Here is a 55,712-nt window from a genome sequence, read left to right as displayed (position 1 = left end):
CACTCCTTGCGCGCAGGCAGCGCGGCGTGGTTCCCGCCGCCATGCAGAGTGCCCCTTGTCACATCGCCCGAGCAAAATGTCTCCAACGTTAAGATAGAGCAGGCAATACGCTTGGGTTGTGCCGGGGCCAGGCTGTTGTCAGTTTAGCGTAGGCGGATGGCGAGTGGCCGGTTTGTTTTCGGAACGCGTACGAGAAGGCACTGACACTGGAGTAGCCAAGGTCAAACGCAATGTCGGATACTGGCTGCCCTTGTTGCAGAGCATTGACAGCAAAGTTGATCTGGACCTGTTGTCGCCACTCACTGAAGGTCAGCCCCAGCTCCCGACGGAAGATCCGGCTTATCGTTCTGGAACTCGCACCAACCTGATCAGCAAGCACGTCCAGAGATGCGTGCGCAACGGGATCCGCGAGGACCTTTTCACAAACGAGCGCTGCCCGACGATCTTTGGGAATGCTGATACCAGGGACTCGACAGTCCTTGTTGTGTTGGCAGTTGTGCATCTCCTCAAATAGCAGCCCCAACAGATGGACGTTACGAGCAGGGCTGAAGGATGGCTGGGCGCTGCGATCAATCGCCGTCAGCAACAGTTGCTTTATCATCGGCGACACCATGACAGAGCAAACACCATCAAGCAGCGGGGAGTGTTCCAGATCTCCAACATACAAGCTGGCCATCTCGGTTTGGCCGCTCATGTGGATTTCATGCTCCAACCCCGGGGGAATAATGACCGCACGGAGGGGGTTAACGATGCTAGCCTGCCCCTGCGTCCTGACATGCATGGAGCCTGAGTTGGCATAGACAATCTGCAGCTCATCATGGGAATGTGGCTCAATCACGCTGCCGGCAGGATAACAACTGACCCATGGGGCAATCTGGCGTGTGTGGTGGCTCGATAGGCTGTCATTAATTGATGGCACGTTGTTCACTCCAGTGCTGGTCAACGATCATCTGCTCCTGGATCCGCAAATACATCTTCAGCGGAGATGACTTGCTCTTCACCACGAGGATAGGCTTGTAGTTGCAATAGTCTGGCTGATGCGTTCAGTGAAGCGCTTTATTGCCCGCTTTGATACTCTTCCACTCGATTGCGACCATTGCGTTTGGCACGATAGAGAGCTGAGTCTGCTTTTGCTATCAGTTGCTCTACACTGTCACCTGCCTCATGTAGCGCAACACCAAAACTGGCGGTTTTATGTTCTACCGCGGGGAAGGACTGGCCCTCAAGGGCTTTTCTGAGTTTCTCTGCCAATAGCAGCAGCCCATCCATATTGGTTTCTGCACAAAGAATCAGAAACTCCTCTCCTCCCCATCGTCCTGTCACGTCTGTAGCTCGTGTATTCTCTTTGAGTATAAAAGCTATAGCGACAAGAACCGCATCACCAACCTGATGTCCGTGAATATCATTGACGAGTTTGAACTCATCAATATCGAGCATGATTACCCCAAAAGGATGCGAGTAGCGCTCGGTTCTTTGCACCTCTTCTGCCAGCAAACTATCAAGTTTGTGACGATTAACAAGTCCTGTCAGTCTATCTGTTATATAGAGGCGTTCCAGCTCCTCATTTTTTATCGCCAGCTCTCTGGTGCGCTCAATCACCTTGTTTTCAAGCTCGGCATTCAGTTTCTCATACTGCACATTCAGAGACTCAGCACGCTCTTTCTCTTCGCGCATACGCCGTTCGGCCCACTTCAGGTCTTTGATACTCCTGGATACCCCGGCAATGTACTCAACCCTTCCGTCTTCCTCAACCAAGGGCACCAGCAAGGTGGACCAGTAGTCATCGTTAAAGCCCGGCTCCTCATAGCTCATGGGCAGGCGAGTGGCGATGCACTGCTCGTAGCGTGCCTTTATCTCACGGTACATTTCCGGTGGCAGGAGTTCATCAATCGCCTGGCGAAGATCCAACCCTCCCGGGAGCGCCCTTTCCTGGGTAGGATTATAGTTATCCAGATAATAACGGCCTGAGCGTGCCTGAATGATAAACATCGTATCTGGCGAGTGTTGCCAAAGTAGACGCAGACATTCCAATGAAGCTTTGGATAAAGGATAGGTCATAAAAACTATTTACCCAGCACAGTGAGTGCTGTTGGCTGATGATTGCCTAGTTGAGAAGCATGCTGCCAGCTTTTGATACACTCTATTATAGTCTCACTGACAAGTAACTCGATTTTTGAATAGGACAGTCGCGGTAAGGTTGCAGGTGGGTCACTCGATGTCTCAGGAGACGTGGTAGAAGCGCATTGTGTCGAAGATGCAAACTGCTGCACTTGTATGCGCATTATGATGCGCATAGACTGGTGCATAAGGTGACATCCCATTGGAGGCTATGATGACTGAACTTTACAACACTGCCGCACCTAAAAAAGCAGCAAATTTGTCAGTTAACAGTGACCTGCTCCGTAAATCCCGGGATCTGAATATCAACCTGTCAGCAACCCTGGAGCGAGCGTTGAAAGAGGAGCTTTCCAAGCGCGAAGCTGCTCAATGGGTCGAAGAAAACCGCGCTGCGATCAAAAGTTACAACGAGTTTGTAGAACAACATGGATGCTTCGGTGACGAATTCAGGGAGTTTTAATGGCGCAGTTCGATGTTTACCCCAACCCAAGCAAAACCAGTAATACTCAATATCCCTACCTCGTTGACATTCAAAGCAGCCTCTTGACGGACTTGGCAACTCGTATCGTTATTCCATTGGGTAAGTATTCAGCTTTTGGGGGGCAGTCGATGCGGGGCCTCACGCCTGAAATATCGTTTGACGATCAGCAATTGCTGTTAATGACTCCTCAAATTTCCTCGGTACCAGAAAAGCATCTCAAAAACCCCGTCGGTTCCCTTTCACATTTCAGGGATCAGATTGTTGCGGCGCTGGATCTCGCAGTCACTGGTATTTAACGCTTACAGCATGTGCTGCTCTTTCTTGGAATGGAGCCAGGCAAAACCGGTTGCTTTGCCGAAGTTGAAGCCATGAGTACAAAAACATCCCATCATATCCCAGCCACGGAATTTGCATTGTGATGCCACCTGAACCAAAATATACCAATTATTGGTACTTGTGAGATGGCATCATGCATAAGAATACTAGCATCACTCTAGGCCAACATTTTGATGCGTTCATTTCGGAACAGCTCAAAAATGGCCGATACAGCTCAACTAGCGAAGTCGTTCGTGCGGGATTGCGCCTACTTGAAGAGTCTGAGACACGCCTGACCACGCTTCGCAAACTGCTCAAGGAAGGCGAAGACAGTGGCTTTGAGGACTACTCCTACAACTCTTTCATTCGTGAACTGGACAATGAAGGGCACTGATGCCGAATTTCAAGCTTTCCAGGAAGGCCAAAGCTGACCTCAAATCTATTGCCCTTTATACGGAACATCAATGGGGCCGGGATCAACGAAACTACTACATCCTTCAGTTCGATCAGTGCTTCCACCTTCTGAGTGAAAACCCGAATTTGGGGCAAAGCTGCGACGAAATAAGTCCGGGCTACCGACAACAGCCTCAGGGCAGCCATATAATTTTTTATCGGCAGGACACTGAAGGTAGTGTTGAGATTATCCGCATCCTCCATAAGCGCATGTTGTTTGAAGGGCATCTACTTTAGTTTTGCCCGAGAAACGCGTGGACAACCCAAGCAGGTGCCAACAATAGTACAGTTTGACCACTTTGGATTTTTAGCAGGGTTAATGGCACTGCTGTACTTTACCGCGAAAAATCAATAATCGGCACCCAGTTTTCAGCCCAGGTGTGGTGGGTGCTCTCGCCCATAGCTTCTAATGATGATGTCATGAATTCAATAAACACTCTGACCTTGGCGGGCAGATAATCTCGCTTGGGATAGATGGCAAACACTCCGCTATCCGGTTGGGGCGGTCTGAAATAAGGGTACAGGGAAACCAGGGCTCCGCTCTTCAGGTCCTGTTTCGCAAGAAAGTGGGGTAATTGTGCAAAACCCAAGCCGTCGGCACACATATGTGCCATTGCCTCGCCATCATCGGTGATATGGCTGCGTTCCAGCTCATAAGGGAGATATTCCCCTTTATCATTGGGCAAAAAGATCGGCTGTAGTTGCTGTGTTTCCTTGATACGAAAGCCAATCCAACTGTGCTGTTTAAAGTCCTCGGCACAGCGTGGTGTTCCGTGTGTCTCTAAATAGTGAGGCGACACACACGTCAGAAAGTCCATTGGGCTGAGGCGCCTTGCCACCAGGCGACTGTCTTTGACGAAGCCGGTACGCAGCGCCACATCAATATCGTTTTCAATAATATCCACGTGGAAGTCGTTGATCTCTATCTCGAGCTTGATCTCTGGGTAGCGCTGACAGAAAGCCTGCAATAAGGGACGAAGGTAGAGATGGCCGTAGCAGACGGCAGAATTGATACGCAGGGTACCGCAGGGAGATTCATTTAAATGTCGCAACTCATCTTCGCAGGAGTCGAGATCCTGAAGCAGCTTGCGCACGGTGTCGGCATAGCGCTGACCGGCGGTGGTGATGCGCAGCTGTCGGGTGGATCGCTGAAAAAGCGTCAATCCCAGTTGCGCTTCCAGTCGGCTAATGGCCTTGCTGACGGTGGAGGGATCTGTGTTGCAGGTTCTCGCCGCAGCCGCAAAGTTACCACTATCACAAGTGGCTATAAATATTTCCAGTGAGCGCAGTTTATCCATCGGCTGAGTATAGTCGGTCGTTCCGCAGACTGTCTATAACACGAAACTCATGAATATCCTTCACGACTGATAGGGAAGTTAGCCTATTTTTCTGGATTATTCACGGCCATAGAATTCCTGACGATAGAACACAGATATCTAAGTGAGGAATCATGTTGAAGTACTCTCTTTCAAGAAAATTACCTGCAGATAATCCCTTTGCATACTTTTTCCTGGCATTTATCGCCATGGCTGGTCTTGCTTATATTAACTTTTTGCCAGGTGTTGTGAATGCGCTGGCGGGCGGTATTGGTTTCAATGAGGCCGAAGCCGGGCAGATTGTTGCACTTAACGGATATGGAAGCCTGCTGGGCAGTATTGTGGCTATTTTCCTGGTGCGACGCTTTCATTGGCAATCCGTCATGCTGATAGGTTTGTCTCTGCTGGCGCTGGTGGATATCGGCACTTTATGGGTTGAAGATTATGGCGTCATACTGGGTTGGCGTTTTCTGGCCGGGGCGCTGGGTGGGCTATGCGTCGGGATTGGCTTCTCGGTACTGGCCAGGCTGAATAACCCGGATCGTGCGTTTGGCACCTTGCTGTTCATACAGTTCAGTATTGGCTCTATCGTGATGTACGCCTTGCCAGCGCTCGAAACGCAGCTGAGCGCGCATGCTGTTTTCTACGTGATGGCAGGGTTTATATTGCTGAGCGTGGTGCTGATACCCTTTCTTCCCTCTCTTCCATTGAGCAGCCAGTCTATCCAGCAATCCATGCCTTTGGCTGAGCTGTTTGGAAAACCACTGCTATTGTTGTTGGCGATCATTTCCTATCTGACGGCTGCCAGTGCCATTTATGCTTACGTAGGGCTAATCGGCCTGGGTGCTGGCTTTGCTTCTGAAAGTGTCAGTACCTACATCGCAATAACCGGCCTGTCTGGGTTGCTGGGAGCGATGATTCCTGTGATTAGCGGTAAACGCCCTGGTCGCATATATCTGATTACTGCCGGTATCGCCATGTCGACAGCGGCTGCAGTGTTGCTCAATTTCTCACACCTTGCTTCGCTTTATATCATTGGCATGACTTTGCTGTTCTTCTCATGGCCAGCTGTCCAGTCATACCTGTTTGCTGTCACTGCCGAGATGGATAGCAGCGGAAGGCTTTCAACCATTGCGGTAGTCGTATCCTTTGTCGGACTCGCAACAGGACCCATGCTTGCATCCAGCCTGCTGGATAGCGGCAACTTCTCAGTGATGCTTTACACCTGCGCCATGATTTTCATATTGAGTTTTTCTCTCTTGTTGAAACCGGTAAAGGCACAGGGAAAGGCGCAAGCCCTGCAAGGTTGTTTGTAAAAGTTCGTTTTATATCTGGCCAGTTAGCCTGAGGAGACAAAATGATCCGTTATCTATTCAACAAAATGCTGCTGTCGATGAATAAGCGTTACGATTATGACGTGGGTTATATGCAGGATATCCTGCAAACAGATATGGCGGCTTTTTTAAAGTTTATGGGTTTTCAGACCATGTCAGCTCACTCGGGGAACTTGCCGCCGGGGCCTCTGTTCGCAGCCAGATTACGTGCGATTATCTGGGATGATTGCGGGCCCTGCACTCAGTTGGTGGTTAATATGGCTTTGGAGGCCAAAGTCAGCCCGGAGATTGTGCGTGCCATTATTGATAGAGATTTGAGCAAGCTGCCTGCGGATATCGCGCTGGTCGTGCAGTTTACTGAGCTTGTGTTGGCCCACAATCCTGAAGCCGATGATCTGCGTGAAGAGATACTGGCCTTATGGGGCAACAAAGGGCTCATCACCCTTAGCTTTTGCATCAGTTCCTCTAGGGTTTATCCCGCGCTGAAGTACACCCTGGGATACGGTAAAGCCTGCAGCAAAGTCGTCGTGAACGACTCATCTCTGGCACCAACGCGTCAGTCTGATCTGTCCGAGAGGCCGGGGAATGTTTAACTCTGGCTTCAACTCTTTTTTTAACTCTGGCTTTAAAGTCGTAACCACGGTGGCAGCTACCCTGTTGGTGGTGGCTGCGTTAATTAATGGCTTACTTATGACCTTCTCACCTGAGGCCTGGTATTGGTTAGTGCCTGGAGTGCCGGGTCGTGGGCCGTTTAACCAACATTTTGTGCGTGATATTGGTATCAATTACATGCTGATAGGGGTGGCCTTTATTGCTGGCGCCATGTTGGTTAAGCAGCGGCGGGTACTTTGGTTGATGCCTGCTGCCTGGCTGACAGGCCACGCCATCATTCATGTGTGGGAGGTCATTGTTGGTATATGCGGGACAATATCCCTGATTGAGGATTTTGCTGGCGTGACATTACCTGCTTTATTAGCGCTGAGTCTGGTCTTTGCCAGCTATAAGGATCACAGAGATTCATCACCGACGATATCGCGCAGCGATCCAATGATCCAGTGACACCCGACCCGGCCCTTGGGCCATCAGGTATAGCAGCGTCGCCGCCCATACGCCATGTGTGGGCCAGGCGCTTGGATAGACGAATATCTGGATAACGAGTGTCATCACCAACAGGGCCAGCGCCGAGAAACGTGTGGCCAATCCGAACAACAACAGGATCGGAAACAGATGCTCGGCGAAGGCAGCCATCGGTGCAGCCAGTTCGGGCGAAATCAGCGGCAACCGATACTCTTCCTGAAACAGATACACCGCGCTACCCGATAGGCTCGGCATCCCAAGGCTGAACTCGCCATTGATGATATCGATGGCCAGCCCTTCAATTTTGGTCTGGCCGGATTTCCAGAACACACCAGCAATCGAAAATCGTGCGAGCAGCGCAATCAGGGAGTTGGGGATCTGCCCGCACAGAGCGTTTGCCCGCTCGATCAATTGTGGCAGAGCGTATCCCGCGCCAGTGTCGGATGAAGTCTGTGGAGCGGTTTTAGAGGAGTTGTTCATGATGATCTCCGGGACGAAGGTTGGTTATGATCTGCCAGCGCAGCAGCAAGGTCAGCGCGGAGACGAGATCGAATTCGGGCTCGCTTGTTTGGGCGTCCTGTAGTACCTGTGCCAATGCCTGTTCCTGCGCCTGTTCCTGTGCCTGCGCCAATGCGGCTCCCTGTATGAGTCGTTCGATAAAAATGCCGGTTGCAGGCGCTACGTGAATGCACTGAACATCCAGACCGGCACGCACCACAAGCAGAGTTTGCGGCTGCTGGGGATCGACGCTAGCCAGTTCCGGATCGCCCTCCTCCTGATGTGCAGCCCACAGCGAAAACACTGCAAACCGCGATTGCAGTACCGCCGCCGACGGATGGGCCTCGATACACAACCCGGGTAGCTGGGCGGGATCTGACAGCACTCTGGCAATCTCATCCGCGCTCAGTGGTTCAACATCGGCGGCATGGAAAGCTTCAAGCCGTAACATTTCGAGCCGGGCGACATCGGCCAGATAAGGCACCGACGCGGCTGGGGTGAAGGTTTCGATAAAGGCTGGGAACTCGCGGCCGTAAAAGGTCAGGATGCGCGAGCGTGGTGGGTGTGCCGAAACGAACACTCGCGCCATGGAGCGGAAGAAGGTTTCGCCGACCAGCTCGCAGCACACAGGAAAAGTGACGGCCAGTGCATCGACCAGCGACACCACAATGTTGTTGCGATACACGGCAAAGCGCGGTGTTGGATCGGAATGATTCCACGTCTGCAGATCATCAGGGCAGGGTAGTGCCGGATCGAGCAGCGCTCGGGCGAAGTCTGTCTGGTCATTCATGCCGATACTCATACCGATACTCATGCCGAAATTCTGCCTGCCGCCAGCTCGACACCGACTCCCTGAGCCTGCGCGGCCTGAACAAGCAGCGCTTCGGAGAGATTGGCCTCGGCCAGCATCACGTCGAAGGGGGGAATGTCGTTATCGCGCTCGATCAACGTGGCGCAAGGCCCGATCAGCCCGAGTAGTTCGGTATAAAGCGCCCACACGCCTTGCGCGACTGGCGCGCCATGGCTGTCGATAAGCAGCGGGTCGCCGTTGGCATCAGCCTGAGTGGCGAAGCCAGCGAGATGGATCTGACCTACTTGATCGAGTGGTAAAGCGCGAATATAGGCCTGTGGATCGCGATGATGATTAACACACGACACATACGCGTTGCTCACATCCAGCAGCAGACCACAGCCAGTGCGACGCACCATTTCGCTGATGAAATCTGCCTCGGACAGAGTCGAGGTCGAGAATTCGACGTAGGTCGCTGGGTTCTCAATCAACATGCGGCAACCCAGATGCGACTGCACCTGATCGATATGATCACACACGCGGGCCAGCGTGGCGGCGGTATAGGGCAGAGGCAACAGATCATTGAGAAACATATCACCATGGCTCGACCACGCCAGATGCTCGGAGAAGGCGTGCAGTTCATAGCGATCGATCAACACCGCGAGCGCATCAAGATGAGCTTCGTCCAGCGGTGCATCGGCACCGATCGATAAGCCAACCCCATGCAGCGACAGCGGGTAACTTTCGCGAATACGCCCCAGATAATGGTGCAGCGGCCCGCCAGGCACCATGTAGTTTTCGGCATGGACTTCGAAAAACCCGACATCCGGGCCCTTGTCGAGAATGTCACGAAAGTGCATCGACTTCAGGCCCAGACCGGCCCTTGCGGGCAGGGATTTCATCCCTTCACTTCCTCGAAGGCTTCGAGCTGGCCGAAACCCGTTGGAGAGGTGGGGGAAGCGGTCTGCTCGCATGTACCTTCAGGGACCAGTGACCAGGCGTCGCCCTGATAGTCGCTCGTGGAGGTGCCAGCGCAGCTCGTTCCAGCTCCGGCAGCGCAATCGTTCTTGCCCTGAAGAGAAACGCCATAGCACTTTTCCATATCCGCCGCCTGAGCGACATCCGGAACAGCAGCGATGGTGAGTGCGGTACCCAGAGCAAGTGCCATGGCAGCAGCAGTCATAATGCGGGCGGTGTTGGCTTGTGTTGTAGATTGTGACATTTCAAACTCCTGGTAATAGATGGTCGGCAAGGGTAGGCCGACAAGGGTTATCGGGTAAGACACCGAACGCTGTGTTCTACGTCTTACTGGTAAGTCGAAGCGGAGCGCATTTTCCTTACAACTCCACTAAAAAAATTCAGAGCCTCACAGACGCATCATTCAAGCAGGTTCCAGCTCGATCGCCGACAACAGTTCGTCTGCCAGCCAACGCGCAAGCCAGGTACCGATCGATGTTTCGATGCCGGCATCCGGATACTTGTGGATAAGTTCATCGCACACACGGGCAAAACTGTAGCCCTCGATCAGCCCCTTGAGGGCCGCATACTCATCCTCCCCAAGTGAGCGAAAGTAGCCGCGCTGCTCACTGCGCCAGAACAGATGCCCGATCGGCATCTCCAGTCTTTGTGCGAGCGGTGGTGACTCACCCTGGTTAAGCACGTGCCAGATATCGAGCACGTTCCACTCGAACAGGGCGAGGGAAACAGACGGGTTGAACGCAAAGCCCAGCGATTCCCACTGTGTCTCGTCGACATTTGCCAGTTGATCGTTGTTGAGAATGTCTGCATTGGGTGCGTCGAAGGCGTTATGGAGCCGCCAGTCCATAGTCGCCAACTCGGCTACCTCTGGATCGGAACGCAAACTCTGGTGCAGAAAGCCTGGGAAGTCGCCGCCATAGTCGCGCAGGTTGGCAGAGTGCGACGCATGCGTCTCGATAAAGCGTGCGCAGAGTGTGTTGAAGGCTTCGTCGCCGAGATAGCTCCAGGTGTGTTCGAACGCCGTTCCGAGCACATCACGCAGCCGTGCACGATATGCGTAGTGGTAGATGTTCAGGCGCCGCTTGCCCTTCTCGGGAGCGCCGCCAGTCAGTAGGGGCAGGACGCCATCCACATCGCTGCCGTTACTGATGCCATGGTTACCCAGTACATAGTCTTGCAGTTGCGCTTGCAGCTCGGCAAGTGTGCTCGGGGCTGGATTTGTCATGCACATGCCTCCTCGCGAACCTGAACATTGGCATGAAGTGCTGCCACCTCGCGTACCCGGTCAAGCTCCGCAATCAGCTCTTCGAGCGGCGGAATCGCATCGTCGCGCTCGATCATTGTGCTCACCAGCCCAAAGCGCTGGCATGCATAGGCATAGAGATCGAACACCGCGTCGGGCACTGGCGCATCGTGGGTGTCGATGATCACATCGCCCATATTCGAGTGCCCCGCTACGTGGATCTGCTGTATGCGGTTCGCCGGGACACCATCCACGAATTCGCGTGGATCGAAGCCGTGGTTCATACCGCTCACGTATATGTTGTTCACGTCGAGTAACAGCAGGCAGTCGGCTTCCTCGGCCAGTGCCGACAGAAACGCCCATTCGCTCATCTCTGAACTCGCGTAATCGATGTAGCTCGACACATTTTCAAGCACCAGACGGCGCTCGAGCGTGTCCTGTACCTCGCGAACGCGCGTAACAACGTGTCGCAAGGCTTCTTCGGTATAGGGTAAGGGATAAAGATCGTGCAGGTTCGTGCCGTGCACGCCGGTCCAGCATAGGTGGTCGGATATCCACATAGGTTCGATGCGGTGCGCAAGCGCCTTGAGGCGTTGCAGGTAGTCACGATCAAGGGGTGATACTGAACCGATCGACATCGACACACCATGCATCGCTATCGGGTAGTCGGCGCGAATCGTGTCGAGCATCGCAAGTGGCTTGCCACCCTGGACCATGTAGTTCTCGGAGATGATCTCGAGCCAGTCCACCGCCTGACGCTGGGCGAGATAGCTGCTGTAGTGAGTCGGCCGCAAACCAAGTCCAAAACCCTGGAATGGCACGCAAAGATCGTCGCGCAGTGCAGTCGATCCGGCCTTCGCAGTATTTTTCATCATCCGTTTACACCTCTGACTGATTACCGGAAGCGTGCCGAAACACGCCTCCGGGCAAGAACAATTGACCGGGCGTACTCAGCTCAGGTCGCCGATCACACCGTCGGCCGACAGGCATTCGCTCGCCGCCATACCTTTGAAGCCATGGCCCTTGCATTCGTTCTGACCCTTGCATTCGTGTTGGGTAGTTTTGCAATCGGCCTGTCCCTTGCAGGAGTTCACGCCGTAACAATGTACTTTGTCGCCAGCCGAAATAGCCTTGCCAGTGGAGCCGGCGGGTGGCTCAGCAGCCAGAGCCATACCTGAAGTTGCAAAAGCTGCGGCAAGAGCGGCTATGCGTGCACCGTGAAGTAACGTTTTCATATCTATTTCCTTTTCTTCTATGGGTTGGGTACAGCAGGTGCATTCGAGTTGCGTTGCCTGCTTAGTGCTAATACTGCACCCGACCCACCGATCGAATCCTCACGAAATGATCACGAAACATTCAACATTGTGATCGAGGGTCAGCGCGCGCATGAAATCGCATCCTACCGACAGGCACGATCCATCCGATTGGATTATCCGTATCCCTTTGCTTATGCCGCCTGGCGGTGAGGCAGGGATGGAAATGGTCCGATGAAAACGAGGTTTCTCTATCTGATACTGGGTGATCAGCTCAGTCATGATTATCTGACATGGGCAGGTTTCGACCCCGAACAGGATCAGGTACTGATGGCCGAAGTGCTGGATGAATCCCGCTCCACGCTGTCCAGCAAGCAACGCACGGTGCTGTTTTTGTCTGCGATGCGCCATTTTGCGCAGGAGTTGCGAGCATCCGGTATCCGTCTGACCTATATCGATCTGACTCAGCAGTGTGACTCTTTCAGCAGTGCGCTGGAGATGGCTCTGAATATGGATCTGAATAGGGCTCACACCACGCCCGAAGTGCTGCGCTGTGTATTACCGGGGGATCATCGTGTGTTGCAACAGATCCGCTGGTGGTGCCAAGAGCATCAAGTTTCGCTTGAGCTACTGCCCGATAGCCACTTCATCACACAGCAGGGTGAGTTCACTCAGTGGATGGCACAGCGCAAACAGCCGCGCATGGAGTACTGGTATCGCCATCAGCGCAAAACCCGGCAGTGGTTGATGGATGCCGAAGGCAAGCCACAGGGCGGACAGTGGAACTACGACAAGGAAAACCGCGGTACTTTCACCAAGCAGGGGCCAGTTCCTCTACCGCCACTGCCTACCTTCTCAGCAGACAGCATCACACATGCGGTAATGGCTGATGTTGAGAAGTATCTGCTGGGGCTGCCGGGTGCTGTGGATAACTTTAACTGGCCTGTGACGCGCGAGCAGGCGTTAACGGCGCTTGATGATTTCATCACTCACCGCCTGCCCCGCTTCGGTGATTATCAGGACGCCATGTGGACAGATCAGCCGTGGCTGTATCACTCGCTGCTGTCATCCAGCCTGAATCTGAAGCTGCTTAACCCGGTTGAGGTGATAGAAGCGGCAGAGAAAGCCTGGCTTGAAGGCAGAGCCCCCCTGAATGCGGTGGAAGGTTTTATTCGCCAGATACTGGGTTGGCGGGAATATATCCGCGGCCTCTACTGGCATCACCGTGATCAGTGGGACAGCTTCAATTATCTGCAGTCTGTGCGCAGCCTGCCTGATCTCTACTGGACCGCCGATACGGATATGCAGTGCCTGAAGCAGTCTGTTTCGCAGGTGTTGCAGCATGGCTATGGTCATCATATCCAGCGCCTGATGGTCACCGGTTTGTTTGCACTGCTGTGGGAAACCAAGCCGCAGCTGGTACATGAGTGGTATCTGGCGATGTATGTTGATGCCGTCGCCTGGGTGGAGGTGCCCAACACCCTGGGCATGAGCCAGTATGCCGACGGCGGTATTGTCGGCTCCAAGCCTTATATCGCCAGCGGCGCTTATATCAAACGGATGTCGAACTACTGCCAGCATTGCCCCTACAAACCTGAACAAGCCAGCGGCGAGAAAGCCTGCCCTTTCACAACTCTCTACTGGCACTTCATTGCCAAACACCGCTCATGGCTGCAACACAACCCAAGGCTGGGGATGCAGGTGAAAAACTGGGACAGGAAAGATGTGCAGGAACAGCAGGCGATAGACCACAGGGCGCAGTGGTTGTTTGAGAATCTGGTGGGGGGCTGACATCGAATCAGTGCGCTGACATGTCTACATCAATCAATTACGAATACAAAGGTAGACACTAATGGTTCTTATTTTATATTATGTAAGCGCTTTGAGCACATGTGCCACTTATTAACCCGGCGACAATTTACATCAATTATGCTGCATAACGAATATGCTCCGCATTAAAATATTTCTTCACCCGCTCAGGGCGCCGTTGAAGTGTCAGCATGCAAGAGCGTGTACGCTTCTTCAACTCGTCCACCGTCCGGGGAGCTGGACCACTGTGCACCATGCCTTTCAAATCGCAGTTCAGATACTCATCCGGGTTCAGTTCTGGCGAATACGCCGGCAGAAAGAAGACTTCCAGATAGCGCTTAACCGCCTTACGTTCGAGCCAGCGTTTCACCACTTTCGCATGATGTACCCGCAGATTGTCCAGGATCAGAAAAACCTTACCGGGTGTCGACTCAATCAAGGCCCGCAGGAATTTCTTCAACACCTTGGCTGTCATCGTCGACTCATACAACATGAAGCGCACAGTGCCCTGATTGGTGATCGCCGAAATCATATTCAGCGACACCCGCTTGGCAGGCAGTGGCTGGACCGGAGTTTGGCCCACCGGTGCATAGCTCCGACCGTGCTGGGTGTTGTTCTTGATGCCCGTCTCATCACCCCAGAAAATCTGGGCATTCTCCGCTTCTGCACGCGCTTTGATCTGGGGATACTCCTCCTTCAGCCAGGCATCGACACGAGAGGGGTTCTGCTCCCATGCTTTCTTCAGCGGCTTCTGTGGTGTGAAGCCCCAGCGTTTGAGGTAATCCCCCATTGTACGGACAGGTATGTCGATGCCCCAGAGCTGCTTGATCAACTGAGCAATAGCGCGACGAGTCCACAGGGCGAAACCAAGCTTGTACTGGTCTGGCATCTGATCGCGAACAGCTTCTATGACCTGCTGCTCCTGTTGTTCACTCAATCGACGTGGCTTGTTTTTGGGGCCTCGTTTTTGAACCGCAATAGCGGCGGCACCGCCTGTCTCGTAGCGCTTGTACCAGCGCCCGACAGTATCGGGATGAATGTCGAGAAGTTGGCCGATTTCACGGAAGGTTTTGCCTCTCTTACGGAGGCGAATCGCTTTCTTCCTGAGAAGTTCCTGTTGCTCTGGGCTGAGCTTGCGTGCGTCTATATTCATGTACGCATTATATCAGATATAAATTGCCACCGGGTTAATAGTCAATCACCCCTGAATGGGGATCACCAGAGGTCAATCGTCCATGGATGGGACAAAAAACCCTTCTTCAAGAGTTCGTAAGTTTATTGCAAAAGAGTCCAGTATTGTTGCCATGTTGGCACTGGGGTCTTGTTTCATGCTAACGACCTCTATAATCAATATTTCTTCGGGCAACTACGCATATGGCTTATTATGCGCTGGATTCGCTTTAACTCTTATGGGTGGCATTAAAAAGCCAGAAATATTTAAAAAGAGTGCAAAACTATTACTGAGTGAAGAGCTGGAGAGGGACTGTAGAGGCAGTTTGTTTGAGCACTTAGGATTTCTGATTATCATTTTTTCAGCATTTACTTTCTTATTATAAATATAAAATAATGATGACCATATTATGAAATACATTCAATTCACATCAGCATTCTATGTGATTTTTCTCGGAACAGTTATTTTTGTAACTCGAGATAATTCGCTGACTCTAATTGAGAGATCTATTTTCGTTAGCATATTTTTTAGTCTTGGGGCCATACCAATAACTTTATTTTTCTACACAAACAAATCCAAGATACAAACGTATTCAAAAAAACCAGAACTCAATATTATCTGGTCAATAATTTTCGGGGGTGACAGACATATGAAAAATCGTTCGAAAAGGGATGGAAATGATTAAAAAACATGGTTTTACATATCTCTCGTAGTGCTATGGTTACTGATCGCTTCTACATATATGGCGCCCGTATAGAAGAACACAGCAGTGTTAAGATGAAAACCTGGGTACAAGAGTTATTGCAGATCAGCTGGCTACCTGAGTTGGCTATCTTTGCTGCCACGGCGATTGATGCCACTGGAGTTAACTTCCTTCTTTTCCAGTGCTGACTGACACGCAATACAAAGCCTGACTCCAGGAATTGCTTTGCGGCGTTTTTCTGGAATAACACAGTCACACTCGTCGCAATTGACGGCGCTCTCACCGTTGGCCAATTTACTTCGAGCGCGCTGCACAGCCTCTTCAACGCTCGCGTCAATTTGATCCTGAACGGCACCATCCCGTGACCAACCACCTGCCATTACGTTCTCCGATCTAAGCTATTGATGCTGAACAAACTACTTCAGCCATTTAATCATTTTATCCCTGGCCTCTCTTTGGCTGAAATTCTTCCTTCAAATACAGACTGCTCTCCCCGCGAGAGAACGTCAAGCAACTCAAGTCGGCACTGCACGCACTCGTAATCCAGCACATCAACAAGATAGGCGGATGGCTTGGCGCTTGAGGTTTGTAACAAGCTCAACGTTCATTAACTCAGCCCGAATTAGATCAAAAGAGGCACTATAGAATCACCTCTCAAATGCTCCAAACCACTTCACGAATACAGTACCTAATAGAATAGTAATAGCGAATAGCTGAAGTGAATGATTTAGTTTTTTTTATCGTTTTTATTTTCACCTTCAATTTTTGAGGATAGATACCATGCCAGCAACAATAAAACAGCGAAAGTTAGTATTGAAAGATAAATAGAGTTAGAATAAGCCCATACTAAAAAACTTAAAAACAATGCTAGATAATATAGTATCTGCTCAGATATGGAAGCGATAAATTTACGCAGTTTGTCCATAACAAACCTCACTTGCATATACTCTTCAGGGTGACATTTTCAGGCCGAGAGCAAAACTCTCTTATAGGCACTGGAGATGGTGAAATCTGTGAGAGTGCCATAACTTCAACTAAGGCCATTGCAGAACTGTTGAGCAATTTTTCTTCATCCACCGACAGTGCATCAGAAGACTGCTGAGGAAGCCTCTGTAATTTTTCTGACCTACCCGTGAGTATTGATTGTATAACAGACTCTAAATTATTCTGACCATTTGCTACGGACTTAATAGCAGCACCATAGCTGGAGAGTATGAAGTTGCTAAGATTTGCAGGGTACTTCAATCCTTTTGGTATTCGTTTTCCTGATCGCCCACCAGTGCTTGCGAAGTTTGTGAATTGAGCGCCAACTAGTCTACCTGAAATGTCAGACTTTCTATGTTTAAGGTTATACTTAACTACCGTAAGGATTGTGTCCTTACCTGTAGTGCTTGCCTCATCTCTAAGCGGTTTTGTGATTTGCCATAAGGTGCTTCCTACAGCATTGGCCGCTGCCTTTTTTTGATACCCCCAAACTCCCATTTGCATTTGTAGCTGAAATATACCAATCCACCATGTTACTGGATGATTGTAAGCCCCTTTGAGGAACCTATGCCATGCAGGCTCTGAAATAGCATATATTGAGGTAAACCTATTCAGTTCCTCTTGAGTCATAGATTGAAGAGATTCAATCAGATCTTGTGAGGCATTTTTTTGTTCTTTAGTCAAAGATAAATTATTCATGAAATTCCTTTTCTGTGATTCCTAGCTGTAAAACTACTTGGCTTTCTCATTGAGTATGCCAAGTTCAGCTTGCAACAGTATTTTCATTGACACCATAATCAACTGACACTAAATAAGTGATCCAGCAACAAAACGAAAAGAAGAACCAAGAGGAGAGAAGAAAGGCAACTGATCGCAATACATACGATGCCCAGTGGTGATCCATCACTCATGACTACATCCTGTTTGTGGCCTGAATCTAATGCATACATTTCGTGTATGCAACCCATTCAATGAACTTTACTCGTTTGTTGCTGCATGCAGGTCTTGAGAGCGAATCGGGGAAGGCAATGGTACATAGGTGTAGCAAACGAGTAGCGCGACTGGAAGCTGAACAACCACATTCCCTCGCGCCAACTGACCAAAACCGCTTTTCTTTAGCGCCTCAATCTGGCATCTTTGGCGCCGGTCAGCCACTTGTAGTTGCTTCTTTCATGCGCCTTTACCGGAGAGCATGTAACGAACCTACCGGAAACTGGCCATTTGTATAGCTCAGTTGAGTTATACACGTCGAAGTGTGCCCAAGGGCCTGGTTTACCTATCTTCGACTGGGATTTTTATTTTACATGGAGCATCTAATGCAAGGAGTAAAAGTATGCGATTAATGACTGCTATTGCCGCTGTCGGTCTTTCTATATCTGTTGCGCAGGCAGACCTTTCTGGTACTGATGCCTACGGGGTGTACCTGCAATCAACTGATGGTTACGTTGCTGCTGAAAATCTGGATTCATTTTATGGATTCGGCTTCGATGCCAGCGCTTCTATGATGACCATGCCCGTGGTAGAGCGCAGTGACGAAAAGCTGGAAATTGTAATACACCACCCTGACTTCTACCCAAGCCACTTCGAGATGGAAATACGTCCTGTAGACATGGCTGCAGCTCGTAACTCTCAAAAGCACTCTGTTACCCCACTGGGCGATGACCGTTACAAAATAACAGTCAATGAGTCTATCGCAGATGGTAATGTCGTTCTGCTTAATCTGAACTGCTGCTTTGGCGGTGTCCATGGCGCTATGTTGGGCGATCCCGTTGATGCCCTCAAAGTTGCTTTTGCTCAAGGGAGTGATCAAAACCCAGCTGGCGCTGAGCAGTCTCTGGGCCGCATTACTCGTGCAGTACCTGATAATGCAGAGCTTGCTGAGTTGCACGCTTACTGGGAAACCCGTCTTGCACAGCGTGAAGCCACTCGTCATTTCGAGTTTGTTGAGAGCATATGGGCCAGATATGAGAGCGCAGAGGGTTCCGAAGCCCGTATTGATGCCTTGCGTCATGTACTTGCAGTCACCGAAGCCTTTCTGAACGACCACCCTCTTGCACTCGATAAAGAGAAAGAGCAAGTACAGTCAATGCACAAGCAGGCAGAGGAGCGCCTGAACATTTAACCCGACAGGCCTTTCGGATAAACGTGAAAAAGCCGCTTGGCCTCAAAAGAAGTCAAGCGGCCTTAACCCGGATTACATCCCCAGGTAGGCTTCGCGCACCTTTTCGTTGCTCAGCAGTTCGCGACCTGTTCCCTGCAGTACCACTTCGCCGGTTTCCAGCACATAGCCACGATCGGCCAGTGCCAGTGCCTGGGAGGCGTTCTGCTCGACCAGAAAGATGGTGATTCCCTCTTTCTTCAGTTCGCGCACGATATTGAAGATCTCTTCAACAATCAGAGGAGCCAGACCCATGCTGGGCTCATCCAGCAACAGCAGGCGCGGTTTGGCCATCAGGGCTCGTCCCATCGCCAGCATCTGCTGCTGACCACCCGAGAGGGCGCCAGCCAGATCGTGATGTTTCTGACGCAGGATCGGGAAGCGATCGTAGATCTTCTCCAGATCCTGCTTCACTTCAGGACCACTGCCACGGGTGTAGGCACCCAGCAGCAGGTTGTCCTGCACAGTCATATCCTTGAACACCTGTCGCCCTTCCGGCACCTGCACGATGCCGTTGGAAACACGCTTGTCTGAAGACATCTTGCGCATATCCTTGCCTTCAAACAACATCTCGCCACGGTCAATCGGCTGCAGGCCCGACAGCGTCATCAGCAGAGTGCTCTTGCCCGCGCCATTGGCGCCCACCAGTGAGACGATCTCACCGGCGTTGATGCTGATATCCACGTTGTGCAGCACTTCGATCTGGCCATAGGAGCTGTAGAGTCCCTTGATGCTGAGCATCTCGCGCCCGGTATTGGCGCTGGCACTGGTTTTCTCAGTGTGCAGCAAGCCAAGCCCACCGAGGCGTTCAGGCGTCAGGCTGACGATCTTGTGGCGCAGTTCGCGGAACTCATCCCGCACCATCTCGCCGAACAGCGGATCATTGTGCTGATCCTTGGCGTCGATGATCTGATTCCAGTCGTCGGCCGACAGCACTTCGCGTGCACGGGGAATTACGACCCCTTCCTCTTTCTTGATGTGCTTGCGCAGCGCCTGTGTGAAGCGGGTCAGGGCATGACTGAACGCCTCGCGCCCATCCGGCCATTGCTGCATGCAGTTGGTCAACAACTCTCGCAGCTCGGCCAGCGCTCTGTGCCCAACGACATAGCCTTTTTCCAGCTTGTCGATCAGCGGCCCTGATTCAGGTGATTTCTCGCGCAGCAGTTTGTACAGCAGCACCTCTTCCGGCTGGCTGTGTACGCGGTGCGAGAAGTGTTCTATATAGTCAAATATCGTGGTCAGCAGCAGCTCATCCGGCTTGTTGCCACGCAGGTTCATGTCCTGCTGCAGGCTGTCGAGCAGGTCGATGATGCGCCACAGTCCCAGATGTTCCTGAACGATAATACTGACTGCCTGTTCGGCGCGATTCTGAGCTGAGGGGCTCGTTGTATTGGTTGTTGTCATTCCGGTTCTCCTCGCTCAACCGCCCAGATAGGCAGCGATAACATCAGGGTTGTTGCGGATCTGTTCCGGAGTACCTTCCGCCAGTTTACGGCCATAGTTGAGCACCAGCAGGTAATCGGAGATCCCCATCACCAGCTTCATATCATGCTCCACCAGCACCACTGTAATACCCTGCTGTGCCACTTTACGGATCAGATCTTCCAGTGCTGCGGTTTCTGTGCCGTTAAGGCCAGCCGCAGGCTCATCCAGCAGGATCACCTTGGGATCTGCCGCCAGTGCACGCGCAATCTCAAGGCGCTTCAGTGCACCGTAGGACATGGCTGAAGCTTCGGTGTTCACATACTGTCCACAGCCGACAAACTCCATCAGCTCGATGGCGCGTTCACGGCAGGCTGCTTCGTCACGCAGCATCGATGGCAGGCGAAACAGTGTCGACAGGAAGTTGCTCTTGAGCTGCAGATGCCGCCCCAGCATGACGTTTTCCAGTGCAGACATATTCATGCAGATCTGCAGGTTCTGAAAGGTTCTGCACATGCCACGCTCGGCCAGCTGGTTAGGCTCCAGCCCGACGACAGACTCGCCGCGCAGCTTGATTTCACCCTTGGTCGGCGTGTAGATACCGGTGATCAGGTTGAACAGGGTGGTTTTGCCAGCGCCGTTCGGACCGATTACTGAGTAAACCTGGCCTGCATTAACGCTGAAGCTCAGACCCTCTACGGCATTCACACCACCGAAGGCTTTATCCAGGCCGATGACTTCGATCAGTGCACTCATACGCCCTCCTCCGGCTTCTTGCGCAGATATTTACGCCCCAGCCCTACAAAGGTTGGCAGCAGCCCTTTCGGCATGAAGATCATGGTCAGCATCAGGATCAGACCGAACATCATCATCTCCATCTCCTGAAAGTCTGCCAGTACCTGAGGCAGCAGCTTCAGCACCACCACGCCGAGAATAACCCCCAGTGTGGAGGCCATGCCACCCAGTACTACCATGGTGATCAGCACGATGGAGTGCTCGAAGGAGGCGATCTGTGGTGTGATGAATCCAGTGTAGTGGGCATAGAAGCTACCCATGATGCTGGCATACACAGCGGATATTACGAACACCATGCTTTTGAAACGGGCGGTATCAACACCTACCACGCGCGCCGCCACTTCGGAGCCATGCACCGAGCGCAGAGCACGACCGATCGGGGAGTCGATGATGTTCTGGGCAATCCAGACCGCCAACAGCAGCAATACACCGGCCAGCACATACCACAGGAAAGTGCCGCTCAGGGTCATGCCGAGAATCTGGTACTCATTGAACACATTCAGCTCGGCACCGAACAGCGACAGAGAGGGCACAACGATGCCGTCGGGGCCACCGGTGATCCAGCGCTCGTTATTGATGATGATGTAGATGATGAAGCCTACCGCCAGCGTCGCCATGGACAGATAATGTCCCTTAAGACGCAGGATCGGACGACCGACCACAAAGGCGATGATTCCAACCACCACTGCAGCAAGCAGCAGCACGGGAATCGGTGACCAGCCATACACACCAGTCATGATCGCACTCAGATAGGCGCCTACACCAAAGAAGGCGGCGTGACCGAGACTGATCTGGCCAGCAAAGCCTACCAGCAGGTTAAGACCCACAACGGTGGCGGCAATCAGCCCCATCTGGATCGCGATATCATAGTGAAAGTCGTTCTGCAGTCCGAAGGGGAGCACAATGATGATCAGTGCCAGCACCAGCAACCCGAACTGTCGTGACTGAAAAAGTGAATTCAACATCAGACACGCTCCACGACACGGCTGCCGAACATCCCTCTGGGCATGAAGAACAGCACCAGCAGGATCATCGAGAAGGCAACAGCGTCCTTATAATCAGAAGAGATGTAACCGGCTGTCATCGCCTCGACGATGCCCAGCGTGATACCGCCCACGACAGCGCCAACACCGCTGCCCAAGCCGCCCATCGCCGCAGCGACAAAGCCTTTCAGACCCAGCATGATGCCTATGTCGTAAGAGGTGAAGGTGATCGGGGCCACGGCAATACCGGCCATTGAACCAATAAGTGCAGACAACATGAACGCCAGCATCAGCACCAGTTGAGTACGAATACCCACCAGACGCGCTGCGTCTTTGTTCATGGAGGTCGCGAGAATCGCTTTGCCTATCAGCGTGCGTGTAAAGAAGAGCACCAGCAGCACGACCAGGATCGCGGCAATCAGCAACACCCAGATACTCTGGCTGTGCATGACGGCTCCACCGATACGCACCGGCTGATCACTGCCGAAACTTGGCATGACGTGATACTCCTTACCCCAGACAAGCTGTGCGACGCCACGGATAAAGATTGATGCACCAATGGTGATGATGATCAGAGTCACAACATTGGCCTGACGCGCAGGAGCAATGGCAAGGCGCTGCAGCGCAACACCCAGAATCCCGGCCAGAATGACAGCCAGAATAATGGCGATCGGCATGGGCAGGCCCATTCCCATCAGTGAAACAGTGGCCATGCCACCGATCATCAGGAACTCGCCCTGTGCGAAGTTGATCACATGGCTGGCGTTATAGATCAGGGTAAATCCCAGAGCAACCAGGGCATAGGTCGCCCCGATAGTGATACCGGTAAACAGGTATTGGAGGAATTCAGCAAGCATGGCAATGGCCCCATCAGGGTCAACCAAACCCCGAATGAGCATCATTGCTCATCGGGATCTGGTCTGTCTGTTTGTTACAAGGATTAGTCGACCAGGTTCCACTGACCGTCTTTTACTTCAAGGATGCGGAAGGAGTCAGCAGTCAGACCCATGTGATCTTCCGGTGACAGGTTGTAGATACCAGTCACACCGACATAGCCCTGAATATTCTCCAGCGCAGACCGCACCGCTTCACGATCAGTACTACCGGCCTGCTCGATCGCCATAACTGCCAGCATCAAGCCGTCATATGCGTAGGCACCAAAGGTGGACACCTGAGTGTTCCAATGAGCTTCGTACTCGGCTTTGTAGTTCTGAACCACGGCTTTCTGAGGATCGGTATCATCCAGTGAATCCGGAACCAGCAAAGGAGATGCAGGTAGACGCAGGCCTTCGGCCGCTTCGCCAGCCAACTCCAGGAAGCGATCAGACGCAACACCGTGTGACTGATAGAAAGGAAGATCGATACCCAGCTGCGCATAGTTACGTGTTACCAGAGCAGGACCCTGACCGAAGCCGAAGTTGAATACGGCTTCGACACCGGCATTACGGATACGGGTCAGCTGTGCGGTCATATCGGTATCGGATGGGCCATAGGTTTCATCAGCCAGAATTTCAATGCCGTAGTCTGCAGCGACTTCCAGAGTCTGGGTACGACCTGAACTACCGAAACCACCGGTATCGGAGATCAGACCCACTTTGGTGATACCGCGTGACTGCAGGTCAGCCAACACACGCTCAGCGGCCATGCGGTCTGACTGAGGTGTTTTGAAGACCCAGGTTTTGACCGGTTCGGTGATCACGATGGCGCCTGCCAGAGAGATGAACGGCGTGCGTGCCTGTTCGATCAGCGGCGCAGCCGACATGGTGGTACCGGTGGTGCTGCCACCAACGATGATATCCACACGGTCGTTACGTACCAGACGGCTGGCGAAGTTACGTGCCTGTGAGGCATCGCCGGCATCATCATAATGGATCAACTGCAGCTGACGGCCCAGTACACCACCATCAGCATTGATTTTTTCAACATACATTTCGAGGGTTTTCAGCTCAGGATCACCCAGAAATGATGCAGGACCTGTTGCAGACAGGAAGGAACCGATCTTGATCGGATCGCTGGCCTGAACAGAGGTTGCGAATATTCCAGCAGCCAGGGTCGCTGCAAGAAAACCGGCACGGCGGAAGATTTTCTTAGACATTATTTTTGTTCTCCAAAATCGGGGCAGTGTCTGCCCTCGTTTATTGTTACATGCAATGTTCGTTCGCTTTCTTGCGCCTGCTCAACATCCTGTCCAAGGCTTCAAGGCAGCCATAAAGTGACACACCAGATAAACAATATTAGAAACTATTGTATCAATACATCCATGTCAACTAGTAATTTAGGAGCATACTCAGCACTAGCGGTATATAGACCAATGATTTATACATTGAAAAACAATGATTTGTAGCGTTCTTTAATCAATAGTCGCCTTAAGCGATACAAAAAATTAAAAATATATGGTTGATGCGTATCAAATATTGGATATACTCGTGACATTCGGATTCAACCGCAGGTCGCCCGTACAACTGGAGCACAGAGTTCAGAACAACCTTGAGTCAAGGTTCAAGCTTAGTCTGGTCAGCGGTATCCAACAAACTTAGTAGCTAAAATGTTTGGAACTAAACTATTATTTCAAACTACACTTGCTCAAGGTGCCAACAAAGCAACAACAAGGTACAACCAGGTACAACAAGGCACCAACACTGAGTTGCTTCACTGAAAGGCTCCTTTCTGATGACGGTGAACCTTTCATAACTAATAAGATAAAGCGGGTTGCCCAATGTCGCAGAACCTTCTCGTGCAGGGACCGGTAAAAGGTGTTCGCATCCTTACCCTGCACCGCCCCGAAGCGCTGAATGCGCTGAATACCGCCCTGCTGGGTGAGATCTCTCTGGCACTGGATGAGGCAGAAGCCGACAGTGCCACCGGCGCCGTTGTGATCACCGGCGATGACCGTGCCTTTGCGGCCGGTGCCGATATCAATGAGATGGCCAGCCGCGATCTGGTTGGTATTCTGGAAGATCCCCGTCAGGCTCACTGGGCCCGTATCGCCCGTTTCAGCAAACCGCTGATCGCGGCCATCAATGGTTTTGCACTCGGCGGTGGTTGTGAGCTGGCGATGCATGCCGACATTCTGATTGCCGGCGAAAACGCTCGCTTTGGCCAACCCGAAATCAATCTTGGCATCATGCCCGGTGCTGGAGGCACGCAGCGCTTGTTGCGCGCCGTTGGGCAATCGATGGCGATGCAGATGGTTCTGACTGGCGAGCAGATCAGCGCGAAACGTGCACTGGAAGCTGGATTGATCAGTGAAATCTGTGTTCCCGAACTGACCCTGGAAAGAGCTACCAACATCGCGCAGATCATCGCTGCCAAGGCTCCCCTTGCTGTGCGTCTTGCCAAAGAAGCGATCCATAAAGCGGCTGATGCCGATCTGGCGACAGGCCTGCGCTTTGAGCGCCATGCCTTCACCATTCTGGCAGGCACTGAGGACCGCAAAGAGGGACTGGCGGCTTTTCAGGAGAAGCGCAAGCCGGTCTTTACTGGTAAGTAGTACTCGTAAAAGTAGTACTGGCAAGTAGCACCGGTAAGTAGTAGCTGCCATCACTGATTACGCGCCGTAAGTTTGACCACTGCGGCCAATGAATAACAGAAAGATAACAAGGATTCAGCCATGAGCGAACAGACCATTCTTCTGGAGATCGAACAGGGTGTTGCATTACTCACCCTTAACCGCCCCGGTAGCCTGAACAGCTTCAATGCTGACATGCACGCCGAGATGCGCAGTGCGATCAGCCAGATCAGAAAGAACCCCGAAGTCCGCGCACTGCTGATCACAGGCGCTGGCCGTGGTTTCTGTGCCGGGCAGGATCTGTCTGACCGTAATGTCGCCCCGGGTGCCGAAGTACCTGATCTGGGTGAGTCGATCGAGAAGCGTTACAACCCGCTGCTGCGCAGCCTGCGCGACCTGCCGATGCCAGTGATCTGCGCCGTCAATGGTGTCGCAGCAGGTGCCGGTGCCAATATCGCTCTGGCCTGCGACATCACACTGGCAGCCCGCTCCGCCAGCTTTATTCAGGCATTTTGCAAGATCGGTCTGATCCCGGACTCCGGTGGCACCTGGAGCCTGCCTCGCCTGGTAGGCATGGCACGTGCCAAGGCGCTGGCGATGCTGGGCGATAAGATCAGCGCTGAGCAGGCCGCATCCTGGGGCATGATCTGGCAGTGTGTTGACGATGAACAACTGATGGACGAAGCCCTGAAGCTGGCACGCCATCTGGCCAGCCAGCCCACTGCCGGTCTGGCACTGATCAAGCGTGCACTGAATGCCAGCATGAGCAACAGCTTTGATGAGCAGTTGGATCTGGAGCGTGATCTGCAACGTCTGGCCGGGCGCACAGAAGATTATCGCGAAGGCGTTGCCGCTTTCATTGAGAAACGCAAACCGGAATTCAAGGGGCGCTGAGATGAACGCATTGGATAAAGAGATAGTCATCGCCGTGATAGGCGCCGGAGCCATGGGCTCGGGTATTGCACAGATCGCCGCTCAGGCAGGCCATCAGGTATTTCTGCAGGATCAGCGTGCGGGTGCTGCCGAGCAGGGCAAGGCTGGTGTTGCCGCACAACTGCAAAAGCGCGTCGATAAGGGCAAGATGGAAGCTGCCGAACTCCAGGCACTGCTGGATCGTATTCACCCGGTTGACAGCCTGGGTGAAGTGGCCTCGGCGGGTCTGGTGATCGAAGCGATCATCGAAGATCTGTCGATCAAGCAGCAGTTGCTCGCACAACTGGAAGAGCTGTGTGAAGACGATACGATCCTGGCCACCAACACCTCATCCATCTCGGTGACGGCGCTGGCTGCAAAAATGCGCCTGCCTGAGCGACTGGTCGGCATGCACTTTTTCAATCCGGCGCCGCTGATGGCTCTGGTTGAGGTGGTATCCGGTCTGGCGACCAGCAAAACCGTTGCTGATACCATCTATGCCACCTCTATAGCCTGGGGTAAGAAGCCGGTACATACCACCTCAACACCCGGCTTCATCGTCAATCGCGTGGCGCGCCCCTTCTATGCCGAGGCGCTGCGCCTGCTGCAGGAAGGCGCGGCCGATGTCGCGACGATTGATGCCATCGTGCGCGAAGCTGGTGGTTTTCGCATGGGCCCCTTCGAGCTGATGGACCTGATTGGCCACGACGTCAATTATGCCGTCACCAACTCCGTGTTCGACGCCTATTATGGCGACCCACGCTTTCAACCTTCGCTGATTCAGAAAGGTCTGGTGGATGCCGGCCATCTCGGTCGCAAGAGCGGTCGTGGTTTCTACAACTATGCCGAGGCTGCCGAGAAGCCCCAGCCCGCGACGGCAACCGCCAGCGGTGAAGGCGATTCCGTACTGGTGGTCGAGGGGGATATCGGCCCTGCGAGTGCTCTGATCGACCGTCTTCAGGCCTGTGGTATTCAGGTAGCACAGCGTGAGGGCGCCGGCTTGCTGCGCTTCGGCGAAGCGACGCTGGCCCTGACCGATGGTCGCATGGCCACCGAGCGCGCCAGAGACTCAGGTATTCGTGATCTGGTGCTGTTCGATCTGGCGCTGAACTACGCCACCGCCAGCCGTCTGGCCCTCAGCGTCAGCCTGTCTGCATCTGACAAGGCGCGTGATGATGCCATACGTCTGTTCCAGAGCGCAGGTATCAGTATCAGTTTGATCGAAGATGCGCCAGGCATGGTGGTGATGCGCACCGTCGCGATGCTGGCGAATGAAGCCGCCGATGCCGTGCTGCAGGGCGTATGCAGCGTTGCCGATGTCAATCTGGCGATGTGCGCAGGCGTGAACTATCCCGAGGGGCCATTAAGCTGGGCCTCTCGACTGGGCAAGGGGCGCATCTATCAGGTGCTGCAGCATATTCAGGCCAGCTACGCTGAGGATCGTTATCGCCCCTCGTTACTGCTGCGTCGTGACTACTACAGCCCGCACAGCCTGATCGGATAACCGGTTTAAATGCTGAATGCTCAACACTTGGCTGTTTTTCAGGAATCTGTTTTGAGGAATCTATGAGCGAACTATCTCCACAGCAACTGGCCGAGGCCTGCGCCGAAGCGATGTATTCACGCGATATGGCGAGCCAGAATCTGGGCATGAAGATTGAATCAGTCGGCCCCGGCCGTGCCGTTCTGAGCATGAAAATCACCGATGAGATGATTCAGGGGCATGACTCCTGCCACGGTGGCTATATTTTCACGCTGGCAGATTCGACGTTCGCCTTTGCCTGCAACACCTATGATGAAGCCACCGTTGCATCCGGCTGCAGTATTGAATATCTGGCCCCCGGCAAATCCGGCGACCTGCTCACCGCTATTGGCGAAGAGAGAAGCCGCAGTGGCCGTACCGGCGTTTATGACATCACGGTTCAGAATCAGCACGGCAAGACCGTCGCTCTGTTCCGTGGCAAGTCTTATAAAGTGCGCGGCAGTGTTCGCCGCCTGGAGGAAACCGCATGACCACCCTGTTACAAGATGCCTATATCATCGATGCCGTGCGTACGCCGGTTGGCCGCTACGGCGGCGCCCTGTCCAGCGTCCGTGCCGATGATCTCGGTGCCATTCCGATCAAGGCACTGATGGCACGCCACCCGGATCTGGACTGGTCAAAAGTGGATGATGTGCTCTATGGCTGCGCCAACCAGGCCGGTGAAGATAACCGCGACGTTGCACGCATGTCCGCTCTGCTGGCGGGTTTGCCGGTCGATGTACCGGGTGGCACCATCAACCGCCTGTGCGGTTCGGGTATGGATGCAGTGGGTACAGCTGCGCGTGCGCTGCGCGGTGGCGAAACCGATCTGATCATTGCCGGTGGCGTCGAGTCCATGTCCCGCGCACCGTTTGTCATGGGTAAAGCAGATCAGGCGTTCAGCCGCCAGGCAGAGATCTTCGACACCACCATCGGCTGGCGTTTCATCAATCCGTTGATGAAACAGCAGTACGGCGTCGACTCCATGCCCGAAACAGCTGAAAACGTCGCCGCAGATTTCAATATCTCGCGTGAAGATCAGGACGCCTTTGCTCTGCGCAGTCAGCAGCGCACCGCCGTCGCACAGAAGAATGGTCGCCTGGCACAGGAGATCACGCCGGTAAGCATCCCACGTCGCAAGCAGGAGCCGCTGATCGTCGATACCGACGAGCATCCACGTGAAACCACGCTGGAACAGCTGGCAAAACTGCCGACGCCTTTTCGTGCTGGTGGCAGCGTCACCCCGGGTAACGCTTCTGGCGTCAATGATGGTGCCTGTGCACTGCTGATGGCCAGTGCCGAGGGCGTCAAGCGCTTTGGTCTGAAACCACGTGCACGCGTGGTGGCCATGGCCACTGCCGGGGTAGAGCCTCGCATCATGGGTATCGGCCCTGCTCCAGCGAGCCGCAAGGTGCTGGAAAAAGCGGGTCTGACGCTGGCTGATATGGATGTGATCGAACTCAACGAAGCCTTTGCCGCACAGGCTCTGGCCGTGTTGCGCGATCTCGGCTTGCCGGATGATGCCGAGCACGTCAATCCGAACGGTGGCGCCATCGCGATGGGTCACCCTCTGGGTATGAGCGGCGCCAGGCTGATCACGACAGCGCTGCACGAACTTGAACAACGTCAGGGACGATATGCACTGTGCACCATGTGTATCGGTGTCGGTCAGGGCATTGCACTGATCATTGAACGCGTTTGACCCCTATCGACTGACAGGAAATATAATATGAATTCGCCATCCAAATTTCAGGGCGCCCTCGACCCTCTGGAAACTGCCAGCCTTGATGAGCTACGCCATGTTCAGTTGCAGCGTCTGCGCAGCACACTGGCTCACGCTTACAAGAACGTGCCTTTTTACCGCAAGGCTTTTGATGACAAGGGCCTGCATCCACTGGATATCCATTCGCTGGAAGATCTGGCCAAGGTGCCCTTCACCACCAAGACGGATCTGCGCGACAACTATCCATTCGGCATGTTTGCCACGCCGATGAGTGACGTGGTGCGCGTACATGCGTCCAGCGGCACCACCGGCAAGCCTACTGTTGTCGGCTACACGCAGAATGATATCGATACCTGGGCTTCCGTTGTCGCGCGCTCAATCCGCGCAGCGGGTGGCTCCAAAGGTGACAAGGTGCATGTCGCTTATGGCTATGGCCTGTTCACTGGTGGTCTTGGCGCACACTATGGTGCTGAGCGCCTGGGCTGCACCGTGATCCCGATGTCGGGTGGCCAGACTGAGAAACAGGTGCAGCTGATCCGTGACTTCGAACCGGATATCATCATGGTGACCCCCTCTTACATGCTGAACATTGCCGATGAGATGGATCGCCAGGGCCTGGATCCACACAAACTGGCCCTGCGTATCGGTATCTTCGGTGCCGAGCCCTGGACAGGCAGCATGCGCAAGGAGCTGGAAGAGCGCCTGGGCATCGACGCACTGGATATTTATGGTCTGTCTGAAGTGATGGGACCCGGTGTTGGTCAGGAGTGTATCGAAACCAAAGATGGCCCGACCATCTGGGAAGATCACTTCTATCCTGAGATCATCGATCCTAACACAGGCGAAGTCCTGCCCGACGGCGAGTATGGTGAGCTGGTGTTCACCTCTCTGACCAAGGAAGCCCTGCCGATTCTGCGCTACCGCACCCGCGACCTGACCCGTCTGCTGCCGGGTACCGCGCGTCCGATGCGTCGCATCGACAAGATCACCGGCCGCAGCGATGACATGCTGATTATCCGTGGCGTCAATGTCTTCCCGACTCAGGTGGAAGAGCAGATCCTTAAAATGTCACAACTTGCACCACACTATGAGATAGAAGTGTATCGCGATGGACATATGGACAGCGTGATCGTACGGGTTGAGCTGAAGTCAGAAGCCTCTCCTGATGGTGACGATCTGCGCAATCAGGTCAGCACTGAACTGCGTCATCACATCAAGTCCTACATCGGTATCAGCACCAAGATTGAAGTGTTGAATCCAGGCAGCATTGCCCGCTCCGAAGGTAAGGCGAAGCGAGTGTTTGACCGCAGAAAGCAGCCGTAGCACAAAGAGCGATGGTACTGCTATAGCACGTGTTTATAGCAGGCACTGAGCCCTCTCAGACAGGTTAAGGTTTACTTCATCAGGTAAGGATGCCCTTTCAACCCCGCCAACTGGCGGGGTTTTTTTATGCCTACCATCTGCAGAAATGCCGCTTATCATACCCCTTGCTGCTGCTCCTGAATCGCACTCACAAGGGCACTCACACGTACGATTCAAAATGACAATCCATCAGGCTGATCAACCTGGCCAATCGCTTAATCAGCGACCACCTTTTAATCAGAATACTGATCCAGATCAACAAATATTTATGATACATATTTTATTATTTGGTTAATTATTTATGTGTCATAAATAAGACAAACTATCGCCTTCGGGCCAACTTAATAAGAAACAGAGGATCCAGACATGGCTAAAAATGAAAAGCTTGCCAAAACCATGGAGTTCCCACCCGAAACGCCCCAGCCAAATATCTACCCGCTCTCCTGGCACGCCAAAACCGGCAAGATGGAAGAGATCTGGGATGCCGCCCAGCGCGAAAACTGGGATCCGAAGCACCTGCCCTGGGACACGCTGGATGTCGAGTCCTACAGCTGGGAAGAGCGCGAAGCGATCGCCTACTGGTGGACACTGCTGTCTGTGTTTGATGCCTCAGCGCCTCCGGTCTTTGCCGAAGCTTTCATCAAAACCTATGAAGACCATGAAGAGGACCCTGTCCGTCGCTGCTTCTTCTCCGTTACCCGTGACGAGCAGAACCATGAGCAGATGTGCGGCCTGGCCATCACCAAGTTCCTCGGCCATACCGATCCACTGACCTATGAGCCGAAAACAGAACTCGGCAAGCGTCTGCAGAAAAACGCCAAGTGGCTCTACTACAACGGTGGCCGTTACTGGAATGGCTATAAAGAAGCTGTGCCCAAATACTCTCTGGCTGTGCTGTTCAGCTCCTTCCTGATGGGTGAGATCGCTGCAGCGACCATCTTCAAGCAGATGCACGATAATTCGCACGAACTGGTGTTCAAGGAAGCTTTCCGCAATATCGGCCGTGATGAAGGACGCCATATGGCGATCTGCATGGCACTGATGGAGCGCGACTATCCTGGCCTGACTACTGAAAACCGTTCACTGGTCACCAAACAGATCCGTGCTGGCTATCTGTTCCTGTCTGCGGTGCTGTTCGAACCACCCATGGAGTTCTGGGATCTGCCGGAAGACTTCATCAGCAATCAGCGCGAAGGTGAAGAGGTGGCACGCGGTGCCGGTTTCGGTATCCCGAGCTATGAAGCGAAAAAAGAGAACTGGCGTAATGCGATGCTGAACCTGAAAGGGGTTCTGGATCGTTACGACATCCCCTTCCCTGCAATCCCTGAAGTGGGTATCAGCGGTGAAGAGGTCAATGATGTCGATCTGGAAAACATCATTCCTGTCTTCTGATTTCGACTATCTCTGAAACACACGCAGGGTATCTGTCAGATTCGACAGATACCCTCCTCAACCTGATAGCTGAGGCTGTTCATGCAGAAAATCCGTCTACATCCATCCGGCAGAGAGGTCGAATACCAGCAGGGTGATACCGTCCTCGGTGCGCTGGAAAAAGCAGGCTACGCTCTGCCCAATAACTGCCGGGCCGGCGCCTGTGGCGAATGCAAGGTCAAGGTGATCTCCGGTCAGTTTGATCAGGGCATGGTGCTGGATATGGCACTCAGCCAGGAGGAGCGCCGTGAGGGCTATGGTCTGATGTGCATGGCCAAATCCCTGTCTGATGAATTGACTATCGAGTGGGGCACAGAAGATGCCAAACCGAAGCTTTTCCCCCCGCGCGAAAACCAGCGTTATCTGGTGACAGACCGTATTCAGCGCACACCCAGCATACTAGAGTTGCGCCTGCGCCCCCTTGGCCAGATCATGCGTTACTGGCCGGGGCAGTACGTCACGCTGGGTAACCCGTCTGCCGGGATTCCAACCCGCTGTTACTCCATCGCCAATGCTCCACGCCCAGATGGTGAAATCACCCTGCAGATCACTCAGGTGGAAGCCGGTAAAACCAGCAACTGGGTGCATAATGATCTGACGACAGGAGATATGGTGGCGCTTGCAGGCCCCTATGGCACGTTTATCGGTGATCTGGCGCTACAGACACCCGTACTGTGTCTCGCCGCAGGATCAGGTCTGGCACCGATCCTGTCACTGACAGAAGCGGCAATGCGCCGTGAGTACCGCAAACCCGTGACCTTGATGTTTTCCGCACGCCATGAAGCCGATATCTATGACAAGGGTCTGATGCGTTTCTGGGAAACCAAGCACCGTAACTTTCGCTTTAAACCCACGCTGACCCGTGAGGAGGTTGATGGCTATCTGCATGGCCGCCTGCCCAAAGTTTTGCCACAGGTGTTTGATGACCTGTCGGCTCACAGCATATTCATTGCCGGCAGTCCTGAGTTTGTGCAGCAGTGCACCGAAGCCGTCAAGGCACTCGGCGCGCAGGAAGAGATGATCTATACCGAAGGATACTTTGATCAGGCGCTGCCTCAGACGGCACCGGCCAGTCATCTGGTTTCCTGATACTTCCCCGATCTATTTTTTACCAGATCCTGAGCCAGACTCAGGGTCTGGCCTGGCTCTTCAACCTTTTGAGCTCGACCTCCTGAGCCCGACCGCCAATGCCCGGATATCCTGTCACTGGATACGCTCACCCGCCCCCCTGCGCTGAATGTCAGAAACGCACAACATTAGTGATAACAAATATTCATATTAATGTATCACTAAGGTCTATCTTATCCATATGCACACATCTCGTCAGCATTGCTTTAGCACCTGTTTTTCATGGAGAAATTTCGATTTCATGTTGATTCTGGCGTGATTGTGTTCTGAATCAGACACAATAGATGCTTCAGATTAACGCGATACATAAAATCATTTCTTGATATTAATTAGGTATCATATTACATTAATCACATTGATGGCCCTGCGAAACTGGGCTATATAAAAGTAACTGCCGAATAAAAATACGACAAAACGTTTCACTGGAGAGCAGACTATGTACGCCCAACTTGTCGAAACCGGAAGCAAGCGTCTCAAGACCCTGGAAGAGATGGGACCTGAAGAGCGCGCTTTTCAGGAAAAGATCGATGCCGAAATCAAGATCGAGCCCAAGAACTGGATGCCAGACAGCTACCGCAAAACGCTGATCCGCCAGATCTCCCAGCACGCACACTCCGAAATCGTCGGCATGTTGCCCGAAGGCAACTGGGTGACACGCGCCCCGAGCCTCAAGCGCAAGCTGCAGCTGATGGCCAAAATTCAGGATGAAGCCGGACATGGCCTTTATCTTTACAGCGCCATGGAAACGCTCGGTGCCGATCGCGATGAAGAGGTTGAGAAACTGCATACTGGCAAGGCCAAGTACTCCAGTATCTTCAACTATCCAACACTGAACTGGGCCGATATCGGCGTGGTTGGCTGGCTGGTCGACGGTGCCGCGATTGTCAACCAGGTACCGCTGCAGCGCACCTCTTATGGCCCCTATGCACGTGCCATGGTGCGAGTCTGCAAAGAGGAAAGCTTCCATCAGCGTCAGGGCTACGAAATTCTGCTGACCATGATGCAGAAGGGTAACGACGCACAGAAAGCGATGGTTCAGGATGCGATCAATCGCCTCTGGTGGCCAGCACTGATGATGTTCGGGCCGCGCGATGATGATTCCCCCAACTCCGCACAGTCGATGGCGTGGAAGATCAAACGTCACACCAATGACGAACTGCGTCAGCGCTTTATCGATCAGACCGTGCCACAGCTTGAACTGCTCGGCTGTACCGCGCCTGATCCGGAACTGAAATTCAACGAAGAAACCGGTCATTACGACCACGGTGATATCGAGTGGCAGGAGTTCTACGACGTGATTCAGGGCAATGGCCCCTGCAACCGTGATCGTATCGCCACACGCAAAAAAGCTATTGATGAGGGTGCCTGGGTGCGTGAAGCCGCAGCCGCCTATGCCGAAAAGCAGAAACAGCAACATCAAGCCGCATAATTGTCAGGAGAATAAGAAATGTCAGTCTGGTCACTCTATGAAGTTTTCGTGCGCAGCAAGCACGGCCTGAACCACAAGCATGTCGGCAGCGTTCATGCAGCAGATGCTGAAATGGCGCTTGAGAACGCACGTGAGCTGTACACACGCCGCAGCGAAGGCGTCAGCATCTGGGTTGTACCCTCCAACAACATCACCGCGTCATCCCCGGATGACAAGGAAGCTTTGTTCGACCCATCCGACGACAAGGTTTACCGTCATGCCAGCTTCTACAAGCTGCCTGACGAAGTCGGCCACATGTGAGGAGACAGCCTGTGACACAGCAAGAAGCATTGCAACAGTACCTGCTGCGCCTCGCAGACAGCGACATGGTTCTCGGCCAGCGCCTGTGTGAGCTTTGCGGCCACGCGCCGGCCCTCGAAGAGGAACTGGCCCTGATGAACCTGGGTCTGGATCTGATCGGTCAGGCACGCAACTGGTATGAATATGCCGCCGAACTCGAAGGCAAAGGCCACGACGCCGATTATCTGGCGTTCCGCCGGGATGCCGGGGAGTTTCGTAACCTGCTGCTGGTAGAGCAACCCAATGGCGACTACGCCATGACCATGGCACGCCAGTTCTTCTTTGATGTCTGGCACTATCACACCCTGCAGGCACTGGTGAACTCCTCCGATGAGCGCATTGCTCAGGTGGCCGGTAAGGCGATCAAAGAGGTGACCTATCATCTGCGTCGCTCCATCGAATGGATGAAGCGTCTGGGTAACGGTACTGAAGAGAGCCATCAGCGTATGGAAGTCGCCGTCGAAGAGCTGTGGCGCTTCACCGGTGAACTGATTGAAGCGGATGAGGTGGACCAGATGATGGCCGACGCCGGCATCGGAGCCGACCTTGATACGGTGAAACAGGCCTGGCAGCAGATGGTACGTGATGTGCTGACCGAAGCGACGCTGACACTGCAGGATGAAAATGCCTGGATGCATGTGGGTGGCAAGCGCGGCATCCACACCGAACACCTGGGCTTCCTGCTTGCCGAAATGCAGTTCCTGCCACGAGCTTACCCCGATGCTGTCTGGTAAGCATCCGATGGACAGTCTGATCGCCAGTGATCGGATCCCGGCTAACGCCTCGGGCGAGCGCCTGAGCATCGAGCAGCTCTGGCAGTTGCTCGATGAGGTCAAGGATCCGGAAGTGCCGGCGATCAGTGTCGTTGAACTGGGCGTGGTGCGCAGTATCGAGTGGCAGGATGAGACGTTGCATGTCTGCGTTACACCCACCTACTCGGGCTGCCCGGCCACCGAGCTGATCGAGCAGATGATTCAGTCTGCGCTGGAGCAGGCAGGGCTCAGGCAGTTCCAGTTGGAAACCCGACTGGCGCCCGCCTGGACGACCGACTGGATAACACCGGCAGGCCGTGAAAAGCTGCGCGAGTTTGGCATAGCGCCTCCTCAGGGCAGCGCCAGCAAGCTGAGCCTGATGGGGCATTCCGAAGTGATCGTGTGCCCTCACTGCAACAGCCAGCACACGGAACAGGTCAGCGAGTTCGGCTCCACCGCCTGCAAGGCGCTGTACCGTTGCAGGGACTGCCTGGAACCCTTTGATTATTTCAAATGCATCTGAGCCGAAGCTACATGACACCTGTCTGTCATGGCTTCTGTCGGCCAAAGCAACAAGAATTCAGAAGAGAAATCGCATGAGCCAATTTCACGCTTTAACGATCCGGGAAGTCAAACCCGAAACCCGCGATGCTGTCTCCATCGCCTTTGATGTGCCTGTAGAACTGCAGGACGCTTTTCGCTTCACCCAGGGTCAGCACCTGACAATTCGTACCCAGCTCGAAGGTGAAGAGGTGCGTCGCTCCTACTCCATCTGTGCGGCTGTGGACGAAAGCGAGCTGCGCGTGGCCGTTAAACGTGTTGCTGGCGGGCTTTTCTCCAACTACGCCAATGATGACCTGAAAGCGGGCCAGACACTGGATGTGATGCCACCCACCGGCCACTTCTATGTTGAACTGGACCCGGCGCGCGAAGGTGACTATCTGGCAGTGGCTGCTGGCAGCGGTATCACACCGATTCTGTCAATCATCGGCACCACTCTGAAGACTGAGCCCAAAAGTAAGGTAACCCTCTTTTACGGCAACCGCTCCACCAACAGCACACTGTTCCGTGAGAAGCTGGAAGACCTGAAGAACCGCTATATGGGCCGCTTCAATCTGGTTTTCATTTTCAGCCGCGAGCAGCAGGATATCGATCTGTATAACGGTCGTATCACAGCTGAGAAGTGTGACGCGCTGTTCGACCGCTGGGTCAAGGTGGATAACCTGACCGGCGCGTTCATCTGTGGCCCTCAGGAGATGACCGAAGTGGTCAGCGACTCTCTGACTCGCCACGGCCTGGCGAAGGAGAAGGTTCATTTTGAGCTCTTCACACCTGCCGGTGGTGCACCAAAATCCCGTCAGGAGCGTGCCGATGTTCAGATAGATCCGGCCGCTGTGAGTGAGATCACTGTGATTGCCGATGGTCGTCAGATCAGCTTTGAACTGACCCGCAACACCAAGAGCATCCTTGATGCAGGTAATGATTCAGGCGCGGACCTGCCATACTCCTGCAAGGCCGGTGTCTGCTCAACCTGCCGTGCCAAGGTTGTGGAAGGTGAAGTGGAGATGGATGCCAACTTTGCGCTGGAAGACTATGAGGTGGCCGCTGGCTACGTCCTGTCATGCCAGTGCTACCCAGTGACCGACAAGGTCGTGCTGGATTACGATCACTGATCCCCTTGTGCGGGTAGGGCGCTCTTTTCAGCGCCCTACCCGCCCTTTTCCTTTGCCAGCATAATTGTCATGGTGGCAAAACTCTTATATCCGATTCCACTCAAGCAGCAAGTGCCGTTATACAATGGCAATGAAATACGACTATGCTGTTATTTTTCCCATTTCATCCGGTTCCAATATGACTCCTGTTTCGACTCAGACCCGCCTTGATCTCAAAGGGACCTGGCTGGGCTTTAAACGCCTGCTGCCTCTATCGCTGTTTGTCATAGCATTCGGGCTGGCCTTCGGTATGGCGGCGACACAAAGCGGCCTGAGCACCTTCGAAGCGATGCTGATGAGTGCACTGGTATTTGCCGGCGCCTCTCAGTTCGGCGCACTGGAACTCTGGGGACCTCAGGTGCCGGTCGTGGCGCTGATGATAACCACCTTTGCGATCAATGCCAGACACCTGCTGATGGGCGCTTCGCTCTACCCCTGGCTGCGTGAGTTACCCACAGGCCGTCGTTACGCCATTCTGACCGTGATCAGTGACGCCAACTGGGCGATGGCCGCGCAGGACTATCAGCGCGGAGAGCGCAACCTTGGCATCCTGCTGGGAGGCGGCCTTGCGCTCTGGTCAACCTGGATGATCGGCACACTGCTCGGCATGGTGTTCAGTACCGGTATTAAAGACCCCTACAGCCTGGGACTGGATATGGTGCTGGGCTGCTTTTTGTTATCGATGGCACTCGGGGGTAACAAAACCCCCAGAACGCTGGTGATCTGGTGCGTGGCGGCCCTGACCTCTCTGGCGGCGTTTATCTGGCTGCCACCCAACACACACGTGATTGTCGGCGCATTATCAGGCGGGCTGGTCGGAGCTTTCTGGCTGGATCGCAAGGCTACCGCAGGAGACTCAGATGCTGACGCTTGAAACCACAGCAACCGGTACTCTGCTGCTGATCGTCATCATGGGACTGGTGACACTGCTGACTCGCGTCGGTGGTGTGCTGATCATGTCTTTTGTACCGATTAATCAACGTGTCGAGGGTTTCATCAACGGCATGTCTGGCTCGGTGTTGATCGCCATCCTGGTACCGATGGCGTGGCAGGGCGATACCGGTGCACGCATGGCGCTGCTGGTGACCTGTATCATGATGTTTGTGATCAAGAAGCCGCTGCCAGCCATTACCGCGGGCATAGCAACAGCTGCTCTGTGGCGTTTTTTCTTCTGACGTGTCAGATGGAGAAACGCTTCACCAGCACCTCCAGTTGACCGGCTGTCTGGTTAAGATTCTCACTGGCTGACACATTCGCGTCCACGGCCACATTCGCCTGATTGGATTGCTCACGCACGCTGATGATGCCCTGATTGATCGACTGCAACTGCTCAAGCTGCGTTTGAGTAACCGCTCCAATCTCCAGGTTGAGACGACTGATGGTGGCGACACTCTCAATCACTGAGTCCAGTGCCACCGCCACTGTCTGCGTCGCTTCCACGTTTTTGTCTACCTGTGACAAGCCACTCTTGATCGCATCAGCGCCACGATCTGCGCTGTTCTGCAGCTGTTCTATCAGCCCCTGAATCTCGATGGTGGCTTCGCCGGTACGCTGCGCCAGCTGACGTACCTCATCGGCCACGACGGCAAAACCACGCCCATGATCACCCGCTCTGGCCGCTTCTATTGCAGCATTGAGCGCCAGCAGGTTGGTTTGTTCCGAGATACTGCGAATAACCTCAAGTACTGTGCCGATATTGTCACTGTCTTTCTTCAACGACAGAATCGCGGTATTGGCTTTGGTGACGGTTTCAGCCAGGTGCCCCATTTCGGTCTTGGCAAAGGCAACGCCCTGCTGGCTCTGTTTGATCGACTCGTCTGCTGTTTTGGCCGTGTCTGCAGCGAAGGATCCACTGTCGGCCACTGACTGCACCAGCTCAGCAAGCGAAGAGGTCGATTCTTCTATCGCCTGTTCGCTGTGCTGCTGCTGTATCAATGCCTGTCGGGTCTTGACCGAGGTGTCCTTCATTACCTGAGCGCTGTCGGTGATCTGCCGACCGGCCCGGGTCATATCCATTACGTTCTGTCGCAGGCTATCGATCAACTCATTCACCGACTGGATCACATTACGCAACTCGCCGACGGCGCCGGTCTGATCCACAGAGGTGCGCAGATCATTCTGAGTGACACGACGCACACCCGATACGAAGTGGGACAAAGGTTTAACGATCAGGCGCTGCAGGAACAGCCCTGCCAGCAGGCTCGCCAGCAAAGCAATGATGCAGAGTGTCAGCAGCACCACAGGTATGATTTCGGCATTGCGTCGAGCTTCCTCGGCACGGCTGTCGGCCTCACCCAGTCGTTCGATCTGATCGCCCGATACCGCACGCTGCATGGTGCTGACAGACTGATCAATACTCTGTTCAACGCGAGGGATCACCTCAAGTGAAGCAGTCAGCTCCATCAGCGTGGCAGACAGCTCGCTGGTCATGGTGGCTGATGCCTCGGTGGAGCTGTTTACCAGCTCCAGTGCAGATGCCAGCACCCTGGCCGACTCAACACTGGCATCCTGTTGAGCCTGAGCGGCTTCCTGTGTTTGAATCGCCAGTTGATTAGCCTCTTCGGCTGTGCGGTTGGCCAGCTCCAGACTGCCGGTCTGAATTTTGTCGGCCAGCTCTATGATCCCTTCGACCGACTGGACTATCTCTCGCCCTAGCGTGTTACGGGCAAAAGATGGTTCCATATTTGAGAACTTTCTGACCTGGCTGCGAAAGGGGCGCAGTAATCGTTTCATCTGCACCAGATGCTGGCGGGTATCATCTGTGGCATCAACATTAAAAAGCGCACTGGTGATCGCGGCAAGGCCACGGTTAATATACTGCAGATTTTCTTCGATCGACTCAAAAGCCCCTTCTTCACCCTGACCCAACTTGTAAAAATCGATCAGCGTTTGAAGAGCTCGCTGGTTAATCAGTTGCGAAGAGGTGATCATTGAGTGCATCGGACCGGACACCAGCTCCAGATTAGATGCGATCTGTCCTGTGACATGACTGATCGCCGCGACACTCTCATTCTGCTTTTCTGCCACCATCTGCAGTTCCTGCAACCCGGCGTCGATCTGCTCACTGGCCTGACTGCCTTCGGCCAGTCGGCTCTCAAGCTGGCTCAAACGCTGCAATGAGGATTGCGCTTCGGACAGCTGCCCGATCTGTTTCTCTATATCACCGAGCACCGTGATCGATTGCCGCATATTTTCGGCAACGCTTTCGGTTTCGCTGCGGAGAAAGGTCAGATCGTCACTGAGTTGGTTGGTGCTGAACAGTGCAAAGATACCGGTTACCAGCAGCAGGAAGAGCACTGCACCGAACAGGGCGTTTATAATAAAACGTATCGACAGGCTGGATAACATAGGCACTTGATCTCTAATGCTATGGTTCATCTGACTATAGCATAATCAGTTGGTTATACTATTTCTGATTACGACATTTCTGCTTTACAAAACTATAGCGCATATCGAGATCAGCGCTGCAAGTCCGACTGCCAACCTCTCTATCACTCTAAGGAGTGGAGGTACAGCCGGTCTTGCAGAATCCTATGCCATGCTTCACTTATCCTCTGGTTGTCGTCTGCTATCACTCCAGATCCGGCAACTGACGCCTGCGCTTCTCTTCTGAGCGCCGCATCAGATACCAGCCGATAAAGGCTGCAATAGACACCGCCAGTATGATCAGGGTAGCCAGCGCATTGATCTTGGGCGATACCCCCAACCGGACTGACGAGAACACCAGCATCGGTAGCGTTGTTGCGCCGGGGCCTGACACGAAGCTGGCGATGACCAGATCATCCAGCGACAGGGTGAAGGCCAGCAGCCAACCGGATATCAATGCTGGCGCGGTCATTGGCAGGGTGATCAGGAAAAAGGTCTTGAAGGGTGTGGCGCCAAGATCCATCGCTGCTTCTTCAATCGACAGATCCACTTCACGCAGACGCGATGAAACCACGACTGCGACATAGGCGCTGCAGAAGGTGGTGTGGGCTATCCAGATGGTGGCGACACCACGATCCGCCGGCCAGCCGATGATTTGCGCCATATGCACGAACAACAGCAAAAGCGACAGGCCCGTGATCACTTCCGGCATGACCAATGGTGCCGTGATCATGCTGGAGAGCGCCGTACGCCCGCGAAAGCGGCGGAATCGGGTCATCACAAATGCCGCCAGTGTACCGATACAGACCGCCATACTAGCGGAGTAGAACGCAATCTTGAGACTGGTCCAGACAGCCGACAGCAACTGCTGATCCCGGAACAACTCGAAGTACCATTGCGTCGAAAATCCAGCCCAGACCGTTACCAGACGTGAGGCATTGAATGAATAGAACACCAGAATGAGCATGGGTACATAGAGAAACAGCAGCCCCAGTACCAGCATCACGGTAGAGAAATGTGGTTTTTTCATCTTATTCACTCTTCTCCAGTTCGCGCGACTGATAACGGTGGAACAGGATGATTGGAATGATCAGTATGCCGAGCATCACAATCGCCAATGCTGATGCCACAGGCCAGTCTCTGTTATTGAAGAACTCTTCCCACAGCACCTTGCCGATCATCAGCGTATCAGGCCCACCCAGCAGTTCAGGAATGACGAACTCACCCACCGCTGGAATAAAGACCAGCATGGAACCCGCGATCACTCCACCCTTCGACAGCGGTAAGGTAATCTTCCAGAAGGTGTTGAGCGAACGTGAGCCCAGGTCGGAAGCAGCCTCCAGCAAACTTCTATCCAGCTTCACCAGGTTGGCATAAAGTGGCAGTATCATGAAGGGCAGATAGGCATATACGATACCGATCACCACCGCGATATTGGTATTCATGATTCTCAGCGGCTCGTTGATCACCCCGAGCCAGAGTAGAAAATTATTCAACAAACCCTGATTGCTCAGTATCCCCATCCAGGCATACACCCTGATCAGAAAGGAGGTCCAGGAGGGCAGCATCACCAACAGCAAGAGTACCACCTGCGTCTGAACCGGCGCACGGGCGATGGCATAGGCCATGGGATATCCGAGCAGCAAACAGGCCAGGGTCGAGATGAACGCAATCTTCAGTGAACCCCAGTAAGCCGACACATAGAGTGAGTCAGTTGCCAGAAACAGAAAATTGCCGAAATTCATCACCAGTGTCAGCGTATCACTGGCGTACTGGAGCACCGGCTGATAAGGCGGTATCGAAATCGCAGCGGATGAAAAGCTGATCTTCAGCACCAGTGCAAATGGCAGCAGGAAAAACAGCGAAAGCCACAGGAAGGGGATCGCAAAGACCAGCGTTCGCCCCTTTGGCTTCAGACGTTTGAGTTTGTTTGCCAATTTACTCATCTGCGAACCATCCTTTTATTGCCAGAGTACGACTGGACTGGTTGATTCCCAGCTGATGTACACCTTGTCTTCCCAGGTGGGACGGTCGCCACGACGCTCGATATTTGCCATGCTGGCCTGTACGATCATGCCGCTTTCGAGGCGCACATAGTAAACCGATACACCACCGAGGTAAGCGATGTCGTGGATCACGCCAGATGACCAGTTATGTGGTTCAGGAGGTTGCTCCCGCGTGATCAAGGTCTTTTCGGGTCGTATCGCGAGCCAGACCTTACGATCCTGCGCGGCCGTACTGATACCATGACTGATAAAAACCGGGGTACTGAGCGCATCACTCATCAAGGTGCAGCTGTCTGCCTCATCCTCGGTGATCTGTGCTTCAAACATGTTCACCGAACCGATGAATTCCGCAATCATGCGACTGTTCGGGCTTTCATAGATATCCATCGGCGAGCCAACCTGCGCGATCCAGCCATCAGACATGATCGCAATACGCCCTGCCATGGTCATCGCCTCTTCCTGGTCATGTGTGACGAGGACACAGGTCACGCCGACTTTTTCCAGAATATCGACTACCTCCAGCTGCATCTGGGTCTTCAGTTTTTTATCCAGCGCCCCCATCGGCTCATCCAGCAACAGCAGCTTGGGGCGTTTGGCCAGAGAACGAGCCAGTGCCACACGCTGACGCTGACCACCGGACAGCTGCATCGGCTTGCGCTTGGCAAAGGTCTCCATCTTGACCAGCTTGAGCATTTCAGCGACACGCTCACTTATCTCGCTTTTGCTCATGCGATCCTGCTTCAGGCCAAAGGCAATGTTCTGCTCCACGCTCATATGCGGAAACAGAGCATAGGACTGAAACATCATATTGATCGGGCGCTCATACGGAGGCAGGTCGGTGATATCCCTGCCATCCAGCAGGATGCGTCCCTGTGTGGGTTTTTCGAAGCCTGCCAGCATTCTAAGCAGCGTTGACTTACCTGAGCCTGAGCCACCCAACAAGGCAAAGATCTCGCCGCGTGGGATATCAAGACTGACATTATCAACCGCCAGCGTTTCATCAAACTGCTTGCTGACACCTTCAATTCTCAACAGCACTTCAGCGGTTGCTGGTTTCGCCGTTGGTTTTTTAATCTCGCTAGCTGCTTCTGCCATTAGCAAAAACTCCGGTCACGGACGGACATGAACATCCCGACATGAAAAAGTGAAAAGCCAGCCCGGTCAGCAACTCATTGTTGCTGCCGGGTCTCAGGGCATATTAACGTCCGGATTTAACTCGGTTCCAGGTGCGCGTAATCACACGCTGGGTATCCAGAGGGCGTTCTTTGGCAATATACAGCTTGGAGATAACCTCCTCCGTCGGATAGATAGAAGGATCAGACAGCACCTCAGAGTCTACAAGCTGATCTGCAGCACTGTTAGGATTGGCATACATCACGTAGTTGGTGATATCGGCAATGATCTCAGGCTGCAGCAGGAAGTTGATCAGTGTATGGGCATTTTCTTTGTTCGGTGCATCGTTAGGAATCGCGAGCATATCGAACCACAGAGCAGCGCCCTCTTTAGGAATGGTGTAAACGATCACATTGCCATTACCAGCTTCATCAGCACGATCCGCTGCCTGGAATATATCTCCCGAGTAGCCGGCACCAACACAGATATCACCATTCGCCAGATCAGAGATATAGCGTGATGAGTGGAAGTAAGTAATGTGAGGTCTGACTGAGGAGATCACCTCCGCCGCTTTGGCAAAATCATCCGCCTCGTTGCTGTTCGGATCAAGCCCCAGGTATGCCATTGCTGCCGGCAACATCTCATCACCCGAATCCAGCATGGAGATACCGCAACCTGCTGCAGCCAGCTTGGCTGTGATCTCAGGGTCGAACATCAGTGCCCAGGAGTTAACTGGCGCATCATCACCCAGAATTTCCAGTACTCGCCCTTCGTTATAACCATAGCCATTGGTACCCCACAGGTAGGGTACGGAATACTGGCTGCCCGGATCGATGGATACCATCTGCGCCATCAGATCTGGATTGAGATTAACCATATTCGGTAACAGGGAGTGATCAAGCTTTGCAAAGGCACCCGCACTGATCTGCTTGGTCAGATAGTGATTGGATGGCACCACCAGGTCATAACCGGAACGACCGGACAGCAGTGCAGCCTCCAGCACTTCGTTGCTGTCAAAAACATCATAGGTGACACTGATGCCGGATTCTGCAGTGAATTTCTCCAGCGTATCCTCAGCAATGTAGTCAGACCAGTTATACACCCTGACCTCATTGGCATTTACAACTCCGGCACCAAACGCCAGCGCCATGGATGTGGTCAGTACAGCCTTCCTGAAATGTCGGATCATGTTGTTACCTCTCAGCATTAGGGTCAAAAACGGCGGGGCATTTTCAACATTTTTTGTTGTTTTTAAAATAGCCGGAATGCAAACTGGCAACTGCTCCTGCGTTGCCAGCATACCGCCCATCCCTGGGCGTAAAAAGGAAAGGTCGCCCTTTCCTTTCATGCTTACACCGACAGCAGGAGAAATTCGCGCTCCCAGGAGCTGATCACCTGCTTGAAATTTTCATTTTCCACTCGCTTCACGGCGATGAATCCCTGCACGAACTTACTGCCCAGATACTCCTCCAGTACCTTGCAGTTCTCCATCCGCTCCAGCGCGCTCTCCAGTGTGAAGGGCAAGCGTAGATTGCGACGCTGATAGGCACGACCCTGTACCGGCGCAGAAGGGTTGATCTGCTGCGTCATGCCGATATATCCACACAGCAGACTTGCAGCAATCGCAATGTAAGCGTTGGCATCAGCACCCGGCAGACGGTTTTCGATACGCCGATTCTGTGGGTCGGAATCCGGTACGCGCAAACCGCAGGTACGGTTCTCCAGCCCCCATTCCACATTCACCGGCGCCGAGGTATCAGGCAAAAAACGGCGGAAGGAGTTGACGTTGGGAGCCATCAGCGGCAGCACTTCCGGTATATACTTCTGCAAGCCCCCGATATGGTGCAGAAAGAGCTGGCTCATGGAGCCATCCGGATTGGAAAAAATGGTCTTGCCAGTCTTCTTGTCCACCACGCTCTGATGCAGATGCATCGCGCTGCCAGGCTCATTGGTGATTGGCTTGGCCATAAAGGTCGCTGCGACATCATGCTTCAGCGCCGCTTCACGCAGCGTGCGCTTGAACACAAACACCTGATCCGCCAGTGCCAGCGGGTCGCCATGACGGAAGTTGATCTCCATCTGAGCGGTGCCTTCTTCATGGATCAGGGTGTCGATATCCAGACCCTGAAGCTCACACCAGTCATACATATCCTCAAACAGCGGATCAAACTCGTTGGCGGCATCGATGGAGAAGGACTGGCGGCCGGTTTCCTGCAGCCCGGAGCGCCCGATCGGAGGTTGCAGCGGCAGATCCGGATCGGCACAGCGTTTGGTCAGATAGAACTCCATTTCGGGCGATACGATCGGTTTCCAACCCTTATCATCATAAAGCTTGAGCACCCGCTTGAGCACATTACGTGCCGACAGTTCTATGGGGTTGCCCATCTTGTCGTAGCACTCATGGATAATCTGTGCTGTCGGCTCCAGCGCCCAGGGAATCAGGAAAATAGCGGAGGGGTCTGGATGGCAGATCATGTCGATATCCGCCGGGTCCAGCAGGGAGTAATAGATATCATCTTCAACATAATCGCCGGTGACGGTCTGCAGCAGAATGCTTTCTGGCAGGCGCATCCCTTTCTCGGCGATGAATTTAGACACGGGGCTTATCTTGCCCCGGGCTATACCGGTGATGTCACTGACAACACACTCGATTTCAGTGATCTTGTTCTCGGTTAACCAGCTCTCAAGATCTTTCATAAATTAACTCACAGGGGGTAATTATTGTAACATTATCATAGACTAACGCAGCGCTGCTGACGACGGGCACGACATGCGTCGCCGAATGCTGCCAGTATGGCACGATAAAAAGGAAAGTCACCTACACCATCGTCCGGATGCCATTGCCACTCAGGATGCCATTGAACCGCCAGTGCAAACGCGCTCGCCTGTGGCACTGAAAAAGCTTCCACCAGTCCATCCGGTGCCTGAGCTTCGATCCGAAAACCCGGCGCCAGTTGATCAACACCCTGAGTATGGATTGAGTTGACGCCGACATCCACCTCCGGCCAGATCTGGGACAATAAACCACCCGGTACTATTTCAACCTGGTGCGCCAGTTGGCCATATTGGCGTGATATCGGATCATCCTTGTTCTCACGATGTTCAATGTAACGACCAACCTCATGCAGTTTCTGATGCAGAGTGCCACCGAACGCGACATTCATCTCCTGAAAACCGCGGCAGATACCCAGCAGGGGGACACCGGCGTCCAGCGCCGCCCGGATCAATGGCAGGTTGGTGGCATCGCGCTTGGGGTCGTGAGCTGTACCCGGGTCGCTGGGCGCACCGGCATAGTGATGCGGCTCGATATTGGATGGTGAGCCGGTCAGCAACAGGCCGTCAATATTAGCCAGTAACTGCTCGATCGGCAGATCATCGCCCAGCGCAGGAATCACCCAGGGCAATCCACCTGCGCCCTGCAGAACTGCTCTGACATATTTTTCGCCGACAATAAAAAAAGGGTGATGACTCGGCAACTGCTGACTGCAGGCATTAACGCCAATGATCGGGCGCTGTGGCTGAGCAGCCAAATGACTGTTCATGGTTGAAAACTCTGTTAATGAATGGAAGGTATCGCAATCTCTATAACATCACGAGTGCATGCCAACAATTTTTAGCCTGCCGAACAGAACATGGCAAGATTTAATTGCGCGCATTGTTATGGAATGCTTAACCTTCAGTTGTAAATTATTACAACATACAACAGTTTCACACATCCTATGATGGATCTCAGCTGCTTATTGACAGCTAACGAGTAATAGAATCTACTCCTCCTGATATAAACAACGAAAAGGTTACCCTATGAGCTCTGGTTTATCACAAGCAGAGGCTTTCCTTCGCGAACACCCCGAACTTCAATTTGTTGATCTTCTGATTGCCGATATGAATGGCATCGTTCGCGGCAAGCGCGTCGATCCATCTGCTCTCACCAAGGTATTTGATAAGGGCATAGCCCTGCCGGCCTCCATCTTTGCGCTGAACATTCAGGGCACCACGGTTGAGGAGACAGGACTGGGTCTGGATATTGGTGAGGCGGATCGCATCTGCATGCCCGTTCCCGATACTCTTTCGATGGAACCCTGGCAGAAACGACCCACCGCCCAGTTGCTGATGACCATGTTTGAGCTGGATCGCGAGACACCCTTCTTTGCCGATCCTCGAGTGGTCTTGCAACGCGTGATCAGCCGCTTTGATGAGCTGGGGCTGACACCCGTCACCGCTTTTGAGCTGGAGTTTTACCTGATCGATCAGGAGAACATCAGCGGCCGACCACAGCCTCCGAAATCACCTATTTCAGGCAAGCGTCCGGCCAGCGTGCAGGTTTATTCAATTGATGATCTGGATGAGTATGCCGAATTCCTGGCAGACGTCCTTGATGCGGCGCATGAGCAGTCCATTCCGGCTGATGCGCTGGTGGCTGAATCTGCCCCTGGCCAGTTCGAGGTCAACCTGCACCATGTCGACAACCCGATGTACTCCTGTGACCACGCTACATTGCTCAAGCGCCTGATCAAGAACATGGCCTACGACCATGAGATGGATACCACCTTCATGGCCAAGCCTTATCACGACCAATCCGGTAGCGGTATGCATCTGCATATCAGCCTGGTCGATGATAAAGGGCACAATATTTTTGCCGGCGATCCCGAACAACCCAATGATATGTTGCGCTGGGCAGTCGGCGGTCTGCTGGCCACAATGAATGATGCGATGGCGCTGCTGTGCCCGAACATCAACTCCTACCGCCGTTTCAGCCCTGAGTTTTATGTCTCCAGCGCGCCCACCTGGGGTCTGGATAACCGCACAACGGCGCTGCGCATCCCCGGCGGAGATCCCGAAGCGCTCCGTATCGAGCATCGCGTGGCCGGTGCCGATGCCAACCCCTATCTGTTAATGGCATCCCTGCTTGCGGGCATCCATTACGGCATCACTCATAAAATCGAGCCTCCTCCGATAACGGAAGGCAATGCGCATGACCAGCATGAAGCATCGCTGGTCAACAACCTGCGTGATGCCCTGCGCAATCTGGAGAGCTCTGAAGTGATGCGGGAATACCTGGGAGAGAACTTCCTGGATATCTTCGTTGCGTGCAAGGAACATGAGCTTAACGAGTTCGAACATACCATCTCCGATCTGGAGTACCTCTGGTATCTGCACACGGTTTAACGGAACAGCACTGAGTCTTTATGTCACCTTCAAACAACCGGCACGCGCCCTCCTGGTACGCGGCCACCCGTAACAACGCCCTTGAGTTGCCCGAACTGAAGGGTGAGCAGGAAGCCGATATCTGCATACTGGGCGGCGGCTTTACCGGCGTCAACACCGCCATCGAACTGGCGCAACGCGGCTACTCGGTAATCCTGCTTGAGGGCAACCGGATAGGATGGGGAGCGTCGGGCAGAAATGGTGGTGAACTGATCCGCGGTATCGGTCATGGTCTGGATCAGTTTCGGCATCAGATCGGTGACGCGGGCGTGCATCAGTTGAAGCTGATGGGGATAGAAGCGCTCGAGATCGTCAAGCAGCGGATTGCTGAGCATGACATCGATTGTGATCTGACTCTGGGCTACAGCGACCTGGCCACACTTCCACGACATATGAAGGCGCTGGAAGAGGACTGTGAGGAACTGCAATCCCTGAACTATCCCCATGCACTGAAAATGGTGGATAAATCCGGATTGAAGCAGGAGGTGGTCAACTCCGACTTTTATCTCGGCGGCCTGATTGATGAGGGCAGTGGCCACCTGCATCCACTCAATCTGGTGTTGGGTGAGGCAGCTGTTGCACGCTCACTAGGCGCACGTCTCTATGAAAACTCCAGCGTAACCCGGATCATCAAGGGTGACAGGCCTCAGGTAGAGACTGCAGCGGGCCGAGTCACCTGTGACCGACTGGTGATAGCCGCTAATGGCTATCTGCCGTCACGCCTGGAACCTTGGCTGGGTGGTAAGATCCTGCCCGCCGGCAGCTATATTGTCGTCACTGAACCTCTGGGTGACGAGATATGTCGCAACCTGATGCCACGCAACATGGCGGTGGCGGACCTGCGCATCGAGCTGGATTATTACCGTATTACGGCCGACAAGCGCCTGCTGTTCGGCGGTCTGTGTACTTACACAGGCAAGGATCCAAAGAATATTGCCGCAGCACTGCAACCGAATATCCGCAAGGTTTTTCCACAGTTGGGTGATGTTCGCATCGATTACCAGTGGGGTGGCATGCTTGGTATAGGTGCCAATCGACTACCACAGATAGGCCAGCTACCGGATTGTCCGTCGATCTTTTTTGCTCAGGCTTATGCCGGACATGGTCTGAATGCCAGCCATCTGGCTGCCAGAGTGCTGGGTGAGGCGATCAGTGGTGAACTGGATCGATTCAAGTTGTTTTCCCGGGTTCAGCATATGACCTTCCCCGGCGGTGACAAGCTGCGTTCACCTTTGCTCGCGACCGGTATGCTCTGGTACAAGTTCAAGGACCTGTTCTGAAACTTTTCCGAATGGTTCAGCGCTGGTCGGCTAGTACTTTTTTCAACTCGACATTCAACTTCGGCACCAATTCCGCCATACGGTCAGTGCGAACAAACTGATACTTAAGGGGCGAGGACTCGACCACCCAGTCGGAAAACTCGAAGGTATCCGCCAACCTGGGGTCTTCATTAATCAACCAGCGCGCCACATCAGCATTAAGTACAGCGACACGCTGCACCTCTGCATCCTCCTTCAGCAGAGCTGGCAGGATATCTCGAGTGAAGGCAAAGTCCACACGCGTGATCTGCTCCTGCTCAAAAAGCCCCTGCAGGGTTGGATAGTGATACCCCAACCCGACCAATACCTCCATGCCAATCAGATCTTCGACCTTTTCAAGGCGTAAACCCGCATTGCGTGGAAAGATCAGAATATCTTCTGCGATCAGAATCGTATCACTCCACAGATAGTTCTCCGGATCGGCAACCCAGTCTGGTGATTTGAAGCGAACATCTATCTCATGCTGTTGCAACATCACTTCAGCTCGCATGGTCGGCAGGGGAATCAGCACCAGCTCTATGCCCAGACGCTCTGCGGCTTGCTGCAGGGGTTCCACCATGAGACCAGAGATATTGTCACCCTCAATAATTACATAAGGAGGGTAGTCGGCAGCGGGTATATGGAAGCGCAGTGTTTCGTCATGCCCGGCAAGGACAGGAAATGAGATCAGAAGTGGAATCAACAGTATCCACTGGATGCAGCCAAATGATCTGACGAATGATTTAACCATGAGTAAGGTCTCTTGCTAATCCCTGAAGAGCACAACCGCGTACCATTCGACTCAGTTTAGCACAGTAAATGTTTGTCCACTTCAGTGTAAACATTTATCCATTTCAGCAGAGATGCAGCGTCGGTCATGTGAAGCAGGATGACAAACCCGATATCAGGCTTTACTCTAGGGACCTGCCTGACTTGGCGTTGATCTACTGCGAGAAAGCCAGACAGGCTCCTAACCAGTGCTTTCATGACTTTCTGGACTTGATGTGAACAATCCGAAACCACGCTTTCTGCAGATCAAGCAATATCTGCTAGAGGAGATCCACTCCGGTCGCTTTGCTGTGCACCACAAAATTCCGCCGGAGGAGCAGTTGGCGAGAGACTTCGGCGTCAGCCGCATGACTGCCAACAAGGCGATACGCGATCTGGTGCAGGAGGGTTATCTGGTGCGACAACCAGGGCTCGGTACCTTTGTCACCGATCAGAAGTCCGAATCACCACTGTCCGAGATCAACAACATTGCCGAAGAGGTGCGCAGCCGTGGGCACCTGTACAGTAATCGCGTGCTGTTGTGTGAAGAGGTCAATGCCGATGATGAGATAGCCCTGAGGCTGGGCGTTCGGGTCGGCAGCAAGGTGTTTCACAGCATCATCGTACACCGGGAAAACGATATCGCGATCCAGTTGGAGAACCGCTATGTCAATCCTCGCTGGGTACCAGACTACCTGAACACCGACTTTTCCCGTCAGACCCCCAACGAGGTGCTGGTGGCCGCCTGTCCGATCACCGATCTGGAGCATGTCGTGGAGGCGGTACTGCCGGATGCACGCTCCGCCTCCTGGCTCGAAACCGAGATCAATCAGCCATGCCTGAGCATGATCCGACGCACCTGGTCGGGTGATCATCTGATCAGCTACGCCCGCCTGTTACATCCGGGAAACCGCTACAAGCTACGCTCCTCCGTCAGGCGCCAGCAAAACCACCGGAATCAGAACTGATCCGGTGGTCATGATAATGGTGGTTAAAAGACTCAGCCAGCCATCCAGACAGCAAACCACGCCGCCGGTACGGCCAGAAACAGGCTTAGCGCCACACGGATAAACCAGACCGCCAGGATTCTGGGTACCGACAGGGGAATACTGGTAGACAGGATGCAGGGGATCGACGCAGAAAAGAACAGAATAGAGGATACCGATACGATGGCCGCAGCAAAACGTGCCACCAGTTCGGCTTCACGCATCAGCAACGCCGGCAGAAACATTTCAGCCAGTCCTGCAGCCGCAGCGCGTGACAACTCCAGCGCCTCAGGCAACCCCCAGACCGCCACAAAGGGATAGAACAGTAATCCCAGCCAGTCAAAGAAGGGGGTGTGATTCGCCACCAGCAGACCGATCAGGCCCACCGACATGATGGAGGGCAGAATGCTGATCGCCATGATCAGCCCCTCGCGGACATTCAGCCACACTCCCTGAGCCAGCGATGGAGCACGTGATGCCGCCTCCAGCCCAGCCTTCCAGGCAGCCGGAATACGCTCACGCGCCGGGATAGTATCGTCAACCCGTTCACATTGATCATCCATACCTCTCAGAGGTGGCAGGCGTACCGTGATAGCCGTGACGATAAAGGTGATCAGCAGCGTCAGCCAGAAATAGAGGTTCCACATACTCATCAGATCCAGCGTGCGCGCCACCACCAGCATGAAAGTGGCGGACACCGTCGAGAAACCGGTCGCGATGATGGCAGCCTCCTTGGCGGAGTACTGCCGGGCGGTATAAACGCGGTTGGTGATCAGCAGGCCGATCGAGTAGCTGCCGACAAAGGATGCCACGGCATCAATAGCCGAGCGGCCAGGTGTTCTGAACAGTGGACGCATGAAGGGCTGACACAGCACACCGACAAACTCCAGCAAACCATAACTGATCAACAGCGCAAGAAAGATCGCTCCCAGCGGTACGATCAGCCCGACCGAGACCACCAGCGTATTGAACAGGAAGGGCAGCATATTCGGTGCCTGCAATACGGCAGGTCCCCAACCGCTGATCGCCAGAATCGCTGCCAGCACACCGAACAGCTTGAGCAGGGTGAAGATCTTCTCTGTCAGGCTCTCTTTCCATTTACCGGTGATCAGCGGGTAGAGGGCGCCGGCCACAATCATCGCCAGCGCATACCAGGCCGTGCCCGACCCCAGCAGGGTACGCAGTCCCGTGACCATATGATCCAGCGAAATGGTTGTTTTGCCATTGATGGTCAGGGGGACAAAAAAGATAAAGATGCCCAGCAGACTGGGTAGCAGCATTTTCATGGCCAGCTTCCAGTCTGATCGCGACGTGGCTGCTACGGGCTCGGAAAGATGACTCTGATCGGACATGGTGAATACCTCAGGCTTATTTTTGTTGGGTTACATTATTGTATATACAATACCTGATAAAATTATGTCAACACTTTTGCTGTACAAAAAACGCACACGATCAATGCAGCGGAACCCATCATGGTCAGCAATACCAGAGCATCAGTACTATAATGTGGTTAATTTCAAACCTTATGCAATGTGAAGGTCCGTGTCACACAGTAAAGATTTTTTTCGATTCAGGCTTGACATTAATCTCGAAATTGTTAAATGTATATACAAATACAGACATAACGGAGTGCCCCATGATCAACAGACAAGACACCACCCGCCTGTGGCGTGATGCCATCCTGTTTGATGGTCGGCAAACCAGTGACGAGAAGATGGCACTACTTGTCGTCGGCAATGAGATAGCCCAGCTCTGCCCAATGAGTGAACTGTCTGATGAGCAGATACAGGAAGCGGAAACGATGCATAGTGGCGGGGTGATCACGCCAGGACTGATCGATTGCCATACACATCTGATATTCGGCGGTTCACGTGCCGATGAGTTCGAACAGCGGCTCGAAGGGGTCAGCTACGAAGAGATCGCCCGTCGTGGCGGTGGCATCATCAGCACCGTGCGTGCAACCCGTGCATCCAGCGAAGAGGAGCTGTACCAGGCCGCACTGCCCCGGCTGCAGGCACTGATCCAGGATGGCGTGACAACCGTTGAAATCAAATCCGGCTATGGCCTGACCCTGAAGGATGAGTTGAAAATGCTGCGCGTAGCCCGTCGTCTGGGCTCTGAGCAGCCTGTTAACGTTGTCACAACCCTGCTCGCGGCACATGCGCTGCCGCCCGAGTTCAAGGACAACGCAGACGGCTATATCGATCTGATCTGCAACGAGATCATTCCAGCGGCAGCGGCAGAAAATCTGGCCGATGCGGTGGATGTCTTCTGCGAAGGGATCGGCTTCAGTGTCGCGCAGTGTGAACGCGTCTTTCAGGCAGCTCAGGCATATGATCTTCGCGTGAAAGCCCATGCCGAGCAGCTCTCCAATCTCGGTGGATCTGCACTGGCGGCGCGCTATCAGGCTCTTTCGGCTGATCATATTGAATGGCTGGATGAGGACGGTGTCAAGGCAATGGCCGAAGCCGGTACTGTTGCCACGCTGTTACCCGGCGCCTTCTACACGCTGCGCGATACGCGCGTGCCACCGATCGATCTGCTGCGCCGATATCAGGTGCCCATGGCGCTTGCCACCGATGGTAACCCCGGTTCCTCGCCAATTTTTCAGCTCAGCCTGATGTTGAATATGGCCTGCACGCTGTTTCGTCTGACTCCTACCGAAGCCCTTCAGGGTGTCACCAGCCATGCCGCACGTGCCCTTGGACTGTCTGGACAGGCCGGGACACTAGCCATTGGACGCCAGTCTGACTTCTGCGTCTGGGATATCCACAGCCCGTCTGAACTGGCCTATGCGATTCAGCCAGGCCGCCTCAAGCAACGTATATTTCAAGGGGAGATCAGTTGATGACCGATCAGATCAATTGGCTGGGAGCAGAATCCCAGATGGCAAGCTGGACTGGCCGGGTCGATCCCGAAGCCAACAGTCAGCGCTGGCATCAGTTGATTCAGCCGATTTCGCTCGGTGCTGCTTCCAACAGCCCTAATGACAATTCTCATGACAACCCTCATGACAATCCTCCCGGTATAGCTCTGCTCGGATTTGCCAGCGATGCCGGTGTGCGGCGCAATCAGGGTCGCACCGGAGCTGCCGAAGGCCCTCTTGCACTGCGTCGTGCACTGGCCAGTCTGCCGGTACATCATGATGCACCGCTGTATGAGTGCGGTACCGTGGTCTGCCTGGATGATGCGCTGGAAGCAGCACAGCAACAGCTGGCTGAAACAGTCAGCAAGCTGCTGGATCAGGGCCACCTGCCAGTGGTACTGGGAG

The 55,712-nt window shown here is 53.6% G+C and carries 58 protein-coding genes and 1 pseudogene (1 of these 59 only partly in view); 30 read left to right on the top strand and 29 right to left on the bottom strand.

Annotated elements, in window-relative coordinates; translation table 11 throughout:
• Positions 1-88: 88 nt before the first annotated feature.
• Positions 89-919, bottom strand: a complete 831-nt coding sequence (locus tag ACK3CJ_RS00545; RefSeq protein WP_409524468.1) for a helix-turn-helix domain-containing protein — start codon at positions 917-919, stop codon at positions 89-91.
• A 137-nt stretch (positions 920-1,056) separates the two neighbouring features.
• The gene (locus tag ACK3CJ_RS00540) at positions 1,057-2,058 is read right to left on the bottom strand and encodes a GGDEF domain-containing protein (protein WP_409524467.1); all 1,002 of its coding nucleotides are present in this window, start codon (positions 2,056-2,058) and stop codon (positions 1,057-1,059) included.
• 274 nt (positions 2,059-2,332) lie between these two features.
• Here ACK3CJ_RS00540 and ACK3CJ_RS00535 point away from each other — a divergent pair, with 274 nt between their 5' ends.
• From ACK3CJ_RS00535 to ACK3CJ_RS00520, 4 genes are all read left to right on the top strand, one after another.
• Positions 2,333-2,578, top strand: a complete 246-nt coding sequence (locus ACK3CJ_RS00535; RefSeq protein ID WP_409524466.1) for a type II toxin-antitoxin system CcdA family antitoxin — start codon at positions 2,333-2,335, stop codon at positions 2,576-2,578.
• On the top strand, positions 2,578-2,895 hold the full coding sequence (locus ACK3CJ_RS00530) for a CcdB family protein (RefSeq protein ID WP_409524465.1): 318 nt from the start codon (positions 2,578-2,580) through the stop codon (positions 2,893-2,895). The genes ACK3CJ_RS00535 and ACK3CJ_RS00530 overlap by 1 nt, the downstream gene beginning before the upstream one ends.
• 173 nt (positions 2,896-3,068) lie before the next feature.
• A complete protein-coding gene (locus ACK3CJ_RS00525) occupies positions 3,069-3,308 on the top strand; it encodes a type II toxin-antitoxin system ParD family antitoxin (protein WP_409524464.1) in 240 nt (79 codons plus the stop codon).
• Positions 3,308-3,604, top strand: a complete 297-nt coding sequence (locus ACK3CJ_RS00520; RefSeq protein ID WP_409524463.1) for a type II toxin-antitoxin system RelE/ParE family toxin — start codon at positions 3,308-3,310, stop codon at positions 3,602-3,604. Before ACK3CJ_RS00525 ends, ACK3CJ_RS00520 begins: the two co-directional genes overlap by 1 nt.
• A gap of 98 nt (positions 3,605-3,702) precedes the next feature.
• Here the strand turns inward: ACK3CJ_RS00520 and ACK3CJ_RS00515 are convergent, their stop codons facing one another.
• Positions 3,703-4,665, bottom strand: coding sequence for a LysR family transcriptional regulator (locus ACK3CJ_RS00515; protein WP_409524462.1), 963 nt, complete (start codon positions 4,663-4,665; stop codon positions 3,703-3,705).
• A 152-nt stretch (positions 4,666-4,817) separates the two neighbouring features.
• Between ACK3CJ_RS00515 and ACK3CJ_RS00510 the strand changes: the two genes are divergently transcribed.
• Genes ACK3CJ_RS00510 through ACK3CJ_RS00500 form a run of 3 tightly spaced genes read left to right on the top strand, consistent with a single transcriptional unit; the run spans position 4,818 to position 7,076 of the window.
• The gene (locus ACK3CJ_RS00510; protein WP_409524461.1) at positions 4,818-5,999 is read left to right on the top strand and encodes an MFS transporter; all 1,182 of its coding nucleotides are present in this window, start codon (positions 4,818-4,820) and stop codon (positions 5,997-5,999) included.
• 41 nt (positions 6,000-6,040) lie between these two features.
• Positions 6,041-6,610: a hypothetical protein gene (locus ACK3CJ_RS00505; protein WP_409524460.1), complete on the top strand. Its 570-nt coding sequence runs from the start codon at positions 6,041-6,043 to the stop codon at positions 6,608-6,610.
• Entirely contained in the window at positions 6,603-7,076 is a 474-nt protein-coding gene (locus ACK3CJ_RS00500; RefSeq protein WP_409524459.1) for a hypothetical protein, read from the top strand. Before ACK3CJ_RS00505 ends, ACK3CJ_RS00500 begins: the two co-directional genes overlap by 8 nt.
• Here the strand turns inward: ACK3CJ_RS00500 and ACK3CJ_RS00495 are convergent.
• From ACK3CJ_RS00495 to ACK3CJ_RS00465, 7 genes are all read right to left on the bottom strand, one after another.
• Complete coding sequence (locus tag ACK3CJ_RS00495; RefSeq protein WP_409524458.1) at positions 7,038-7,574, bottom strand: DoxX family protein; 537 nt, start codon at positions 7,572-7,574, stop codon at positions 7,038-7,040. The two genes, ACK3CJ_RS00500 and ACK3CJ_RS00495, sit on opposite strands and share 39 nt — an antisense overlap.
• Complete coding sequence (locus tag ACK3CJ_RS00490; RefSeq protein WP_409524457.1) at positions 7,558-8,406, bottom strand: DNA-binding domain-containing protein; 849 nt, start codon at positions 8,404-8,406, stop codon at positions 7,558-7,560. The genes ACK3CJ_RS00495 and ACK3CJ_RS00490 overlap by 17 nt, the downstream gene beginning before the upstream one ends.
• Positions 8,403-9,284, bottom strand: a complete 882-nt coding sequence (locus tag ACK3CJ_RS00485) for a DUF692 domain-containing protein (RefSeq protein WP_409524456.1) — start codon at positions 9,282-9,284, stop codon at positions 8,403-8,405. The genes ACK3CJ_RS00490 and ACK3CJ_RS00485 overlap by 4 nt, the downstream gene beginning before the upstream one ends.
• Entirely contained in the window at positions 9,281-9,604 is a 324-nt protein-coding gene (locus ACK3CJ_RS00480) for a DUF2282 domain-containing protein (protein ID WP_409524455.1), read from the bottom strand. The genes ACK3CJ_RS00485 and ACK3CJ_RS00480 overlap by 4 nt, the downstream gene beginning before the upstream one ends.
• A 159-nt stretch (positions 9,605-9,763) precedes the next feature.
• A complete protein-coding gene (locus ACK3CJ_RS00475) occupies positions 9,764-10,585 on the bottom strand; it encodes a putative DNA-binding domain-containing protein (protein WP_409524454.1) in 822 nt (273 codons plus the stop codon).
• The gene (locus ACK3CJ_RS00470) at positions 10,582-11,478 is read right to left on the bottom strand and encodes a DUF692 domain-containing protein (RefSeq protein WP_409524453.1); all 897 of its coding nucleotides are present in this window, start codon (positions 11,476-11,478) and stop codon (positions 10,582-10,584) included. Before ACK3CJ_RS00470 ends, ACK3CJ_RS00475 begins: the two co-directional genes overlap by 4 nt.
• A 75-nt stretch (positions 11,479-11,553) precedes the next feature.
• Complete coding sequence (locus ACK3CJ_RS00465) at positions 11,554-11,838, bottom strand: hypothetical protein (protein WP_409524452.1); 285 nt, start codon at positions 11,836-11,838, stop codon at positions 11,554-11,556.
• Positions 11,839-12,090: 252 nt separating this feature from the next.
• Here ACK3CJ_RS00465 and ACK3CJ_RS00460 point away from each other — a divergent pair, with 252 nt between their 5' ends.
• Positions 12,091-13,647 (top strand): cryptochrome/photolyase family protein, encoded by a 1,557-nt coding sequence (locus ACK3CJ_RS00460; protein ID WP_409524451.1) that lies wholly within the window; start codon positions 12,091-12,093, stop codon positions 13,645-13,647.
• A gap of 136 nt (positions 13,648-13,783) precedes the next feature.
• On the opposite strand, the gene ACK3CJ_RS00455 is transcribed toward ACK3CJ_RS00460, so the two are convergent.
• Positions 13,784-14,818 (bottom strand): IS630 family transposase, encoded by a 1,035-nt coding sequence (locus ACK3CJ_RS00455; protein ID WP_409523218.1) that lies wholly within the window; start codon positions 14,816-14,818, stop codon positions 13,784-13,786.
• An 82-nt stretch (positions 14,819-14,900) separates the two neighbouring features.
• Here ACK3CJ_RS00455 and ACK3CJ_RS00450 point away from each other — a divergent pair, with 82 nt between their 5' ends.
• Complete coding sequence (locus tag ACK3CJ_RS00450) at positions 14,901-15,221, top strand: hypothetical protein (RefSeq protein ID WP_409524450.1); 321 nt, start codon at positions 14,901-14,903, stop codon at positions 15,219-15,221.
• A gap of 431 nt (positions 15,222-15,652) precedes the next feature.
• Here the strand turns inward: ACK3CJ_RS00450 and ACK3CJ_RS00445 are convergent, their stop codons facing one another.
• The 3 genes from ACK3CJ_RS00445 to ACK3CJ_RS00435 form a co-directional block, all read right to left on the bottom strand.
• Positions 15,653-15,919, bottom strand: coding sequence for a DksA/TraR family C4-type zinc finger protein (locus ACK3CJ_RS00445; protein WP_409524449.1), 267 nt, complete (start codon positions 15,917-15,919; stop codon positions 15,653-15,655).
• Positions 15,920-16,266: 347 nt separating this feature from the next.
• On the bottom strand, positions 16,267-16,464 hold the full coding sequence (locus ACK3CJ_RS00440) for a hypothetical protein (RefSeq protein WP_409524448.1): 198 nt from the start codon (positions 16,462-16,464) through the stop codon (positions 16,267-16,269).
• An 8-nt stretch (positions 16,465-16,472) separates the two neighbouring features.
• Positions 16,473-17,222, bottom strand: a complete 750-nt coding sequence (locus ACK3CJ_RS00435) for a hypothetical protein (protein WP_409524447.1) — start codon at positions 17,220-17,222, stop codon at positions 16,473-16,475.
• Between the two features lie 634 nt (positions 17,223-17,856).
• On the opposite strand from ACK3CJ_RS00435, the gene ACK3CJ_RS00430 reads away from it, so the two are divergent.
• Positions 17,857-18,645 carry a hypothetical protein gene (locus ACK3CJ_RS00430; protein WP_409524446.1) on the top strand — a complete coding sequence of 263 codons (789 nt, stop codon included), beginning with the start codon at positions 17,857-17,859 and terminating at the stop codon, positions 18,643-18,645.
• Between the two features lie 72 nt (positions 18,646-18,717).
• Here the strand turns inward: ACK3CJ_RS00430 and ACK3CJ_RS00425 are convergent, their stop codons facing one another.
• The 6 genes and pseudogenes from ACK3CJ_RS00425 to ACK3CJ_RS00400 all read right to left on the bottom strand — a co-directional run bounded on the left by ACK3CJ_RS00425 (position 18,718) and on the right by ACK3CJ_RS00400 (position 23,976).
• Positions 18,718-19,422 carry an ABC transporter ATP-binding protein gene (locus ACK3CJ_RS00425; RefSeq protein WP_409526642.1) on the bottom strand — a complete coding sequence of 235 codons (705 nt, stop codon included), beginning with the start codon at positions 19,420-19,422 and terminating at the stop codon, positions 18,718-18,720.
• A gap of 261 nt (positions 19,423-19,683) precedes the next feature.
• Positions 19,684-20,085: pseudogene (locus ACK3CJ_RS00420) on the bottom strand (hemerythrin domain-containing protein); the annotation flags it as partial.
• A 15-nt stretch (positions 20,086-20,100) separates the two neighbouring features.
• Entirely contained in the window at positions 20,101-20,859 is a 759-nt protein-coding gene (locus tag ACK3CJ_RS00415; protein WP_409524445.1) for an ABC transporter ATP-binding protein, read from the bottom strand.
• On the bottom strand, positions 20,856-21,863 hold the full coding sequence (locus ACK3CJ_RS00410) for a branched-chain amino acid ABC transporter permease (RefSeq protein ID WP_409524444.1): 1,008 nt from the start codon (positions 21,861-21,863) through the stop codon (positions 20,856-20,858). The genes ACK3CJ_RS00415 and ACK3CJ_RS00410 overlap by 4 nt, the downstream gene beginning before the upstream one ends.
• Complete coding sequence (locus ACK3CJ_RS00405; protein ID WP_409524443.1) at positions 21,863-22,738, bottom strand: branched-chain amino acid ABC transporter permease; 876 nt, start codon at positions 22,736-22,738, stop codon at positions 21,863-21,865. Before ACK3CJ_RS00405 ends, ACK3CJ_RS00410 begins: the two co-directional genes overlap by 1 nt.
• A gap of 83 nt (positions 22,739-22,821) precedes the next feature.
• On the bottom strand, positions 22,822-23,976 hold the full coding sequence (locus ACK3CJ_RS00400) for an ABC transporter substrate-binding protein (RefSeq protein WP_409524442.1): 1,155 nt from the start codon (positions 23,974-23,976) through the stop codon (positions 22,822-22,824).
• Positions 23,977-24,597: 621 nt separating this feature from the next.
• Between ACK3CJ_RS00400 and paaF the strand changes: the two genes are divergently transcribed.
• The 15 genes from paaF (at position 24,598) to ACK3CJ_RS00325 (ending at position 38,874) form a co-directional block, all read left to right on the top strand.
• Positions 24,598-25,371 (top strand): 2,3-dehydroadipyl-CoA hydratase PaaF, encoded by a 774-nt coding sequence (gene paaF, locus ACK3CJ_RS00395; RefSeq protein WP_409524441.1) that lies wholly within the window; start codon positions 24,598-24,600, stop codon positions 25,369-25,371.
• A 120-nt stretch (positions 25,372-25,491) separates the two neighbouring features.
• Positions 25,492-26,283, top strand: a complete 792-nt coding sequence (paaG, locus tag ACK3CJ_RS00390) for a 2-(1,2-epoxy-1,2-dihydrophenyl)acetyl-CoA isomerase PaaG (protein ID WP_409524440.1) — start codon at positions 25,492-25,494, stop codon at positions 26,281-26,283.
• Position 26,284: 1 nt separating this feature from the next.
• Entirely contained in the window at positions 26,285-27,805 is a 1,521-nt protein-coding gene (gene paaH, locus ACK3CJ_RS00385) for a 3-hydroxyacyl-CoA dehydrogenase PaaH (RefSeq protein WP_409524439.1), read from the top strand.
• A 62-nt stretch (positions 27,806-27,867) separates the two neighbouring features.
• A complete protein-coding gene (gene paaI / locus ACK3CJ_RS00380) occupies positions 27,868-28,314 on the top strand; it encodes a hydroxyphenylacetyl-CoA thioesterase PaaI (protein ID WP_409524438.1) in 447 nt (148 codons plus the stop codon).
• Positions 28,311-29,525, top strand: coding sequence for a 3-oxoadipyl-CoA thiolase (gene pcaF, locus ACK3CJ_RS00375; RefSeq protein ID WP_409524437.1), 1,215 nt, complete (start codon positions 28,311-28,313; stop codon positions 29,523-29,525). Before paaI ends, pcaF begins: the two co-directional genes overlap by 4 nt.
• Positions 29,526-29,552: 27 nt before the next feature.
• Positions 29,553-30,869: a phenylacetate--CoA ligase PaaK gene (gene paaK / locus ACK3CJ_RS00370; RefSeq protein WP_409524436.1), complete on the top strand. Its 1,317-nt coding sequence runs from the start codon at positions 29,553-29,555 to the stop codon at positions 30,867-30,869.
• A 405-nt stretch (positions 30,870-31,274) separates the two neighbouring features.
• A complete protein-coding gene (locus tag ACK3CJ_RS00365) occupies positions 31,275-32,300 on the top strand; it encodes a hypothetical protein (RefSeq protein WP_409524435.1) in 1,026 nt (341 codons plus the stop codon).
• 81 nt (positions 32,301-32,381) lie between these two features.
• Positions 32,382-33,428 (top strand): 2Fe-2S iron-sulfur cluster-binding protein, encoded by a 1,047-nt coding sequence (locus ACK3CJ_RS00360; protein ID WP_409524434.1) that lies wholly within the window; start codon positions 32,382-32,384, stop codon positions 33,426-33,428.
• A gap of 475 nt (positions 33,429-33,903) precedes the next feature.
• A complete protein-coding gene (paaA, locus tag ACK3CJ_RS00355) occupies positions 33,904-34,896 on the top strand; it encodes a 1,2-phenylacetyl-CoA epoxidase subunit PaaA (protein WP_409524433.1) in 993 nt (330 codons plus the stop codon).
• Between the two features lie 18 nt (positions 34,897-34,914).
• Positions 34,915-35,196 carry a 1,2-phenylacetyl-CoA epoxidase subunit PaaB gene (gene paaB, locus ACK3CJ_RS00350; protein ID WP_151704906.1) on the top strand — a complete coding sequence of 94 codons (282 nt, stop codon included), beginning with the start codon at positions 34,915-34,917 and terminating at the stop codon, positions 35,194-35,196.
• 11 nt (positions 35,197-35,207) lie between these two features.
• Positions 35,208-35,969 carry a 1,2-phenylacetyl-CoA epoxidase subunit PaaC gene (paaC, locus tag ACK3CJ_RS00345; RefSeq protein ID WP_409524432.1) on the top strand — a complete coding sequence of 254 codons (762 nt, stop codon included), beginning with the start codon at positions 35,208-35,210 and terminating at the stop codon, positions 35,967-35,969.
• Positions 35,956-36,510, top strand: coding sequence for a 1,2-phenylacetyl-CoA epoxidase subunit PaaD (paaD, locus tag ACK3CJ_RS00340; RefSeq protein ID WP_409524431.1), 555 nt, complete (start codon positions 35,956-35,958; stop codon positions 36,508-36,510). The genes paaC and paaD overlap by 14 nt, the downstream gene beginning before the upstream one ends.
• A 73-nt stretch (positions 36,511-36,583) precedes the next feature.
• A complete protein-coding gene (paaE, locus tag ACK3CJ_RS00335) occupies positions 36,584-37,660 on the top strand; it encodes a 1,2-phenylacetyl-CoA epoxidase subunit PaaE (RefSeq protein ID WP_409524430.1) in 1,077 nt (358 codons plus the stop codon).
• 124 nt (positions 37,661-37,784) lie between these two features.
• On the top strand, positions 37,785-38,573 hold the full coding sequence (locus ACK3CJ_RS00330; RefSeq protein ID WP_409524429.1) for an AzlC family ABC transporter permease: 789 nt from the start codon (positions 37,785-37,787) through the stop codon (positions 38,571-38,573).
• Entirely contained in the window at positions 38,560-38,874 is a 315-nt protein-coding gene (locus ACK3CJ_RS00325; protein WP_409524428.1) for an AzlD family protein, read from the top strand. The genes ACK3CJ_RS00330 and ACK3CJ_RS00325 overlap by 14 nt, the downstream gene beginning before the upstream one ends.
• A gap of 4 nt (positions 38,875-38,878) precedes the next feature.
• Here ACK3CJ_RS00325 and ACK3CJ_RS00320 read toward each other — a convergent pair whose 3' ends face one another.
• The 7 genes from ACK3CJ_RS00320 to ACK3CJ_RS00290 form a co-directional block, all read right to left on the bottom strand.
• Positions 38,879-41,047, bottom strand: coding sequence for a methyl-accepting chemotaxis protein (locus ACK3CJ_RS00320; RefSeq protein WP_409524427.1), 2,169 nt, complete (start codon positions 41,045-41,047; stop codon positions 38,879-38,881).
• Between the two features lie 223 nt (positions 41,048-41,270).
• The gene (locus ACK3CJ_RS00315) at positions 41,271-42,095 is read right to left on the bottom strand and encodes an ABC transporter permease subunit (RefSeq protein ID WP_409524426.1); all 825 of its coding nucleotides are present in this window, start codon (positions 42,093-42,095) and stop codon (positions 41,271-41,273) included.
• Position 42,096: 1 nt separating this feature from the next.
• Entirely contained in the window at positions 42,097-43,011 is a 915-nt protein-coding gene (locus ACK3CJ_RS00310; RefSeq protein ID WP_409524425.1) for an ABC transporter permease subunit, read from the bottom strand.
• Positions 43,012-43,026: 15 nt separating this feature from the next.
• Positions 43,027-44,166 (bottom strand): polyamine ABC transporter ATP-binding protein, encoded by a 1,140-nt coding sequence (potA, locus tag ACK3CJ_RS00305; protein ID WP_409524424.1) that lies wholly within the window; start codon positions 44,164-44,166, stop codon positions 43,027-43,029.
• Positions 44,167-44,269: 103 nt separating this feature from the next.
• Positions 44,270-45,373, bottom strand: a complete 1,104-nt coding sequence (locus tag ACK3CJ_RS00300; RefSeq protein ID WP_409524423.1) for a polyamine ABC transporter substrate-binding protein — start codon at positions 45,371-45,373, stop codon at positions 44,270-44,272.
• Between the two features lie 161 nt (positions 45,374-45,534).
• Complete coding sequence (locus tag ACK3CJ_RS00295) at positions 45,535-46,881, bottom strand: glutamine synthetase family protein (protein ID WP_409524422.1); 1,347 nt, start codon at positions 46,879-46,881, stop codon at positions 45,535-45,537.
• Positions 46,882-46,916: 35 nt separating this feature from the next.
• Positions 46,917-47,726, bottom strand: a complete 810-nt coding sequence (locus ACK3CJ_RS00290; protein WP_409524421.1) for a gamma-glutamyl-gamma-aminobutyrate hydrolase family protein — start codon at positions 47,724-47,726, stop codon at positions 46,917-46,919.
• 259 nt (positions 47,727-47,985) lie between these two features.
• Here ACK3CJ_RS00290 and ACK3CJ_RS00285 point away from each other — a divergent pair, with 259 nt between their 5' ends.
• Positions 47,986-49,350: a glutamine synthetase family protein gene (locus ACK3CJ_RS00285; RefSeq protein ID WP_409524420.1), complete on the top strand. Its 1,365-nt coding sequence runs from the start codon at positions 47,986-47,988 to the stop codon at positions 49,348-49,350.
• A 20-nt stretch (positions 49,351-49,370) separates the two neighbouring features.
• Positions 49,371-50,669 (top strand): NAD(P)/FAD-dependent oxidoreductase, encoded by a 1,299-nt coding sequence (locus ACK3CJ_RS00280; protein WP_409524419.1) that lies wholly within the window; start codon positions 49,371-49,373, stop codon positions 50,667-50,669.
• 16 nt (positions 50,670-50,685) lie between these two features.
• Here ACK3CJ_RS00280 and ACK3CJ_RS00275 read toward each other — a convergent pair whose 3' ends face one another.
• Positions 50,686-51,438, bottom strand: a complete 753-nt coding sequence (locus ACK3CJ_RS00275) for a substrate-binding periplasmic protein (RefSeq protein WP_409524418.1) — start codon at positions 51,436-51,438, stop codon at positions 50,686-50,688.
• 253 nt (positions 51,439-51,691) lie between these two features.
• On the opposite strand from ACK3CJ_RS00275, the gene hutC reads away from it, so the two are divergent.
• Positions 51,692-52,423 carry a histidine utilization repressor gene (hutC, locus tag ACK3CJ_RS00270; RefSeq protein ID WP_409524417.1) on the top strand — a complete coding sequence of 244 codons (732 nt, stop codon included), beginning with the start codon at positions 51,692-51,694 and terminating at the stop codon, positions 52,421-52,423.
• Between the two features lie 32 nt (positions 52,424-52,455).
• On the opposite strand, the gene ACK3CJ_RS00265 is transcribed toward hutC, so the two are convergent.
• Positions 52,456-53,793, bottom strand: coding sequence for a YjiH family protein (locus ACK3CJ_RS00265; protein ID WP_409524416.1), 1,338 nt, complete (start codon positions 53,791-53,793; stop codon positions 52,456-52,458).
• 284 nt (positions 53,794-54,077) lie between these two features.
• Here ACK3CJ_RS00265 and hutI point away from each other — a divergent pair, with 284 nt between their 5' ends.
• On the top strand, positions 54,078-55,289 hold the full coding sequence (gene hutI, locus ACK3CJ_RS00260; protein ID WP_409524415.1) for an imidazolonepropionase: 1,212 nt from the start codon (positions 54,078-54,080) through the stop codon (positions 55,287-55,289).
• Positions 55,289-55,712: the 5' end (the start) of a formimidoylglutamase gene (gene hutG / locus ACK3CJ_RS00255; RefSeq protein ID WP_409524414.1), read on the top strand. It continues 632 nt past the right edge of the window; the window shows 424 of its 1,056 coding nt (coding positions 1-424); its start codon is at positions 55,289-55,291; the stop codon falls past the right edge of the window. Before hutI ends, hutG begins: the two co-directional genes overlap by 1 nt.

This window comes from Nitrincola salilacus (genome assembly GCF_046271865.1).
GTDB lineage: Bacteria > Pseudomonadota > Gammaproteobacteria > Pseudomonadales > Balneatricaceae > Nitrincola > Nitrincola salilacus.
The sequence above is the reverse complement of the archived record's forward strand: the minus strand, read 5'-3'. Positions and strand labels throughout refer to the sequence as shown.

Coding starts and splice junctions, on each gene's coding strand:
- ACK3CJ_RS00540 (WP_409524467.1), bottom strand. CDS start 2,058: ATGACCTATCCTTTATCCAAAGCTTCATTGGAATGTCTGCGTCTACTT.
- ACK3CJ_RS00535 (WP_409524466.1), top strand. CDS start 2,333: ATGACTGAACTTTACAACACTGCCGCACCTAAAAAAGCAGCAAATTTG.
- ACK3CJ_RS00530 (WP_409524465.1), top strand. CDS start 2,578: ATGGCGCAGTTCGATGTTTACCCCAACCCAAGCAAAACCAGTAATACT.
- ACK3CJ_RS00525 (WP_409524464.1), top strand. CDS start 3,069: ATGCATAAGAATACTAGCATCACTCTAGGCCAACATTTTGATGCGTTC.
- ACK3CJ_RS00520 (WP_409524463.1), top strand. CDS start 3,308: ATGCCGAATTTCAAGCTTTCCAGGAAGGCCAAAGCTGACCTCAAATCT.
- ACK3CJ_RS00515 (WP_409524462.1), bottom strand. CDS start 4,665: ATGGATAAACTGCGCTCACTGGAAATATTTATAGCCACTTGTGATAGT.
- ACK3CJ_RS00510 (WP_409524461.1), top strand. CDS start 4,818: ATGTTGAAGTACTCTCTTTCAAGAAAATTACCTGCAGATAATCCCTTT.
- ACK3CJ_RS00505 (WP_409524460.1), top strand. CDS start 6,041: ATGATCCGTTATCTATTCAACAAAATGCTGCTGTCGATGAATAAGCGT.
- ACK3CJ_RS00500 (WP_409524459.1), top strand. CDS start 6,603: ATGTTTAACTCTGGCTTCAACTCTTTTTTTAACTCTGGCTTTAAAGTC.
- ACK3CJ_RS00495 (WP_409524458.1), bottom strand. CDS start 7,574: ATGAACAACTCCTCTAAAACCGCTCCACAGACTTCATCCGACACTGGC.
- ACK3CJ_RS00490 (WP_409524457.1), bottom strand. CDS start 8,406: ATGAGTATCGGTATGAGTATCGGCATGAATGACCAGACAGACTTCGCC.
- ACK3CJ_RS00485 (WP_409524456.1), bottom strand. CDS start 9,284: ATGAAATCCCTGCCCGCAAGGGCCGGTCTGGGCCTGAAGTCGATGCAC.
- ACK3CJ_RS00480 (WP_409524455.1), bottom strand. CDS start 9,604: ATGTCACAATCTACAACACAAGCCAACACCGCCCGCATTATGACTGCT.
- ACK3CJ_RS00475 (WP_409524454.1), bottom strand. CDS start 10,585: ATGACAAATCCAGCCCCGAGCACACTTGCCGAGCTGCAAGCGCAACTG.
- ACK3CJ_RS00470 (WP_409524453.1), bottom strand. CDS start 11,478: ATGATGAAAAATACTGCGAAGGCCGGATCGACTGCACTGCGCGACGAT.
- ACK3CJ_RS00465 (WP_409524452.1), bottom strand. CDS start 11,838: ATGAAAACGTTACTTCACGGTGCACGCATAGCCGCTCTTGCCGCAGCT.
- ACK3CJ_RS00460 (WP_409524451.1), top strand. CDS start 12,091: ATGAAAACGAGGTTTCTCTATCTGATACTGGGTGATCAGCTCAGTCAT.
- ACK3CJ_RS00455 (WP_409523218.1), bottom strand. CDS start 14,818: ATGAATATAGACGCACGCAAGCTCAGCCCAGAGCAACAGGAACTTCTC.
- ACK3CJ_RS00450 (WP_409524450.1), top strand. CDS start 14,901: ATGGATGGGACAAAAAACCCTTCTTCAAGAGTTCGTAAGTTTATTGCA.
- ACK3CJ_RS00445 (WP_409524449.1), bottom strand. CDS start 15,919: ATGGCAGGTGGTTGGTCACGGGATGGTGCCGTTCAGGATCAAATTGAC.
- ACK3CJ_RS00440 (WP_409524448.1), bottom strand. CDS start 16,464: ATGGACAAACTGCGTAAATTTATCGCTTCCATATCTGAGCAGATACTA.
- ACK3CJ_RS00435 (WP_409524447.1), bottom strand. CDS start 17,222: ATGAATAATTTATCTTTGACTAAAGAACAAAAAAATGCCTCACAAGAT.
- ACK3CJ_RS00430 (WP_409524446.1), top strand. CDS start 17,857: ATGCGATTAATGACTGCTATTGCCGCTGTCGGTCTTTCTATATCTGTT.
- ACK3CJ_RS00425 (WP_409526642.1), bottom strand. CDS start 19,422: ATGCTCAGCATCAAGGGACTCTACAGCTCCTATGGCCAGATCGAAGTG.
- ACK3CJ_RS00415 (WP_409524445.1), bottom strand. CDS start 20,859: ATGAGTGCACTGATCGAAGTCATCGGCCTGGATAAAGCCTTCGGTGGT.
- ACK3CJ_RS00410 (WP_409524444.1), bottom strand. CDS start 21,863: ATGTTGAATTCACTTTTTCAGTCACGACAGTTCGGGTTGCTGGTGCTG.
- ACK3CJ_RS00405 (WP_409524443.1), bottom strand. CDS start 22,738: ATGCTTGCTGAATTCCTCCAATACCTGTTTACCGGTATCACTATCGGG.
- ACK3CJ_RS00400 (WP_409524442.1), bottom strand. CDS start 23,976: ATGTCTAAGAAAATCTTCCGCCGTGCCGGTTTTCTTGCAGCGACCCTG.
- paaF (WP_409524441.1), top strand. CDS start 24,598: ATGTCGCAGAACCTTCTCGTGCAGGGACCGGTAAAAGGTGTTCGCATC.
- paaG (WP_409524440.1), top strand. CDS start 25,492: ATGAGCGAACAGACCATTCTTCTGGAGATCGAACAGGGTGTTGCATTA.
- paaH (WP_409524439.1), top strand. CDS start 26,285: ATGAACGCATTGGATAAAGAGATAGTCATCGCCGTGATAGGCGCCGGA.
- paaI (WP_409524438.1), top strand. CDS start 27,868: ATGAGCGAACTATCTCCACAGCAACTGGCCGAGGCCTGCGCCGAAGCG.
- pcaF (WP_409524437.1), top strand. CDS start 28,311: ATGACCACCCTGTTACAAGATGCCTATATCATCGATGCCGTGCGTACG.
- paaK (WP_409524436.1), top strand. CDS start 29,553: ATGAATTCGCCATCCAAATTTCAGGGCGCCCTCGACCCTCTGGAAACT.
- ACK3CJ_RS00365 (WP_409524435.1), top strand. CDS start 31,275: ATGGCTAAAAATGAAAAGCTTGCCAAAACCATGGAGTTCCCACCCGAA.
- ACK3CJ_RS00360 (WP_409524434.1), top strand. CDS start 32,382: ATGCAGAAAATCCGTCTACATCCATCCGGCAGAGAGGTCGAATACCAG.
- paaA (WP_409524433.1), top strand. CDS start 33,904: ATGTACGCCCAACTTGTCGAAACCGGAAGCAAGCGTCTCAAGACCCTG.
- paaB (WP_151704906.1), top strand. CDS start 34,915: ATGTCAGTCTGGTCACTCTATGAAGTTTTCGTGCGCAGCAAGCACGGC.
- paaD (WP_409524431.1), top strand. CDS start 35,956: ATGCTGTCTGGTAAGCATCCGATGGACAGTCTGATCGCCAGTGATCGG.
- paaE (WP_409524430.1), top strand. CDS start 36,584: ATGAGCCAATTTCACGCTTTAACGATCCGGGAAGTCAAACCCGAAACC.
- ACK3CJ_RS00330 (WP_409524429.1), top strand. CDS start 37,785: ATGGCAATGAAATACGACTATGCTGTTATTTTTCCCATTTCATCCGGT.
- ACK3CJ_RS00325 (WP_409524428.1), top strand. CDS start 38,560: ATGCTGACGCTTGAAACCACAGCAACCGGTACTCTGCTGCTGATCGTC.
- ACK3CJ_RS00320 (WP_409524427.1), bottom strand. CDS start 41,047: ATGTTATCCAGCCTGTCGATACGTTTTATTATAAACGCCCTGTTCGGT.
- ACK3CJ_RS00315 (WP_409524426.1), bottom strand. CDS start 42,095: ATGAAAAAACCACATTTCTCTACCGTGATGCTGGTACTGGGGCTGCTG.
- ACK3CJ_RS00310 (WP_409524425.1), bottom strand. CDS start 43,011: ATGAGTAAATTGGCAAACAAACTCAAACGTCTGAAGCCAAAGGGGCGA.
- potA (WP_409524424.1), bottom strand. CDS start 44,166: ATGGCAGAAGCAGCTAGCGAGATTAAAAAACCAACGGCGAAACCAGCA.
- ACK3CJ_RS00300 (WP_409524423.1), bottom strand. CDS start 45,373: ATGATCCGACATTTCAGGAAGGCTGTACTGACCACATCCATGGCGCTG.
- ACK3CJ_RS00295 (WP_409524422.1), bottom strand. CDS start 46,881: ATGAAAGATCTTGAGAGCTGGTTAACCGAGAACAAGATCACTGAAATC.
- ACK3CJ_RS00290 (WP_409524421.1), bottom strand. CDS start 47,726: ATGAACAGTCATTTGGCTGCTCAGCCACAGCGCCCGATCATTGGCGTT.
- ACK3CJ_RS00285 (WP_409524420.1), top strand. CDS start 47,986: ATGAGCTCTGGTTTATCACAAGCAGAGGCTTTCCTTCGCGAACACCCC.
- ACK3CJ_RS00280 (WP_409524419.1), top strand. CDS start 49,371: ATGTCACCTTCAAACAACCGGCACGCGCCCTCCTGGTACGCGGCCACC.
- ACK3CJ_RS00275 (WP_409524418.1), bottom strand. CDS start 51,438: ATGGTTAAATCATTCGTCAGATCATTTGGCTGCATCCAGTGGATACTG.
- ACK3CJ_RS00265 (WP_409524416.1), bottom strand. CDS start 53,793: ATGTCCGATCAGAGTCATCTTTCCGAGCCCGTAGCAGCCACGTCGCGA.
- hutI (WP_409524415.1), top strand. CDS start 54,078: ATGATCAACAGACAAGACACCACCCGCCTGTGGCGTGATGCCATCCTG.